The organism is Acinetobacter sp. YH12105, assembly GCF_013419095.1.
Taxonomy (GTDB): Bacteria; Pseudomonadota; Gammaproteobacteria; order Pseudomonadales; family Moraxellaceae; genus Acinetobacter; species Acinetobacter pseudolwoffii.
Genome location: NZ_VPAU01000001.1, coordinates 57,131 through 114,801, shown reverse-complemented (window position 1 = coordinate 114,801; position 57,671 = coordinate 57,131). Strand labels below are relative to the sequence as shown.

Genomic DNA, 57,671 nt, shown 5'->3' with positions numbered 1-57,671 from the left:
GTTCCGTAACAGCCAGCTTTCTCCAGCAGTGCAGGAACTGGCACAGTATGGTGTCATGAGCGGACAGATTAATGGCCAATCCGTTTTTCATATCCCTGAGCAATACCAGCAACTTTTGACACAACTGCAACATACTCTGGAAGCTGCTTTACAACAGCAGTGGCCGCAAACTCATTTCCAGGTGAAATTTGAAAGTGTGGACCAGCTAACACCCTATACCATGCAGCATCAGCGGAAGGCTCGTGCCTTTAAACGCGCTGAAGAGCTGTTACAGGCTGAACCTGCGGTACGTGACCTGTTGCAGCAGTTCGATGGTGAATTGCAAAATATTCAGCTGAAATAGACTGGATTTTAAGGCACAACAAATCGAGATAAGGCATCCCGCATTTCGGCTGAAATCGGGGTGCTTTTTCGTGTCTCACGATCGACAAATACATGAACAAAATTACCCTGAGCTGCAGCTGTATCCGAATTGCGTTTAAAAATGGCCAGATCGTAGCTCAGTGATGAATTTCCCATGCTTTCAATGGCCACGCCCACTTCAATAATTTCCGGATAAGACAGTTCCTGATTAAACTGGCAGTTGGAGCTGACCACCAGCCCAATCATCGGAGAGTATTTCGGATCAAAGGCCGCTTCCTGAATCAGCAGGGCATTGGCTGCGGTGTCAAAATAACTGTAATAAGTCACATTGTTGACGTGGCCATACAGGTCATTGTCTGCCCAGCGGGTCTGAATGGGCAAGAAAAAGGCATAGTGTTCGCGTTGTTTGATCGTGGCTTTCATCAGGATTCGCTCTCAGCTAGACAAGGCTTAGTGTGGAAATAGATTTAGGCATAAATCGCCTGGTAAATCTGGTAAGCGTCATCCAACTTGAGTTCGCGTGGATTGTTCTGCAACAGCCGGCTTTGTTGCATGGCATCTTCTGCCATAACCATCAACATCTGTTCTGGTACATTTAACTGCTTTAATTTTAAGGTTAAGCCGCTCTGTATCAGATGATTATTAAAATGATCAATAAACAGATCGGTCAGTCCATCATGACAACCTTTACTGTGGGGATCTAACCAGGTCATCAATTCGGCATAGAGCTGTTTGGCTACAGGTGCATTAAATTTTAAGACTTCGGTCAGCACCAAAGCATTGCTATGTCCATGCGACAGATGAAAATGCCCACCGAGTGGATAAGCCAGCGCATGCACGGCGGCAACCGGTGCGTTGGCAAAGGCTTGTCCGGCCAGCATGGAACCGACCAGCATATTTTGACGGGCATCTAGATCATGACCATCTTGCAGAACACGTTGCAAATTGGCATTCAATAATCTTAAAGCCTGTTTGGCCAGCATATCCGAATAAGGATTTTTCTTGTGTTTTGAGGTATAGGCTTCAATGGCATGTACCATGGCATCGATTCCGGTGGCAGCGGTAATCTGTGCCGGCAAATTCCGAGTGAAAGTCGCATCCAGAATAGCAATATCGGCATAGAGAATAGGCGCGACAATGCCGCTTTTGGTGGTTTCACCTGTAGTAACAATCGAAATTGGTGTGACTTCGGAGCCCGTTCCGGCTGTGGTGGGAACCAGAATTAGAGCTAAACGTGGCCCGGTGGCATTATCGACGCCATACAGATCGGAAAGCGTCTGATGCTGCTCAGGATGCGCCAAAATCGCAATCAGCTTGGCCACATCCATCGAGCTGCCACCACCAAAGCCTAGCACCACATCAATCTTTTCCTGCTTTGCAAAAGCTGCTGCTTCAAGCACTACGTTATCGGGCGGGTCAGCCTGAACATCTGAGTAAATCACATAATCCAGACCGGCAGATTCAATAATATCCAGAATCGGCAGATGTAATTGCTGCTTCAGCATACCCGGGTCAGTCACCAGTAGAAGACGTTGATAACGGCCATTTTTTAGAATTTTAAATAATTCCTGAATCGTGCCTAGTCCGGCAATGATATTGGGGACGGTTTGAAACTGAAAACGATTCATGGCGATATCCTTGATTTTTTTATTGCAAATACGAGATTATTCTATGGTTGTGAGATAGGAATCAGTATATAAATAACTTAACATAAGAATCCTTAAAATAAAGTAGCTCTGAGGTTGTTTATGTCATCCAGAACGCCATACAAGGTGTTATGTGTTTGTTTGGGAAATATTTGCCGCTCTCCCACGGCAGAGGTGGTACTCAGACATTATTGTGATGAACAGCAACTGAATATTGTGGTCGATTCTGCTGGAACCAGTAATTATCATCCGGGCAAGGCCCCAGACCTGCGTAGCCAGCAGCATGCACTGAAACGTGGCTATGATCTGTCAACGCTTCGCGCACGTCAGCTGACCACGCATGATTTTATTGATTATGATCTGATTCTGGCAATGGATCTGGAAAACCTATCTAATATCCAGAATATACAGCGTCTGGCCGAAACTGAGTTCGGTCATTTACGTGCACGCGTTGCATTGATGAGTGAGCATGATCAGGATTATCCACAACAGGCCTTGCCCGATCCTTATTATGGCGAAGCGGATGGTTTTGAACGGGTGCTCGATCAGTGTGAGTCCAGCAGTCAGGCATGGGTTGAAATTTTCAAACAGAATGTACACAAGGTTTAAGCAATGCAGATTCAAACTCAGGTTCAACTTAAACCCTTTAATACCCTAAATTTAGAAGCCATTGCTTCACACTATGCCCATATTCAATCGACCGATGATCTGCTGGCGGCTCTGGATTTTGCTGAACAGCAACAGTTAAATGTGCTGATTCTGTCAGGTGGCAGCAATATGTTGTTGCCTGAACAGATTCACGCACTGGTTTTGCATATCGATATTCAGGGCATTGAGATGCTGGATGGCGATGATCAGTCGCAACGTTTACGCGTGGGCGGCGGGCAGGGCTGGCATGACTTCGTGCTCTGGACTACAGCACAAGGTCTGTATGGTTTACAAAATCTGGCCCTGATTCCTGGGCGTGTTGGTGCATCGCCGGTACAGAATATTGGCGCCTATGGCGTCGAAGTTGGCGAGTTTATCGATTCGGTTGCAGTCTATGATCGTCAGCTCAAACAGTTTGGCTCGATTAGCGCAGCAGATTGCCAGTTTGCCTATCGACATAGTATTTTTAAAGATGAGCCAAACCGTTATGTGATTACCCATGTGACTTTTAAATTACTGAAACAGCCAGATTTGAAACTGAATTACGGTGACTTAAAGACAGCCGTCGGTGATACGCTTACAGCAGAAAACCTGCAACAGCAAGTGATTCAGATCCGTCAAAGCAAATTACCTGATCCGCAAGAATTTCCCAATGTGGGGAGTTTTTTTAAAAATCCGCTGGTAGATCAGCCGGTCTTTGACCAGATTGCGGCATCTTTCCCGAATTTACCCCATTACCAGCAAGCCAATACTCAAGTTAAACTGGCGGCAGGCTGGCTGATTGATCAGGCTGGCTGGAAGGGCAAACAGTTGGGGTCTGTCGGCATGTTTCATAAACAGGCGCTGGTCTTGGTGAATTATGGTCAGGCCTCTCTTACCGATGTGCGTAAAACTTATCGTGCAGTACAGCAGTCGGTCTGGGAAAAATTCAAGCTGCTGCTGGAACCAGAACCTGTATTGTTTGACCAAAATGGATTGATCCGTTCTCATCAGGATGAAAAATGATATGAATAAAACCCATTGGATGGTACGTTTGCTACAAGTGGTCACTGGACTGTTTGTACTATTCGGCTGTCTACTGGTGTTGGTTTATACCCCTTTTTACTCGCAAATGATCGTCAAGGGCTTAAACCAGTTTGTATCTTTAGAACTTAATGAAGTAGCAGCGCAAAGCCAGAAAATGGCAGCATTGAGCGAGCATGAAAATCTGGAACCTGGCTCCGATTTATGGATTGCCCGTCAGGCATATTTAAAGGTCATGGAAAAGGATATCCAACAAAACAATTCTGCCAACCTGATTCTGATTCAGGCACGTTATAAAGCGCTGCAACAGGTCATTGAAGAACATCAGCGTGAGCAGCAAAGTCAAAAGGCAGAGCAAAGTCCGCCTGCTCAAGTTCCATTATTATATTCACAAGTACCGACAGAGCCGGTTGATCCGACTGCAAATGTTCGGAAGTTGCTGGACTGGGACAGCAATGAAAACAAAGAACGTATTGAACAATATATTGAGTTCCTGAGTACGCATCCTATAGAACAAGAAGAGGCCAGCTCGGTACAAGAAACCGCTGAAGAGGAAATTCAGCAGGACCTGGCTTTACTACAAGATCAGCAACAAGTGAAACCGGCGAATAGCTCCCAGCCTTATGCCATTGTGGTGTTGGGTGGCGGTTTAACGCTAGATGAAAAGGGTGAAGAGATTGTGGTCAATCACTATACGCGTTTACGTCTGGAAACCACGCTGGCGGTAGAAAAACATTATCAGTTACCGATTGTGCTGAGTGGTGTAGAAGCGCCGTATATGCAGCGCTGGTTGAAAAACCACGATGTTGATGCCAAATTGCTGGAAGATCGCAGCATGAATACCTGTGAAAATACCCGTTTCAGTTCATTATTATTACAAAAGAAAGGTGGAGCACCGACTGTGATTCTGATTACGGATCGTTATCATATGCCACGGACCCGCCGTTTATTTGCTTTAAATGGCATACAAACCATTCCGGTAGAGGCACCGATGCCGAAGCCTTTGACACGATGGCGTCCAAGTGCGCAAAATTATGATCATAGTCGTCGTGCCAATTATGAAATGTTGGCGACCATGCGCGATATGTGGTTTGGATCTAGTGACTGTCGGGAGGTGCCATAATGTCTGATATCCCATTTTTAAATCCCACGATCCTGAAGCAACTTGATTTACCCATCCCAAGCCGGGATATAACGCCACAACTCTTGCCGCCGTTAAACCTGAATCGTAGTGATGAGCCGCCAATTGATCTGCAATCCTATCGCAAGCTGTATGGCTTTGATTTATTGGACTGCAAACACTGGCAAGGCTATGTACAGATGCCATTGTTTAAATTGCATGTACAGGTATTTGAGCCAAACCTGGAAAATACCCGCTTTGACAAGATTCAGGGCACTGCTTTCTTGCTGCATGGTTATCTGGAACATAGCGGGATTTATCAGCCGATTGTCAAAGAGCTGCTGGAGCAAGGTTTTAGTGTGCTGACCTATGATCTGCCCGGACATGGTCTGAGTGATGGTTCACCTGCCAGCATTCAGAATTTTGATCATTATCAGCAGGTTTTGCATGCCGTACATCGCTATGTACAACATGCCGCGCAATTGCCCAAACCTTGGGTCGGCATTGGACAGAGTACCGGTGGTGCAATCTGGATGCATCACTTACTCGAATTTGCACAGCGCCGCGAAAATCCTTTTGTAGAACGGGTTTTGCTGTTATCGCCGCTGATTCGTCCTGCGAAAACAGCCTGGTGGCATAACTCGGTCGGGCTGGGCATTATTAGCCGGATCAAGCGTGAAGTTCCCCGGCATTTCAGACGCAATAACCATAATCCGGAGTTTCTGCGTTTTATCCGGCTTAAAGATCCGTTACAGCCGCGGATGATGGGTATGGACTGGATTCTGGCGATGTCGCGCTGGATGCTGGAAATGGAAGCGCGTCCGGCCTGTCGTATTCCGGTCTGGCTGGCACAGGGTGCACAGGATCAGACCGTAGACTGGCGCTATAATATCGAATTTATCCGACGTAAATTCCGTCTCCAGACCTTACTGATGCTGGAAGAAGGTTCGCATCAACTGATCAATGAACGCGCGGATATTCGTGCTGCATTGACCGGCTTGATTCCTGCCTTTCTACATGCACAGGGCAGTAAAACCTATTATTGATCTACAATTCAATGTGAAAAAAGGCGTTTGATTAAACGCCTTTTCTAATTTAACTGTATTGAGTTAAAATTTATCCAGTTTAGCCAGGTTCCACATCCGGAAGTAGAAGTTCTCCTCATCCTTATTTTCACAGGATAATAATTCTCCCTCTTTCAACCAAAAATGAATCTGCGCAAAGTTCTTTATTTCGTGATTATTCACACGTTGTGCCAAGTGATGTGCCTTAATCGCCGAAGGGTGTTTCAGGCCTGCAGAAGCAATCAGTTCAGACAAGGCGTGTAAGGTGTTTTTATGATAATGAAATACGCGCTCTGCTTTGGTGGGCACATGTAAGGCCTTTTGACGATCTTTATCCTGTGTGGTGACACCGACAGGACACTGGTTGGTATGACAGCTTTGAGCCTGAATACAGCCGACGGCAAACATAAAACCACGTGCCGAATTCACCCAATCTGCCCCAATCGCGAGCGTGCTGGCAATATCAAATGCACTAATAATTTTACCACTTGCACCAATTTTGATTTTATCTCTTAAACCTGCACCAACAAGGGTATTATGCACAAATAGTAAACCTTCTCTTAGGGGTGCACCGACAAAGTCGATTAACTCAATGGGTGCAGCGCCCGTTCCACCTTCAGAGCCATCGACGACGATGAAATCGGGATAAATCTGGGTGTGCAGCATGGCTTTGACCATACTCATAAACTGCCAGGGCTGCCCCAGACATAGCTTGAATCCGACCGGTTTTCCGTTGGAAAGTTCACGTAATCGTTGGATGAAATTCATCATTTCAATCGGGGTGCTAAAGGCGGGATGACTAGAGGGTGATACGCAATCATGTTCACGGCTGATGCCCCGGATTTGGGCAATTTCTTCCGAGATCTTGCTTTTAGGTAAAATACCGCCATGTCCGGGTTTAGCCCCTTGTGATAACTTGATTTCAATCATTTTTACTTGCGGTAATTTGGCTTGTGCCGCAAAGCGTTCCGGATCAAACTGTCCATCTAAGGTACGGCAGCCAAAATAACCACTGCCAATTTCCCAGACCAGATCGCCCCCATATTCAAGATGATAGGGGCTGATACTGCCTTCACCGGTATCATGGAAAAAATCACCTTTTTGAGCGCCGAGATTCAGCGCACGGATTGCATTGGCACTCATACTGCCAAAGCTCATGGCTGAAATATTTAAAATGGAAGCAGAGAAGGGCTGTGTACATTGCTCATTGCCGATCAGGATACGGAACGTTTGTGGATCGGCCACCTTACATGGCGTCAAAGAGTGACTGACAAATCTATAATTGTCCTCATAGACATTGAGAATTGAACCGAAAGGTTTATCTGAATTTTCATTTTTCGCCCGCTGGTACACCAGACTACGTTGCATACGGGAGAAGGGCAGTGCATCGCGGTCGGCTTCAATAAAATATTGACGAATCTCCGGACGAAATTCTTCGAAGATAAAGCGGAAATGTCCCATGATGGGGTAGTTTTTCAGAATAGAATGCTTGTTTTGCAGTACATCATACAAACCCAACAGGCTCAGGAGAATACTCAGAATCCACAGGGTATTCACCAAAGTTTGCGGCATAAAATAATAGATATAACGCGGCGAATAACCGATATGGAATGTGGTAAAAATCACTGCAATCAGAATGCAGGCAAACCAGACTGAATGGCGGGAAAAGAAAGTATTGAGCAGCTTGTGACGTACTAATTGAGCAGGGTTAGCCATTGTAAAATTAAGTCCCTATTTCTACTTCTATAGGGCTTTATGATGTGCAGAGCCAGGTATCTTATGCAAGCATAGAATTGTTATTCAATTTTATAAACTTGCCAAAAATCATACCCAGACAGGCAATCAGTCAGTAGCAATTGCAGATAAATTTTGCGGAAAAATTCCTATAGAAAAAATATGCAAAGCACATATATTCTATTTATTTCACAGGCAGAGTGAATGCTTTTATAGTCGATTTATCACCCATACAGGAGTTATAAACCATGACAAAAAAATCCATTCGCTTTAATAATGCCGAACTGGCTTGCTCATGTCTCAGTTCTGTTTAAATATTGAGGTTTCATCCAATCTGCATTTCGGGGTATTAGAGAAAAGCAGGTTGGTACAGCGGTAGACCACCAGAACAATCATAAAAATACAAGCATAATTCTCCAATCCCCAATCTGGGGATTTTTTTATTCTGGAATTATTAAAGCTGAATGAAATCCATTTGGTTAAGGGTTTTCCTCATCCATCTGGCTAACTGCATTGGACACCATACTGGGTTCAATATGTTTAATCTTTTTACCAAAGCTGCGCAGCCACCACACCAGTTGTGAAGTAAAAGGAACCGTTGCACTAATCAGCGACATACCATTGTCCAGTTTTTCAATCTTCTGATCTTTACTGAGCTGACTTTCCTCAAAATAATGTGCATCCGATTCCGACATGCTCAGTTTTAGCATGACATTTTCAGTAGGGTGATTGAAATCCACCCGGAAGCCCAATGCACCAGAATCGATATAGTCATCAATATCAAAATTCACCGGATGCAGGGCACGTGAATTGAGAACTACTGCCGATTTAAAACGGTGCAGGGCAAAGGTCTGAATATCAGATTTGTCATGACGGGTACAGACCAGATAAATGATGGAGCCTTTTTGCACCAAAGCCAGTGGATTGAGGATATAAGTCTTTTCTTCGCTGTTGTGACCGCGGCCCTGATAGACACATTCCAGCTGTTTGTCCTGCAACAAGCCTTCATATACCGCCTGCTGTGCAGTCTTATCCACGAAAGGTGGAATGAGCGGTTGGGTGGCTGGCACAATCCGTACCCGATTAATCCATTGGCGGACATTGTTTTGCGAGGACAGACTGCGGCGTGCCAGATCAAACCAGGGATTCATTTCTTCGATCAGGCTCGGTGGCAGCAAATGTTTTAAATGTTCTTCGACCATCATAAAGGTGACCGCCTGTGAGCTGGTCATATGCGGCAAGCTTTGCAGCGGTGCATCTGAGCGCCAACGCCAGCCTTGTGGTGTGGTCTTGCTGCTTTCGATTGGAAAGCGCTGCGCAATCTGGTTCAGGTCACGCTGAATGGTACGCAGGCTGATATCAATTCCTTCGCGATTCAAGATTTCCTGTAATTCACGTGTTCCCATCCATTTGCCGGTAGAAAGACGCGACAAGATTTGCCATTGGCGATACAGGCTATTCGAGGTTTCTTTTTCTTGTGCTGACATAATTTATTTTGCTGGCGATAAAGAGGATGGGATTTAGGCTTAGACTAACACAATAAAAAAACTCTCATTTTTTCGCAAGTCTTTCTGCGCAACAATTGTCCTACAAACTAAAAACAACTTGGTAAGAAATGGCATTGAGTTCAGGGCGCATTTATTAGATTAATGGTAGTCGCAATATAGGTTCAATGGCATGGATATTGCTTTGATTTAATTATAATAGATGATAAGACGAGGTTTGTATGCTTAAAGGAAATCGGGATACAAATGTAATTGAAAAAATTGATAATTTTAGTTCCCAAAATCTTGGGAAAAATTTTATAGAGGCTAAAACAGCAACGGTATCGACTACAGCAAATCCACAACTTTTATTTCAACAGTTGTCTTCAAAATTCTTTAATGAAATGCAGGATGAGCAAGTCATGTCCAGTCAGGCAAGTCAAAGACTGGAAGAATGGTTATCCCAACACACGCTGGATGAATTGAATGCTCTGAATCAGGTGGCAAAAGAACATTTTTTACATCATGGCATTAGCTTTACGGTTTACGAAGATAAAGAGGGGGTAGAGCGAAGCATTCCTTTCGATATCATTCCACGAGTGATTGACCGCAAACAGTGGAATATGGTGGCTCTGGGGTCGGCACAACGCGTGCGCGCACTGAATCTGTTTTTACATGACATTTATCATCAACAGGATATTTTAAAAGCCAATATCATTCCTGAACTCCAGATTTTGACGCATGAGGCTTATCAGCCGCATATGTATCAACATAGCCTGAAAGGCAGGATTTATAGCCAGATTAGTGGCATTGATGTAATACGTGATTCCAAGGGCGAATTTTATGTCTTGGAGGACAATCTTAGAACGCCATCGGGTGTCTCTTATATGCTGGAATGCCGTAAGATTAGCCAAAAGCTGATGCCGAAAATATTTGAACAGTCCAAGATTGCTGGAATTGAGCAATACCCGCAGCTTTTAAAAGAAATCCTGATCGAAAATGCCCATGTCGACAAACCCTTTGTCGTAGTGCTGACGCCAGGGCGTTTTAATAGTGCTTACTATGAGCACGCCTTTCTCGCAAGAGAAATGAATGTACCGTTGGTAACATCACGTGATCTTTTTGTTGATGACTCGAAGGTTTATGTAAAAACTATACGTGGTCGCCAAAGAGTCGATGTTATTTATAGACGGGTCGATGATGCTTATCTCGATCCATTATGCTTTAAACCGGAGAGTACCCTGGGTGTACCTGGCTTAATGTCAGCTTATTTACAAAATAATGTCCTGATTGCCAACGCACCGGGTACAGGTGTCGCAGATGACAAATCGATTTATCCATATGTCGATAAAATGATTCATTTTTATTTGGGTGAACAGCCAATACTAAAAAATATTCCGACGTATCAATGTCGTAATCAGCAAGATTTAAGCTATGTGTTGGCCCATCTGGACCAGCTGGTGGTAAAAGAAGCTCAGGGTTCGGGTGGTTATGGCATGCTGGTTGGGCCACAGGCTTCGAAACAGCAAATTGAATTTTTCAGGGAGAAAATTTTAGCTGCGCCGCATTTGTATATTGCGCAGCCAACTTTGGACTTATCGGTTAGTCCGACTTTGACCAATTTTGGTATTGCTGAACGTCATATTGACTTGCGCCCATTTGTCTTAAGCTCGCCTTACCGTACTGAAATTGTGCAGGGTGGCTTGACACGTGTAGCGATGCAGCCCGGTTCACTGGTGGTGAATTCATCACAGGGTGGCGGTATTAAAGATACCTGGGTAGTCGACAATTTACATTCATAATATTCCAAAGAAGGAAAATGTCATGGTTTTGCTGAATAGCAATGCACAACATATTTTTTGGTTAGGGCGTTATTTATCTCGCACTCATTTTTTATGTGCGCGCTTTCCATTTTTAGAAGACGAAGCAGCTGTGGCCTATGCCCATGCTTTTTGTTTACCCGCTTTTGATGCCAGTTCCTTAAATGAATTGGTACTAGATTCAACTCAGACCGCATCTTTTAGCCAGCAGTTTAAAGTGGCTAAAGATAATATTCAGGAACTACGCGGAGTATTGTCTGCATCAGGCTATGCAGAACTAATGAAACTGATCAAAACTGCAGACAAAAATGCTGGTTATATTTGTGAAGTGGTGACTGAATGTGAAGATATTCTGGAAGCTGAATCCGCCGATATTTTTCTGTTCTTTAGCCTGGGACAATGTGTCGAACAGCTCGATCATCAGTTACGACTCGGTGAAGAAACCAGTACGACACTGTGCAAGATCGATGATGTAGTCAGAATTCTAGTGGAAATGGGCTGGGGTGACCTGGAGCAATACTGGGAACAGTTGCGTACAGAACCGAACCGGATTCAGTTCTATCAGTTTAGCGACCATATCCATCAACTGTTTGAGGCAGATGTATGAAATTGATGGTGAATCACCAAACGCATTATATGTATACAGCTGAGGTGAGGAACAGTATTCAGTACATCAAAATGATGCCTTCGAGCAATGCGCATCAACGGGTGCATTCCTGGGATATTAGTGTACCGGGGAATAAAGAAATCCGAAAAGATGCCTTTCATAATCTGTGGATGACCTGTAACCAGCGTGAACCTTATTATTCCTTAACGATCATGGCGCAAGGGATTGTCGAGCTGAATCCCGCGCATCAGACTGGACTGAATGATTCAATCAATCCCAATATTTTTTTACAGCCAACCGAATCAACGCAATGTAATGCAGCAATGAAAGATTTTGCACAAGCTCATGTCCCTGCATTAAGCCGTCAACGTCTGATTGAACTGGCACAGGCCTTGCTGGAACATGTCCCTTATATTTCCAATAGCACCTCAGTGCAAGGCTCTGCCATAGATGCCTTTGAAGCACGTCAGGGGGTCTGTCAGGATCATAGTCATATTTTCATTGCCATGTGTAAATATCTGGGCTTAGCTGCCCGTTATGTTTCTGGCTATTTATATGCACAAAATGCTTCACATCTGGCCAGTCATGCCTGGGCAGAGGTGTTTGTAGAGCAGACATGGTATTGTTTTGATGTGAGTAATCTGCTGTTTAGTCCAAGCTCGCATATTTATGTGGCCATTGGGCGGGATTATTGGGATGTAGCACCGGTACGCGGTGTGAGGGAGAAGGGCGGAGTGGAATCCATGCATTCCATTGTTCAGGTACTAGGATGTTAATAAGGACAAAAGAATGACGTATTGTTGTGCGCTACGTTTAGAGCAAGGTATGCTTTTTATTAGTGATACACGGACCAATGCCGGAGTAGATCATATTTCTGTCTTTCGCAAACTGTATACCTTTGGTATTCCTGGGGAGCGTATGATCGTCATACAGGCCTCCGGAAATCTGGCCACAACACAAGCCGTAATTGGGCGTATCAAAAATCAGCTGGAGTTGAAGCAGGAACCCAATATACTCAGTCTGCATACCATGTTTGATGTGGCTGAACTGATCGGGAGCACGCTTAAGAGAGTCATCGCCAATGTCACCAGCGACATTTTGGAACAGAGTAATTATTATTGTAATTTACTGGTGGGTGGTCAGCTCAAAGATCAAGAAATGCAGCTCTATCATGTGTATCCGCAAGGAAATTTTATCTGTGCCACGCGGGATACGCCGTATTTCCAGATTGGCGAGAGTAAATATGGCAAGCCGATCCTGGATCGCGCCTTGACTTATGATATGCCGCTGGATGAAGCTCTGCGTTGTTCGCTCATTTCATTTGCATCGACCTTACGTTCCAATGTATCGGTCGGTATGCCACTCGATGTGCTGGTGTATAAAAAAGACAGTTTAATGATGCCGAGGGGTAAACGTATTGCCGAAGATGATGAATATTTCACGTCGATCAGCCGGCAATGGTCAGACACCTTGAAAAAAGGACTGGCAGCGCTACCTGTTCCATCGAATGAATATTTTCTGTAAAAGGTATTCTGGTTCAGTTTTTTCGCGTACAGTATGAACTTCTGTGCACCAGCATAATAAAAATAGATAAGTTAGCGCATGTACCAATTTTGTTACGCCAGTAAAAGTACGTCTTCTAAAGTTGATTTGCTTGAAGATCTGACCAATATCCTGAAAGAAGCACGTGATTTTAATCATCGCTATCAAGTCACAGGAGTGCTGTATTTTGCCGATGGTTATTTTTTTCAATGTCTGGAAGGTGAGTGTTTAACCTTAAAAAGTCTGCTGCTCGAGAGACTCAATAAAGATCCTCGCCATCATGATATTAAATTGTTTGAGACCAAGGAAATCGAATATCCGAGTTTCCCCGACTGGTCGATGAAGTATATTTCTAAACGCAGTCAAATCCAGCAATTCTGTCAGGACATGGGATTTAATGACTTTAATCCTTTTGCCTTTCAGCAACATCATGTCGATGCTTTATTAGAGAAATTGAGTTTAGAGCAGGCTGAAGAACAAAAATCAGCTTAAATAAAAAGCCCAACTTCTGTTGGACTTTTTTGGCTCTGAGGATCAACTCAAATAACTTTACGTAGCGGACGATGACTGAGTCTGCATAACAGTTCATAACCAATGGTGCCATTGGCTTCAGCAACATCATCGACCAAACGGGTATTCCCCCAAAGTTCGACTTGAGTACCAGGTTTTACCTGCATAGCAGTTACATCAATCGCGATCATATCCATTGCTACACGACCAATGACACGCGTTTGCTGGCCATTAATCGCCACATAGTTCTGTTTCGGGAAAGCACGAGGGTAGCCATCACCATAGCCAATTGAAACAATCGCAAGTGTCATGTCTTGCTCAGCTGTAAATGTTGAACCATAACCGACATGCTCACCTGCCTTGATATGGTTAAGTGCAATCACTTCGGCAGTAAAGGTCATGACTGGTTTTAAATCCAGATCATGCACATCACGATCTGCAAATGGAGTCGCGCCATAAAGCATGATCCCGGGACGGACAAAATCAAAATGCAATTCTGGATATTTATAAATGGCTGCTGAATTACAGCATGAACCCATCAATGGTGCACAGTCATTTTTAATTTCTAAGAATTGACGGATTTGTTCATCATTCAGCGGGTGATCAGCATCGGCATTGGCAAAATGCATCGCCAAAACACAAGTAAAACCTTCAGCTTTGAGTTGATTGATAACGTCTTTAATTACATCAATTTTAAAGCCAAGACGGTTCATCCCGCTATTCAGCTTGACCCAGACTTTCAGGTCTTTGGCGATATAAGCATCTTTATGTGCCAAGAGCCAATCGACCTGTGCCTGCTGATGCACAATCACTTCAATATTCTGATCAATCACGATTGGCATTTCGTCTGCAACAAAAACACCTTCGATGAGCGTGATCGGCTGTTGATAACCCAATTCACGAATTTCCAGGGCTTCTTGTAAGCATGCGACACCAAAAGCATCGCTTGCACTTAAGGCTGCTAGGCAGTCTTTAACTCCATGTCCGTAAGCATTGGCTTTGACCATACTGACGATTTTAGCGGTTGGGGCAAGTTGTTTGACACGGTTTAAATTATATTGCAGTGCTGCACTGTCAATATAAACTGTAGCTTGGCGCACCCTAAATTACTCCTGGAGGGACGATGGAAATCTGATGATTGAGCTTGTTTACTCTTCATCATCATACTGAGCATAAAACTCAGGTGAGAGATTACTAAAACGGGTATATTGACCTTCGAAAGCCAGACGTACCGTACCAATCGGGCCGTTACGCTGCTTACCAATAATAATTTCAGCAGTGCCGGCTTCCTTTGATTCCTTGTTATAAACCTCGTCGCGGTAAATGAACATGATCAAATCGGCATCCTGCTCGATTGCACCGGATTCACGTAAATCGGACATCACCGGGCGTTTATTGGGGCGGTTTTCCAGGGCGCGGTTTAACTGGGAAAGTGCAATCACAGGGCACTGCATTTCTTTGGCTAAGGCTTTTAAACTTCGTGAAATTTCCGAGATCTCGCCGACACGGTTGTCGCCCATACCGGGTACTTTCATCAACTGAAGATAATCGACCATGATACAGCCGAGTTTGCCACCATGCATTTTGGCAATACGACGGGCACGGGAACGTAATTCAGTTGGTGGCAGGGCAGAGGAATCATCGATATACAGGTTTTTTTCCTGTAAATGCACAATGGTACTGGTCACTTTTGACCACTCATCGCTGTCCATTTTGCCTGAACGCAAATGCCCCTGATGCACACGGCCAAATGACGAAATCAAACGCATGGCAATCGAATCCGCTGGCATCTCCATCGAATAGACCAGCGCCGGCAGGTTGTTATTAAATAAAACGCTTTCGACCAGGTTCATGGCAAAGGTGGTTTTACCCATGGACGGACGCGCCGCGACAATAATCAGGTCGCCGGATTGCATGCCTGAGGTTTTATTATCCAGTTCCACAAAGCCTGTGGTTAAACCGGTAATGCTACCTTCCATTTGTGATAATTCATTCAATTTATCAAAAACATCGGCAACGACAGAGTTAATCGGTTTAGGCCCTTGCGCCTTGGCATTATTATTATGCTGTTCTGCAATCGAGAAAATATTGGTTTCAGCCAAGTCCAGAATTTCACTGACGGTACGGCCTTTGGTGTCATAGGCATTTTGTAAAATTTCAGAGCTGACTTTAATCATGCTGCGCAGGGTCGAGAATTCTTTAATTTTGCCTGCATAGGTTTCCAGATTGTAGAAACTCGATGGCGAGTCTGCCATGAGCTGCATCAGATATTCTTCACCACCAATGGCATCCAGCAAGTTCTGCTTGATCAGCCAGTCATGCACCAGTACCGCATCATAAGGTGAGTTTTCTTTAGAGAGCTGATCAATGGCGCGGAAAATATATTTATGTCGGGTCGCATAAAAATCATTTTCAGTCAGCACATCACCGACCTGTTCAAAAGATTCGGCAACGGTCATTAATGCAGCAAGTACGGCTTGTTCAATCGCTAAATTGTGCGGTGGAGTACGAAATTCCTTGAGATTGCTGTTCTCAGTACTGATTTCGATATTAGCGCTGGTCGGCTTTTTGCTGGCATTCGCCTGTGACATATAAATCCCTGATTTTAAATACAATGGTTAAACATTATCGGAGATGAATAGCTTTTATTCACTACGACATGAAATCATACGCGTTCTGAAATCAAATGCGAAGGGTAAATTTTCATTTGTATGGGTAATAAAATAATTTTTAAGCAGGAGATACCTGTCATTTTTTTATAGATAAAAAAAGAGCATGCTTTCGCATGCTCTTTTTGAGGCGAGAAATTACTCAGCTACGATAGTAACCAGAACTTCTGCAGTAACATCATGGTGCAATTGGATTGCGATGTTAAATTCGCCAGTGTGACGAAGTGCGCCATTTGGAAGACGTACTTCTGCACGGTCTACTTCTAGACCAGCATTTGTCAACGCGTCAGCGATGTCACGAGTACCGATAGAACCGAATAGTTTACCTTCGTCACCAGCTTTCGCAGTGATTACGATATTTACTTCGTTCAATTGGTCAGCACGTGCTTGAGCAGCAGCTAAAACATCAGCTTCAGCTTTCTCAAGTTCAGCACGACGAGCTTCAAAAGCAGCAGTGTTTGATTCTGTTGCAGCAACTGCCATACCTTGTGGGATAAGGAAGTTACGGCCATAACCAGCTTTAACTGATACTTTATCGCCTAGTTTACCTAGGTTTTTAATGCGTTGTAATAAGATAATATCCACAGCTCAACCTCACTTATGATTGTCAGTGTAAGGGATCAAAGACAAGAAGCGAGCTTGTTTAATAGCTAGCGCCAATTGACGTTGGTAACGAGCTTTAGTACCTGTAATACGGCTAGGAACAATCTTGCCATTTTCAGTGATGTACTGTTTTAAAGTGTCGATATCTTTGTAGTCGATGTACGTAACGTTCTCAGCTGTAAAGCGGCAGAACTTGCGACGACGGTAAAAACGTGCCATGTTATGTTCTCCTTAAGCTTCAGCAGAGTCTTGAGCGTGTTGTGCTTCTTCACGTTGAGCTTTACGCGCACGTTTTTCTTCAGCACTTTTCGCCAATAGTGACTCTTCAGTGATTGCGTTTTCACGACGGATGATAAGGCTACGAATGATTGCATCGTTATAACGGAACAATTCTTCAAGCTCATCAAGAGTAGTCTGACCACACTCAACATTCATAAGAATGTAGTGAGCTTTGTGGATCTTGTTGATTGGGTAAGCCAATTGACGACGGCCCCAGTCTTCAAGACGGTGGATTTGACCTTCAGCTTCTTTGATGTGAGTTAGGTAGCGTTCTACCATACCAACGACTTGATCGCTTTGATCAGGGTGTACTAAAAGTACGATTTCGTAATGACGCATTGTCAGCTCCTTACGGTTTGGACAGCCCCAATTTAAGTAAATTGAAGCAAGGAGTCACAACCAAGGTTGTGTCGCAGTGTTTGCGAAGGGTGAATTGTAGAGATTTTCGAGGATAATTTCAACCAGATAAGCCATTTTTGTGAAATTATATCTATTGCCAGATTCTCTTATCAAAAAATCGTTATATTTTTAATCAGGCTTAAACTGCTTAAATTTATTAAATATACTGTTGATCATATCAACCGACTCTTTCTAGGCAGGAATTGGCCTAAACCTATGAATGTGACTCTAAAACAAAAATGAGTGAATTTCACAGAAGATAAGAAAGGAGGGGACGAGCGCTTAAAGCTGAAATTTTGATTCTGCAAACAGATGCTCGGAGTGGGGGGATAAAATCAAAATAAAAAAAGATAGAGGCGAACTCTCTATCTTTTTAAAAAAACACTATCTGTGTAGATGGCGCAGTTGAAGTAAAGCTAAATACAATACTGATCACGGTAATCAGGATGACAGAGAACAGAAAATATTTCTTTGCCCAAAGCTGATCATTTTCAGCTTTAAATCCAATGACACCGATATACAACCAGTAAATGCACAATAGATTTAAAATGACTGCATACAACCAATTGGCATAGCCATATACAAATAATGCATTCATGGTCAGGGTGAATAACACCACATACAAAAGTGATTCGATCTTGGTACGATGAATCGAGCGCGCCACAGGCAAAATGGGAATGCCTGCATTTTTGTAATCATCAAAGCGGTAAACCGCAATTGCCCATGAGTGAGGCATTTGCCACAACGCATAACCTAAAAAGATCAGTAATGCACCCAGGTCAAATTGATTGGCCACAGCGGTATAGCCAATGACAGGCGGAGCTGCACCAGAAATACTGCCGACTACAGTTTGATGAATTGTGGTTCGTTTTGTCCATAGGCTGTAGAAACCAACATATACAACAAAACCAATCACCGCGAAAAGAAAAGCGTACGCATTTACCCAGAACCATAAAATGCTAAAACCAATGAGGCCTAAGACCAGAGCAAAAGCCAGGGCAACAGGTTCAGAGATGGTTTTGATGACCAGAGCACGATTTTGTGTGCGCTGCATTTTTTGGTCGATGTCCTGGTCAATCACGTTGTTGACCACACATCCTGATGCTACGACAAGCGTAGTACCGAGAAGGGTAATAAGCAGGATAAGGAAATCTACAGAACCTTGAGTGGCTACGAAGTAGCCACCCAAAGTGGTAACAAAGTTACCGAAGAGAATTCCTGGCTTAGTCAGGAATAAATACTTTTTCAACATGACGACCAGTTTAGATCATCATGTTGTAGTGTAGGTAATTCATGATCCATACAGAACCTACTAAAAGAATAGCGATGGTTAAGATGGTATACACGAACGCAATCACGTTCCAGCGTTGCTCTGAAGAAGAGTTCATATGCAGGAAGTAAATTAACTGCACAAGAATCTGAGCAACCGCAGTAATCGCAATTACTGCAATCAAGATACCGCGTTCAAAACCGCCTGCCATCACCATACCGAATGGAATTACGGTAAGGATGACAGAAAGTACGAAGCCAATTGTATATTGCTTAACGTTACCGTGTGATGCACCAGCTGAGTTGTGATCGTGACTCATTACAGAACTCCCATCAAGTAAACTACGCTGAATACACAGATCCAAACGATGTCAAGGAAGTGCCAGAACAAGCTTAGGCAAGCTAGACGACGCGTGTTTGCAAGAGTCAAACCATATTTCTTGATTTGAACCATTAACACGATCATCCAGACCAGACCAGAAGTTACGTGAATACCGTGCGTACCTACCAAGGTAAAGAACGCAGATAAGAACGCACTTGTGCTTGGACCGTGACCCGCATGAACTAAGTGATTGAACTCATATAGTTCCATGCCGATGAAGATAGCACCGAATACCCAAGTAATCGCTAACCAAGTCAGTACTTTTGCAACGTCTTTTTTGTATGCAGCAAGAACTGCAAAACCAAAGGTTACAGAAGAGATCAAGAGAGCGAAGGTTTCAGTCAGAACGAAACCTAAAGAGTCGCCAAACAGGTCTCTCGCACTTGGAGTACCCACAGGAATGTGGCTACTTAAAACAGCGAACGCAATGAAGAGTGTACCGAACAGGACAAGGTCACTCATCAAGTAAGTCCAGAAACCAAAGACGGTGATGTCAGTATCATCGTGATGATGCTCATCGTGTCCGTGGTTATCGTGATGAAGTACTTCAGCCATTGTCTTAGTCCTTCTTCAAGTGTTTTTCAAGAATCGCATAGCGTTCGTTTTCAATACGCTCAACTTCAGCAGCAGGAACATAGTAATCCACTTTCTTGGTGAAAGAAGACACGATGAAGCTAATGATAGAAGCAATGAACGTAACAACTACTAACCACCAGATGTGCCAGATTAAACCGAAGCCCATTACAGTGATGAACATCGCGATAACGAAACCAGCAGCACGATTCGTTGGCATATGGATATCTTCATACTTCGTTGGTTTTGCATATGCAACACCATTTTCTTTCTCAACCCAGAAAGTATCAATACCATTGATCTTTGGAAGATGAGCAAAGTTATAGAACGGAGCAGGAGAAGATGTCGACCATTCAAGCGTACGGCCATCCCATGGGTCGCCAGTCAAATCTAGACGTTGGTCACGTTGTAAGAAACCAACCACGATTTGCATAACGAAACATACGATACCAAGTGCAACAAGAACTGAACCGAACATCGCGATATTTACATATGGGTCCCAATCTGGGTTGTCAAATGTATTCAGACGACGAGTCATACCCATGAAACCAAGGATATAAAGTGGCATGAATGCAAAGTAGAAACCGAAGAACCAGAACCAGAATGCTGCTTTACCCCAAGTTTCATTCAGTCTCCAACCGAACATTTTCGGCCAGTAGAAGATGATACCTGCGAACATCGCAAATACTACACCACCAATAATTACGTTATGGAAGTGAGCGATCAGGAATAAAGAGTTGTGTACCAGGAAGTCCGCTGGTGGAACCGCCATCAATACACCTGTTAAACCACCGATACCGAAAGTCACAAGGAAGCCAAGTGTCCACAGCATTGGGGTTGTGTAAACAATGCGACCCTTGTACATGGTGAATAACCAAGAGAAGATTTTCACACCAGTAGGAATCGCAATAATCATGGTCATGATACCGAAGAACGCGTTAACGTTGGCACCTGCACCCATGGTAAAGAAGTGGTGAACCCATACAACGAATGACAATACTGTGATTGCTACTGTTGCATACACCATTGATTTGTAACCGAACAATGCTTTGCGTGAGTAAGTCGCAACAACTTCTGAGTAAATACCAAAGGCTGGTAATACCAAGATATACACTTCTGGGTGACCCCAAGTCCAAATCAGGTTTACATACAACATTGGGCTACCACCCAGGTCATTTGTAAAGAAGTGGAAATCGAAGTAACGGTCAAGCGTTAGCATTGCAATTGTTGCAGTCAACACCGGGAAAGCCGCAATAATCAATACTGCTGTACATAAAGATGTCCAGGTAAAGATTGGCATTTCCATGAGTTTCATGCCAGGCGCACGCATTTTGATGATGGTAACAAAGAAGTTAACACCCGTTAATAGCGTACCTAGACCTGAAATTTGCAGTGCCCAGATGTAGTAGTCCATACCTACGCCTGGAGAATATTCGATACCTGACAGTGGAGGGTATGCCATCCAGCCTGTTGCAGCGAATTCACCTAACGCAAGTGAAACCATCATCAGACCCGCAGCGCCGGCAAATAACCAGAAGCTGAGTGAGTTCAATAATGGGAATGCAACGTCACGTGCACCGATTTGAAGCGGCACAGAGATGTTCATTAAACCAACTACAAGACCCATTGCCACGAAGAAGATCATGATCACGCCATGCGCGGTAAAGATCTGGTCGTAATGCTCAGGGTGTAAATAACCTTCGCCGCCACCTTTTGCAAGGAACTGCTGAAGACGCATCATGATCGCATCGGCGAAACCACGCACCAGCATGATCACAGATACGAAGATATACATGATACCAATTTTTTTATGGTCTACAGATGTGAACCATTCGTTCCACAAGTAGCCCCATTTTTTGAAGTAGGTAATACCAGCAACAACTGCGATAGCACCCAAGATCATCATTGCAACAGTTGCCAATACGATTGGATCGTAAGGAATTGCATCTGGACCTAACTTACCTAAGAAGCTCATGTCTTATTCTCCTTGAGAAGCAGTCGCATGTTCACCTGCTACATGAGCTTCAGAAGCAGATGCTTCCTGAGCAACAGCATCAGTCGCTGCAGCTTCTACAGGAGCTGTATGATCAGCACCGTGGTAGTTACTCATATAGTTGTGAATCACAGATTCAAACAAACCAGACTCGACAGAAGAATAATAAGTCACAGGATGTGGCTGAGTCTTATATGGGCCTTCTGCTTGTGCAGTTTCAGCAAGTCGTTTCTCTAAATCTGTTCTTGCATTACGAACCATTGCATCAATTTGTTTTTGTGAACGGTTGCCGTCACGTAAGGTCGCAAATTCAGCTTGGTCTAAAACAGTTTTTTGAACTGCAACAGGATTTACTGAAGTACCATTACCTGATTGAACTGCAGCAACCCATTCAGCGAATTGAGCATCAGTCACAGAATGTGCACGGAAGCGCATTTGTGAGAAGCCATAGCCTGAATAGTTTGAAGAGAAACCACGATAACCTTCAGCTGGACTCGTTTCATCAGCTAAGAAGTTAAGGTGAGTTTGCATGCCTGCCATTGCATAAATCTGACCACTTAACGCCGGGATGAAGAAAGAGTTCATCGTGAAGTTAGACGTGATACGAAGGCTTACCGGAGTTTTCTCTGGGAAACGCAATTCGTTAATTGTTGCAATGTTTTGCTCAGGATAGATGAAGATCCATTTAAATTGTTCAGCAATAACTTGAACAGTTAATGGTGCTTTATCTGCTTCAATTGGACGGTATGGGTCATACTTGTGGGAACCCCACCAAGTTAACCAAGCTAAAATACCAATAATAATGACAGGAATACCCCATACCACAATTTCAATCGCAGTAGAGTGTGTCCATGTAGGTTTATAGTCTGCGTCTTTATTCGATGCACGATATTTCCAACCGAACCATAATGCCATGATGATTGATGGAATAACCACCAACAGCATTAAGTAAATCGCAGTCATCATCAGGTTACTTTGACCTGCTGCAACTGGACCTTTAGAGTTCAGAAGTACCATATCACCACCACACCCGGTCAAGAGTGCAGTCATCGCAGATAAAGACAATACAGCTAAAATCGTTTGTCTCATTTTACAACCTCGGTGAAGAGTCCCATTCCCTAATTTAATATGGGATAGCGATTAAAGTGCACATGACGAAAAAGGCTGATTTTTACAAAACATCCTATTAATCATAATACACCGCTACGTTGTAGGGCATTATGCCTGAGATTGACGAACTAAGCTATATCTAAAGCCGCTTTAAATGCCTGTAATAAAAACCGATTTTGTTGCTCGGGATTTAGGAATATTTATAGGAATTTTATTTCAATTTCAAAGTTATGTAAGAAAGAATGGGATGAATATCATCCCATTTTAAGTGATTCAAAATTATTGTTTTACCACTTGAGTTTTTGCCAGTTTATCGTGCAGGGTCTGACGTTTTTTACCCAATCCGAAGGCCCAGTCAATCATTAAACTCAAGGGCATGAAGATGATATTCAGAAATATAAAGAATACGCTACGAATGGTGAAGGCACGTAATAAGCTAACTTTCTCACCAGATTCAGCATCTACAATTTTGATTTTCGTCATTTTTTTGCCAATACTTTGCCCAGATTTGGCAATAAGGTAGGCTTGAATCACCAGCATGATCAGTAAATAGACCGCAGTTGCAATCCAGGCTTGTTGAGAAAACATCTCAAACATCTGGGTTTGCAGTTGCTGCGCCATGGTAGGATCAGCATCACTGTTGAGTATCACATTCATGAACTCTTGGTTCAATTCTGCAAAGCGGACTTCCTGTTCAGGGGTGAAGAATCCAGTCAGAATAAAAGTCGCTGGTAACCAGAGTAACACGTCTACAATTTTGGCCAGAATACGGCTGGGAATACTGGCAAGTGTATTTTTTTGCGTAGTTGCTTGGGTGCGTGGTTGCGTACCAGACACTGTTATAGGCGGGTTGTTCTGGAAAGGCGTGTCAGGTGTTGCGGTTGGTGCGACATAACCCTCAGGTTGATATACCGATTTTCCCTGGGTAAGCTCACCTAAAGCTTTCCACTCTGCCATGCCTTGATGCCATGCCAAATCAGTTAGCATGACTTGCTGATTGGCAAGCATTTGATTTAATTGCTCGAGCGTATATGGACCAGCTTGTTGATTGTTTCGTGCCAAGTAAATCTGCATATAGACTGAATCTCAATATATAAATTTGAACTGATAATAGGTTGAATTAAGATTGTATTGAATTCTATTTTGAAAACAAACACCATCTTATCGTTAAGATTATAGATAAATTGAGTATTTTCAATCCTATTTATGAAGAAAATGCTTCAAATCAAAAACAGTGTAACAAGGATCGGGTGGTTTGAGTGCATCATTCAACATATCCGATTCGCTTTAATTATTGCCCTTTAAAAATGATTTTACTGTTGGCATTTGTTTGTCATTACAATTTGAATGTGGAGAAACAAAATACAAAAACTTATATTTTTAAAACTTTCAGAAGAGCGTTTTGAAATATAAAAGAATATTCATCCCATAAAAAAAAGACCCTGCGAAAGGGTCTTTTTTTATTTAAAATCTATTATGCAGTTGCCACTTTTTCTTTAGCCAGGAAGAACCAGGTATCCAGGACTGAATCCGGGTTTAAAGATACAGACTCAATGCCTTGTTCCATGAGCCATTTCGCAAGATCAGGATGGTCTGAAGGACCTTGACCACAAATACCCACGTATTTGCCTGCACGGTGACATGCCTGGATTGCAAGAGCAAGAAGCGCTTTTACAGCAGGGTCACGTTCGTCGAACAAGTGCGATACGATACCAGAGTCACGGTCTAGACCAAGCGTTAGCTGGGTCAGGTCGTTTGAACCGATAGAGAAACCATCGAAGTGTTCAAGGAATTGATCGGCCAACAATGCGTTGGTTGGTAATTCACACATCATGATCACTTTAAGACCATTTTCACCACGTTTAAGACCGTTCAATTCCAATAACTCGATCACACGTTTTGCTTCAGCCACAGTACGCACAAATGGAATCATGATCTGTACATTGGTTAAGCCCATTTCATCACGAACTTTTTTCAATGCACGGCATTCAAGCTCGAAGCAGTCACGGAAGTTGTCAGACACGTAGCGGCTTGCACCACGGAAGCCCAGCATCGGGTTCTCTTCTTCTGGCTCGTACAACTTACCGCCGATCAAGTTTGCGTATTCATTTGACTTAAAGTCAGACATACGCACGATCACTGGTTTATCTGCAAATGCAGCAGCAAGAGTAGAGATACCTTCAACCAGTTTTTCTACATAGAACTCGATTGGAGAAGCATAACCAGCAGTACGCGCCATCACAGCAGCACGTGTTTCACGTGGCAAGCTGTCAATATTCAACAATGCTTTAGGATGCACACCGATCATACGGTTGATGATGAATTCTAAACGTGCAAGACCAATCCCTTCGTTTGGAATTTGCGCGAAGTCGAATGCACGATCCGGGTTACCGACGTTCATCATGACTTTGAACGGAAGAGCAGGCATTGATTCGATCGAGTTGGTTTGGATTTCGAAATCCAGCGCACCTTCATAGATGAAGCCCGTATCACCTTCAGCGCAAGACACAGTCACTTCCTGACCGTCAACCAGTACTTCAGTGGCATTACCACAGCCTACAATCGCAGGAACACCAAGTTCACGTGCAATGATTGCAGCATGACAGGTACGACCACCACGGTTGGTAATAATCGCAGCAGCACGTTTCATCACTGGTTCCCAATCCGGGTCAGTCATGTCAGATACCAGCACGTCACCGTCTTGTACTTTGTCCATTTCTTTGATTGAAGTCACGATACGGACTTTACCAGAACCGATACGTTGACCGATTGAGCGACCTTCACAGATCACAGTACCACGTTGTTTGAGCAAATAGCGCTCCATGGTGCCGACATTTTCACGGCTTTTTACTGTTTCAGGGCGTGCCTGAACGATGTAGATTTTTCCATCATCGCCATCTTTTGCCCACTCGATGTCCATTGGAGAACCGTAGTGGTTTTCAATGATCAGCGCTTGTTTGGCAAGTTCTTGGAGTTCTTGGTCGTTTAGAGCGAACTGTTGACGCTCAGCTTTTTCTACATCTACGACAACCACTGATTTACCTGCAGAAGCTTCTTCACCATAAATCATCTTCTGGTGTTTAGAACCCAAGTTGCGGCGTAAAATCGCGTGTCGGCCTGCATTTAACAGCGGTTTAGAAATATAGAATTCGTCAGGGTTGACTGCACCTTGAACGACCATTTCACCCAAACCATAAGACGCGGTAATAAACACTGCATCACGGAAGCCTGATTCAGTGTCCAGGGTAAACATCACACCTGCAGCACCCGTTTCAGAGCGAACCATACGTTGGATCCCTGCTGAAAGGGCAACCACGTCATGCGCGAAGTTTTGATGGACACGATAAGAAATTGCGCGGTCATTATATAAAGATGCAAAAACTTCTTTGATCGCGATAAGCACGTTATCAATACCGCGAATATTCAAGAAAGTTTCTTGCTGTCCAGCAAAAGAAGCATCTGGTAAATCTTCTGCTGTCGCTGATGAACGAACGGCAACCGCGATATCAGGGTTGCCGTTAGAAAGTTCTGCAAATGCTGTACGAACTTCTTGTTCTAATTCAGAGGTAAGTGGAGTATCCACAATCCATTGGCGGATTTTTGCACCGGTTTCAGCAAGAGCATTCACATCATCCACATTTAGTGCTGCAAGCTCTGCATTAATTTTAGCGTTTAGGCCACTTTGCTCGAGAAATTCACGATATGCTTCAGCTGTAGTTGCAAAGCCACCTGGCACCGATACACCAGCATTGGATAAGTGGCTGATCATTTCGCCCAAGGATGAGTTTTTCCCACCCACGAGTTCAACGTCGTGCTTCCCTAATTTTTCCAGACCAATTACGCGCGCTTCCAAAGTTGTTACTCCACTTTTGCAGTATTAATCACTATCTTGGCATGAGAGTATAGCAAATCATCTAGGTTTTTGATTTTACTAAGCGACAGTCATGTAAGATCGGTTTACTATAAAGATTATATAGCACTAAGACAAATGGTGGAGGAGAATTTTAATGTCAGAAGGTAAACAAATTCAGCGTAGTGTTTTCTTTATCTCGGATGGCACGGCAATTACCGCTGAAACGCTTGGACACTCACTATTAGCGCAGTTTCCAAATGTAAAGTTTGACATTCATATTATCCCTTATATTAGCTCTGAAGAAGCCGCAACCAGTGTGGTTGCAGAGATCAATGCGCGTGCTCTGCAAGACGGTGAAAAACCACTGGTTTTTGATACTTTAGTCGACCCTTATGTGCGGGAGATTATTAATACCGCAAATGCCGTAAATCTTGATGTATTTGAAGGACTTATCAGTAAGTTGTCGGATGAGTTGCAGGTGTTGCCTACAACTTTAGTCGGTCAAACCCATGCGGTGACTGATACTGCCTCCTATAAAGCCCGTATCGATGCGGTACATTTTGCCTTGGACAATGATGATGGCGCGCGTACGCGTCATTATGATAAAGCCGATCTGATTCTGATTGGGGTGTCGCGTTCGGGTAAAACACCTACCTCTATTTATTTGTCTTTGCAATTTGGTATTCGGGTGGCCAACTATCCACTAACAGAAGAAGATCTGGACGATAATCGCTTGCCAGCGGTACTGCGTCCGCATAAAAACAAGCTGTTTGGTCTGATGATTGATGCAGACCGTCTCGTCGCGATTCGCACTGAACGTAAGGCCAATAGTCGTTATGCCAGCTTTAGCCAGTGCCAGATGGAGCTGCGTGCCATTGAAGGAATCTACATTTCGGAAGGAATCAAGTACCTGAATGTCTCTGAAATGTCGATTGAAGAAATCTCGACACGTGTCTTGCAAATGACGGGTTTAAAACGTCGAATTGGCTAAAAAGCCAAACAGAGCCAAACTTTGATTTGGCTCTGTTTTATAGCTAAAAAATACCAATAAGTGCTTATTTATAGAAATAATATATGATTTTTATAAATTTAAAAAATATCAAGTATCATAATTAAAAATACAAAAGAGCGTTATTTAATCAATTTGTTGAATAAGTACACTATTAATCCTGGGTGTAGAGTTCTAGATTTCATCAATTTTTCATGTTGAGTTGCCAACGTAGCTTATTCTTCTGCTAAATAAGTATGAATAATAATATCGACCTGATGCTGATCTCCATTGATACAGCAAATACTGTTTTCAGTAATTTTTAGGATTGGCCAGGTAATCAGCTGACAATTTTCCCGCTGTAGCGCGGCATAATAATGATCTGACTTGAGATAGGTGTTAGGAGGAGATGCAAGATTTGGCATTAACTGGCGTCTTAGCCACAGGTTTTGTACCTGATTTTCCAGAAATCTGAGGGAAAGCAGACTCTTAATCCGGTTGTTAAATAGACGACGATTTTTACCAATTAAAGGATGATTAATAATGCGTTGCAGAATGCGGTCTGAACCTGGCAGCACAAAAGCAGGATTAATCTGAAAAACTTTCACCGAACCGGCATGTTGACTAATTTTATCCAGCTGGGTAACGGTAAACTGGTCTGTACCAATAATTGCAATATCTTTGTTTGAATAATCCAGTTTCATAAGCTCGGAAGAAGCGATATTTATTCCGGTAAACAGCTGGAAATGTTCGGGATGATTTTCAAAAATGCCAGCGTGTAGATCTTGCTTGGTGGCCATTAGACTTCCTTGAATTTATTTAATAATTGATTTTCTTTGTCTTAGATATAAACAAAAACCAGAAGCAGGGTAAAGGAGAAAATTTAACTTAGACAGTCATCTATTTGACAGAAATACAGCGGCTTATTTTTTTCTAAGTCAGGAGATATAAATATGATTAAAAAGCGGTGGTGTTAAGTAAGAGAGAAGAATGAATAGAAAAAGTTTGGATGACGGTGTTGAACAGATTGTTGCTATTTTATTTGAAAGTTATACAACATCTACCCATTGCTGAGAATAGGTAGATGTCGCTTTCATTTATTGCCCGTTTTTAAGCTGCATCAACAGCTCAAAGTTATGCAGACGCTTGTCAGTGTCATAGATGTCACAAGTGAAGATAAACTCATCGACATCATATCTGGCCAAAAGCGATTCCAGCCCAGCTTTCACAGTTTCTTTGGAGCCGACCTGTGCCATGGCAAAGAAATTATCAACCGACATTTTCTCGGCAGGTGACCATAGACCGTCCATTGAATCTATCGGCGCTTTCAGTTTTAAGGTCTGACCACGAATCAATGACAAAACCCGCTGATAGGCACTGGTCGCGAGGTATTCTGCTTCTTCATCGCTATCTGCCACACAGGTTGGGACACCCATTGAGACATAAGGACGTTCCAGATATTCGGAAGGCTCAAAGTTTTCACGATACAGCTGAATCGCCTGACCGAGCATACGCGGGGCAAAATGTGAAGCAAAAGAATAAGGCAGGCCCAGTTTTGCTGCAAGTTGTGCACTGAACAGACTCGATCCGAGTAGCCAGACCGGAACATGCGTGCTTTGACCGGGAGTCGCAACAATACGCTGATTTGGCTCTGGATCTTTAAAATATTGCAAAATTTCCAGAATATCTTGCGGGAACTGATCTTCAGTTTCCTGACGGCCACGGCGCAGGGCACGCATGGTCATCTGGTCAGTTCCAGGAGCACGGCCCAGACCGAGTTCAACACGATCTGGATATAAGGTCGCTAAAGTTCCGAATTGCTCAGCCACCACCAGCGGCGCATGATTCGGGAGCATAATCCCGCCTGAGCCTAAGGTTAAGCTTTTGGTGTTCGCCAGTAAATAGCCTAAAAGAACGGCTGTGGCTGAACTGGCAATGCCATCCATATTGTGATGTTCTGCCAGCCACATTCGGCTATAACCCAGTTGTTCTGCTGCCTGGGCAAGCTCCAGCGCGTGGTTCAGCGCGAATTGAATAGTCTTATCGTCACGAACAGGAACCAGTTCGAGGATAGAGAACCGGGTATCGTTAAGTGTACGCATCGTATTACTCTTAAATAGACATGACTAAAAGCATACGACTTTGCATTGTATTTGTATATCGAAAAAAATCGATATAAGTGTAAACGAAAATAACAGGCAAAAAAATAAGCATCCGAAGATGCTTATTTAAGAAGGGAAGCTTAGAGAGTGCAGCCTTAACGACGACGGTTGTTGTAACGATAGTCATTCGTGCGGTAGTTTTTTGAACTGTAGCGACGGTCATAGCGGTCATCATAACGGCGATCCTCACTGACTTTTTTACCCAGTGCCGAACCACCCGCAGAACCTAGTGCTGCACCGATATAACCGCCATTGGTACCCGCCATGTTTCGGCCGACTGCATAACCCGCACCACCACCGAGGGCACCACCGATAATCGCACCATTACGGTCACGTTTGTTTGCCGCAACAGCTGCACCAGCACCACCACCAATCGCAGAACCGATGGTTGCACCGGTTGTACCACCCATTTTATTACCCACGGCTGCACCAACCACACCACCAAGTGCTGAAGCTAAAGCTGTATTGGTGGTATTACCGGCATTGGCTGCTGTCATACCCATGGCTGAGGTTGCTACAACAGCGATCATTAGAGATTTATAGTTCATGAGTACACCTTTTCGTATATCTAGCTGTATTTGTTGATAAGATCAATTTAATCTAGCAAGCGTCAAACAGCATGAAGGCCGTGTTGACGAATTGTGATTTTTATCTCCTTAATTTATTCATGATTTTGAGTGAATAATTTTATGTATTACATGAATTTGACTGTGTTTGAAAAGCATAAAAAAAGCACCCGAAGGTGCTCTTAATGACGAATGTCTGAGGTCTAACGCATTGATCAGTTATAACGGTAATGACGTTTTTTCTTGTAGTGGCGTGATTTGGCTTTTTCTGCAGTTTTGTCTTTGGAAATCTTGTTGCCTAATGCAGCACCACCGGCAGCACCCAGGGCTGAACCGATATAACCGCCATTGCTGCCGCCCATGTTTTTACCTACGGTATAACCTGCACCGCCACCCAAAGCACCACCGATTGCAGATTCAGTACGGTTCTTTTTGCTACTTGCCACTGCTGCGCCGCCTGCACCACCTAAGGCTGCGCCAAGTGTAGCGCCAGTATTGCCGCCCATGTTTTTACCTAGGGCTGTACCTGCAACACTACCTAAGGCACTTGCTGCTGCAACACGTGCTGTACTGTCTGCATGTGCATTTACCGCCATCATTGAACCAGCAGCTAAAACTGTACTCATTAAAAGTGCGTTGAGTTTCATGTCATCACTCCGTGTCCATTAACAGGACTGTATTTATTTCGATGTGGAAAATGTAACAAATCATGCCCAGAATAATATGAAGATGTTTCTCCATAATTCACTGCTTTATTTGATGAATTGTAAAATCTGCAAGAAATAAGCATAAGATCGATTATAAAAAAGGCAATTCCACTATTTTTAATCTTATTTGTTAACAAATGCTGCCGAGAGAGAATGATAGCGGCGTGGACTTACTCAATAATGATGTTCATTAGAAGCCAGAATCGTTAAACTAGGCGCAATTTTTTGATTTCGCTGTGCTAAATCGGTTTTTAGTTGCAGCCTATGTTTTGAGATTTTTTAAAAAATGAAAGAATCGTTACGTTTACGATTAGACCAACTCTCTGACCGCCACGAAGAGCTGACAGCATTATTGGCTGATATAGAAGTAATTTCAGACAATAAACGTTTTCGTCAGCTGTCGCGTGAGCATAATGACCTGACAGAAATCACCAGCGTTTGGAGCAAGTACAGACAGGCTGAAGAAGATATTGAAACAGCTCAGGCCATGTTGTCGGACCCGGACTTTAAGGAAATGGCACAAGAGGAAATCAAAGAAAATAAAGCTTTGATTGAAGCGCTTGAATCAGACCTGAATATTCTGATGATTCCAAAAGATCCAAATGATGCCAACTCTGCTTATCTGGAAATTCGTGCCGGAACCGGCGGCGATGAAGCAGCGATTTTCTCGGGTGATCTGTATCGCATGTATAGTAAATACGCAGAAAATCAAGGCTGGCGTATTGAAATCCTGTCAGAAAATGAAGGTGAACACGGCGGTTATAAAGAAGTGATTTGCCTGATCAATGGTGACGGTGTATATGGTCGCTTGAAGTTTGAGAGTGGTGCGCATCGTGTACAACGTGTGCCAGCAACCGAATCGCAAGGTCGTGTACATACGTCTGCTTGTACCGTTGCGATCTTACCGGAAGTTGATGTCGATACTTCGGTAGAAATCAATTCCTCGGATCTGCGTATTGATACTTATCGTGCCTCAGGTGCCGGCGGTCAGCACATTAACAAAACTGACTCTGCGGTACGTATTACCCATATTCCGACAGGCACAGTGGTTGAGTGTCAGGATGAGCGTTCGCAGCATAAAAACAAAGCCAAAGCGATGGCTTTGCTAGTTTCACGTCTGGAAAATGCCAAACGGGCGGCGGTAGATGCGGCAACTTCTGAAATGCGCCGTGATCTGGTCGGGTCGGGTGATCGTTCAGAACGTATCCGTACCTATAACTATCCGCAAGGCCGTATGACCGATCACCGCATTAACCTGACCTTATATAAGCTGGATGCAGTGATGGAAGGTGATCTGACCGAATTGCTGGACAGCTTGCATCGCGAATATCAGGCCGATCAGCTGGCCATGCTTGCACAGCAGAATGGTGGATAATGAATATTTTACAAGCACTGGCTTTGCGCGGCGAAGCCGAGAGTTACGAACGTCAGGAAAATGCCTGGTTGCTGGAACACATCACCAAGATTGATTCATTTGATCTGCTGATGAAAAAAGACCAGGAATTAAGCCCGGAGCAGGAACAGGCTTATAAGGATGGTCTGGCGCGGATTGCTGCCGGTGAGCCTTTGGCTTATGTCACTGGTTCACAGCCATTCTGGACTTTGGACCTGAAAGTCACCAAAGATACTTTGGTGCCACGTCCGGATACTGAAGTGCTGGTTGAAACCGTATTAAAGTTGGATCTGCCTGAAGATGCCCGTGTGGCAGACTTGGGTACAGGTACAGGCGCAATTGCCTTATCGCTTGCATCGGAACGTCCTGACTGGAAAGTGGTTGCCTCGGATATTTATGCGCCTACGCTGGAAGTGGCGAAATACAATGCAGAACAGCATGACATTGAAAATGTTGAGTTCTTGCTGGGTTCCTGGTTAAAGCCATTTGGCCGTCAGTTTTTTGATGTGATTGCTTCAAATCCGCCGTATATCGATGCGAACGATGCGCATATGCAGCATCTGGCAACCGAGCCGGAACGTGCCTTGGTTGCACAGAAAAAGGGTCTGGCTGATTTGGAAGATATTATTATTCAGGCCAAAAAGCACTTAACCGTCAAGGGTTGGGTGGTGCTTGAACATGGCTATGATCAGGCCGATGCCGTACAGCATTTGTTCAGACAGGCAGGCTATAAGCAGGTTCGTACTGTCAAAGATTATGGCGGTAATGATCGGGTGACTTTGGGCCAGTGGCCGCATTAATTTTCAGCATAAAATCTGTATATTAAAAAAGCGGCCTTGATGGCCGCTTTTTAGTTGTCTTTCACTTTATCTGCTTTTAACCACATCACGCCAACGTAGTAATCGGGTTTCCAGTATCTTCATGAGCTTATCGCTAACTTTCCCTAAAATGGCCAATAAGATAATCGCAATGATCACGATATCGGGTCTGGATGTCTCCCGGCCATCACTGAGTAAATAGCCGATACCTTGGGTTGCGGCAATCAGTTCTGCAGCAATCATAAACATCCATGACAGGCTTAAGCTATTCCTTAAACCGGTCAATATGCCAGGGGATGCAGCCGGCAAGACAATTTGCTGAATCTGCTGCCAGTATTTCAAACGATACACTTGTGCTACTTCAATCAGTTTACGATCCACGCCCTGTATGGCCGCTACGGTATTGGTATAGGTCGGAAAGAAAGCACCAATTGCGATCAAGGTGATTTTTGAGGCTTCATCAATCCCCAGCCAAAGCAGTAAAAGAGGAATCCAGGCCAAACTTGGAATCGATTTAATTGCAGAAAATGAGGGTTCCAGAAATTCTTCTGCCTGCTTATTCAGACCCACAAAAATGGCAAAGACTAATCCCAGACCACTCCCGATCGCAAAGCCCAATACTACCCGCCAGCTACTTAGCCCGATATGTTGCCATAAATCGCCTTCTGCCAGTTCAGCCAAAGACTGAAGCAGACTACTCGGTGCAGGCAACAGATACGGTTCAATCACACCGCTACGCACCAGTACTTCACATAGAATGATTAAAATGACAGGAAGGGTCAGACCTTTCAGGATCGAAAGACAGCGTGACAAAAAAACCGACCTGGGTGATTGATTCTGCACGAGTTGTTCCGGGATGCTTTTAGCTAGAGCCATTATTTGCTCACAACCTTTTGTGCATATTTGGCATCAAGCAGCTGAGACACCACTTGATTGACATTGGTGCCTTTACGTACCAGATTTTCTTCGGTCAGAATCGTGCCGGCTTTTTGTAAGGCCTTAATATGTTTGGCTGTAGGAATATTCTGATCCAGATTGGTACGGCTGAGCTGAAGTTTGGCAACGTTTAATGGCAGTTTTGTTTCACGTGCCAAAAGTTCAGCCAGTTTGTCCGGATTGGCTTTGGCCCATTGGCGTGCCTGTTCATAGGCTTTAAGCACGGCTTCAATTGCTTCCGGGCTTTGTTTGGCAAAGTTTTCCTTTACACTTAAAACGCTATAAGAATTAAAGCCCACATTGCGATATAGCAGTTTGGCACCTGACTGTACTTGTGCAGAGGCCATTAGTGGATCTAAGCCAGCCCAGGCATCGATCTGTTTACGTTCTAGTGCGGTTTTACCATCCGGATGCTGTAAATGTACCAGTTGAACATCACCTTTACTGAGGCCGACAGTATCCAGAGCTTGCAAAGTGAACAGGAATGGATCGGTACCTTTGGTTGCTGCAATTTTTTTACCTTTTAGGTCTTTCAGGGATTTTATCGGCGAGTCTTTTGCAACGACCAGTGCAGTCCACTCTGGTTGGCTTTGTACATATACAGTTTTAATCGGGCTGCCATTGGCACGACTGAGGACGGCAGCCAAACCTGCAGTCGAAGCAAAATCGACACTGCCACTGTTTAAATACTCTAGAGAACGATTACTGCCTTGGCTAAATACCCATTTGATTTGTGTTTTCGGAAGTGCTTTTTCTAAAAGTTTTTGCTCTTTTAGCACCAGACTGGTCGGAGCATAATAAGCATAATCCAGTTTTAGCTCTGCCGGAATGGCTGCGAACGTTATACCACTGATCAGGGAAGAAGAAACTGTCAGTACCACCAATCTTGTGGAGATCAATATTTTTTTCATGCTTATCTCAAAGTCATCATAATGAATTTTTCGACATAAATAGCGGGTGTTGAGTGAAGATGCAAAAGAGAAAAACAGATAAGAAAATCAAAAAATAAAATATTTAAAAAATCTTATTTAAGTGTTTGAAATTATAAAAAATTAGTAGGGTTACTAACTAAGGAAAACTTATATGAAATTCTTTAAAATCTAGCATCAAACCGAATAAGCTGAATTTTATGTAAAACAAGGCAATAAATATAGAAAATAAATTGCATCAAGATAAACGCCACTCTCAACTTTTAATTAAGTTTTCCAACTGTAAAGGAGGACTACCTAATTGAGAATTTAAAACGACTGAAATTGTATGTGAAAGAATTTTTCGAGTGATACGATGAGATAAATGCCATAGATCTCTAGCCCTGACTTTTTGTATATTAAACTGCGCTGTTAGTTGTCCTATAACTGTTTCAATTTTCCTTCGGGCATTCATTAGTATTCTCATAGCTTCTTTCGGTCGATGATCAACCATATTTTTTCTAAATGGTGTTTGTAAGTCAACAGACTGTAAATCATAATATTTTTTTAGTTCAGGTCTTAAATACCCTTTATCAGCACCAAGCAAACCATGAATATTCTGTGTAATTTCAGGTGCAACATCTCGTTCATCGCAGTTTGCTGGAGCAAAAGTATAATCTGTAATCATTCCTGGGAAATTAATCACAATATGTCCTTTAAAACCATAATATTTTTCTTGTTTAGCTGCACAATAACTGAAGCCAGCATCGGTTTTAAAATTTCTATGTTTTTTTGCTCGAGCATAGCGACAAACAGGAATAGGAAAACCATCAATAAAATGAATATTATCGTGCATAAAGGTTTTTCTAATCTTGGTCATAATTTGCTGATTGACTTGCCATAAATTTGCATAGTGTTTACAGAAATTAGGATAAGAACCTAATTTTGGAAACCAGTCTAAGTAATTGTGTTTAAAATATTTCCAGATATTTTTATCAGAATCCAATCCTAAAAATTCACCTACAATTTGTATAGTCATTATTTCAATATCGGTTAAAGCTGGAGGAAATCCTCTCGTTCTTAATGGCTTTGTGACGATAAGTGAATAGCAAGAATCTATGAATAAATACACAGAAATGATAAATTCGTAAATGGACATAACACGAGGTAGTTTTCTTGGTCGAAATCTAAATTGTGTTATGTCCTTTTTATTTCAATAGTTTAGAAAGTTGAGATTCGCGTAAGATAAATGAATAAGTATAAAAAAAGCGATACATCTGCATCGCTTTTTTGGGGTTGGTTCAATTTAGACCGGATAGTCTTGCAGGCAGTCATAGACTTCGACTTGATCTAAGCCACCGGTTTCCATTGCCAGACAAAGCGCTACAACTTTCACGGTATCTGCCAAGTATTGTTCATCTTTGAGCGCAATACCTTGTTGCAGGGCGACAATGCGATCTGCCGGAATTTCTAAGGCTGCGGCAGTTTCAGTTGCATCAACACGGTTAAAGAACTGAACCACAACATCTTTAAGCGCTGAGTCAGAGGCACTTAAAATAGCTTGATTAAGCTGTTCAGAGATTTGATCAGCTGAATGAACTAAAGCATTGGCGAAGTTTTGAACAAGATTCTGTTCAAGAACATCAGTCATCTTTAACATGAAAATACCTTCAACTTAGGAGAAAATTTGGGAGTACAGCCAATAGCAAAGTGCTATAAATTGAGTGAAAAATAATCTATTCTCAGTCGAATTGCAAAGCTTTCTGGATGACTGTGTAGTCCTGCTAATATATGCTGCAGGGCTTGAAATTTATAATCACAGTAAAAATATGAACTTAAGTTTCAATAAAATTTTATTAATATTTTTTAAGTATTAATTTATATAAATTATCTAATATTATTTTGACGATAAGCTCCCGGACTGACTCCAGTCCATTTCTTAAAGGCACGATGAAAGGCGCTGGATTCCTGGAAGTTGAGCTGGTCACTGATGTCTTGCAAGCTTTGCTCAGTACGCGTCAATAATTCGATTGCGGTATCCCGGCGTATTTCATTTTTTAATTGCTGGTAGCTGACCCCTTCGCTTTTTAAACGCCGTTGCATGGTCGCCTCGGACATATTCATTTTTGAGGCAAGATCATTCAGTTCTAGCCATTCTGACGGTGAAACTTGCAGAAGCTGTCTGCGAATCTGGGTGCTGAGTGCATAAGGATTTTTAAAACGCACCAATAAATTGTGAGGCGTTTGTTGAATAAACTGATACCAGGATTGAGCATCCTGCTTAATCGGCAGTTGCAGATAGCTTGCATCAAACTGCACATAGTTTTCATTGGCCTGATATTCAATCTGTTCACAAAAACGGACTTTATAATCAAAATCATCGAGTGGTGCAGGACATTTTAATTGAATCTGATTCAGCAAAATCCGTTGTCCACTTAACCAGCAGATCAAGGTATGAATCAGCATCAGATAGGTCGCATAACTAAACATGCGTTTTGTAGATTTTAAATCATAAATCACGATATAGGCATAGTGTTCCTCAACGAGAAGCGTGCTTTGCAGATCGTCCAGAATCAAGTTGAGAAATTGCAAAATGTGTTGTAGCGCCTTTTCCAGTGTATCTGCCTGCATAAGCATTTTTGAAAGCAATTTAAAGCTGCCACGGCGCATGGCATGACTGTCCATGCCAAAAAATTCGTCATTCATGCTGTCTGCAAGCACTGTCCATAATTGGGCAAACTGGCTTACCGACACGCGCGCTTGAGGTGCATTGAGTACTTCGGCTGGAATATTGGCTTTTTTCAGAATAGTAGAGATATCAAATTCTAATCGTTTGGCATCGAGCAAGGCTTCCTTGACCAAGTCGATCGAAATAGTCCCTTTGCTATATTCCAGTGCAGGCTTATGCATGTTCAGTGTGACATCCTCATTTTTATTGTCCAAATACCTCAGGCAAGATGCAATATTTGGAAATTGTACAGAATAAAAACTCTGTTTACTCTGCATATTAAGTCGTATCTCAAATAGAAAATTATCAGGGAAGAAATATGAAAATTCAGGGAAAAGTCGTTGTGATTACCGGGGGAGCATCGGGTTTGGGTGCAGCGACAGCCACGCATCTGGTTGCACACGGTGCCAAAGTGATTCTGGTCGATATGAATCAAGAGCAGGGTGAGGCATTACAGCAACAACTGGGTGAGCAGGCTGAATTTGTACAGCTAGATGTCACCGATGAGCAGGCCGTAGAAACGTTCTTTGCACATGTCGAAAATGCGTATGCTCAACTGAATGGTTTGATCAACTGCGCAGGTATTGCACCTTCTGCCAAAGTGCTGGGGCGTAACGGTATTCATGAATTGGCGATGTTCCAAAAAGTGCTGAATATTAACGTGAATGGCACATTTAATATGCTACGTCATGCAGCGGCGTTAATTGCAAAATATGAACTGCAATCTGGTGAAGAAGAGCGTGGCGTGATTGTAAATACCGCTTCGGTCGCCGCTTATGATGGTCAAATTGGCCAGACCGCTTATGCTGCTTCCAAAGGTGCAGTGGTGGCGATGACTTTACCTTTGGCTCGTGAACTGGCACGTGAAGCCATTCGAGTGATGACCATCGCCCCGGGCATTATGGAAACCCCGATGCTAAAAGGTATGCCGCAAAATGTTCAGGATGCTTTGGGACAAATGGTGCCATTCCCATCACGTTTGGCTAAACCTCAGGAATTTGCCCAGCTGGTGGGGCATATTTTTGAAAATAGCTATTTAAATGGTGAAGTGATTCGTCTGGATGGCGCGATTCGCATGCAGCCTAAATAAGTCTTCGATTTATATAGGACATGATGATTTGCACAGCTGCCAGTTTCTCATTGAATTTAAATGACTTTGTTTAAGCATGCATTTTCTTTTGAAGGATCAAAAGAAACAAAAATCCTTTGCGAAACTGAAGATACATCCCTGTATCTCAGTTTCGCAGGCGACATCCATGCCGCCTTAACTGACGTTCCAACGATCTCAATAGTAAAAAGCTTGAAGTAAATAAAATAGATATAGAAAGGGAAGTTCAATGATTTTAAATGATGAACAAAAAATGATTCAGGACATGATGCGCAATTATTCGCAGCAGAAACTGAAACCAACAGCGGCCTTACGCGATAAAACAGCACAATTTCCTGCACAAGAACTCAAAGAACTGGGTGAGCTTGGCGCACTGGGTATGACCGTTGCTGAAGAATGGGGCGGTGCAGGTCTGGATTATGTTTCTCTGGTTTTGGCACTTGAGGAAATTGCCGCAGGAGATGGGGCAATTTCGACTATTATTAGTGTGCAGAATTCTTTGCCTTGTGGGATTACCCAGCGTTATGGCACCGAAGCACAGAAACAGCAGTATTTAACTAAACTGGCCACCGGTGAATGGCTGGGTTGTTTCTGCTTGACAGAACCTCAGGCCGGTTCAGATGCCAGTTCTTTAGAATGTAGGGCCGAACGTGATGGCGATGAATGGGTACTTAATGGCACCAAGCAGTTTATTACCACGGGCAAACATGCACAGATCGCATTAGTCTTTGCTGTGACAGATAAATTGGCAGGGAAAAAAGGCATTTCATGTTTTCTGGTACCGACCGATGCACCGGGTTATATCGTGTCACGCCTAGAGGAGAAAATGGGTCAGCATTGTTCCGATACCGCGACGATTGTTCTGGATAACTGCCGGATTCCGGTGGAAAACCTGCTGGGTCAGGAAGGTGAAGGCTACAAAATTGCCTTGTCCAATCTTGAATCTGGTCGTATTGGTATTGCAGCACAATCAGTCGGGATGGCTCGGGCTGCGCTGGATGCAGCGGTGGAATATGCCAATGAACGTAAAGCCTTTGGTGTAGAAATTGTGCAGCATCAGGCAGTGGCTTTCAGGCTGGCAGATATGGCGACACAAATTGAAGCGGCACGTCAGCTGACCTTGCATGCGGCAACTTTAAAAGATGCTGGTTTAGCCTGCTTAAAAGAAGCCTCAATGGCAAAACTGTTTGCATCAACCATTGCAGAACGGGTCTGTTCCGATGCGATTCAGATTCATGGTGGCTACGGTTATGTCTCTGATTTTCCAGTAGAGCGTATTTACCGTGATGTGCGCGTGAGCCAAATTTATGAAGGTGCATCGGATATTCAACGTTTGGTGATTGCGCGTGAAGTCTGTCAACGTTGATTTTGATTAAAAAATAGATTTTGGTCGATATTCAAATCTGGCATTTCGGTTGATGGATATGGAAATTGCCAGGATCAAGCAACCCTGATTAGCTAAAGACAGACAGTACGCAGAAGATAAATAAAGCAGCATGATTCATGTCTTAGTCATCAGGCATGAATTAGATGTGAAGAAACTATGCTGATGGAATCAGCAGGAACAACAACGATAAGTGGACACACTCAGGCAAGGTCGCCTGAAAAATACAACAGGATAGAGGTTGTCGTCATGAAGACACTAGAACAAGCATATGTTGATTTCAATTTTGAAAATATGGTTCAGGAACATCTGGCTGGAAATGCAGAGTCCATCAATGCCTATACTGAATGTTGTGGACGTTACCTTGGCCAAAACCGAACCGCGCTGATCTGGGAAGGCAAAAATGGTCAAACAGAGCAGTGGACATTTGAACAATTGGCAACTGCTTCAGGACAGCTGGCCAATTATATGCATTCTCTGGGTTTAAAAGCAGGAGATTGTATAGCTGGACTACTGCCAAGAACACCTGCACTCTTAATTACTATTTTGGCCACCTGGCGGATCGGTGCTATCTATCAGCCTTTGTTCACTGCCTTTGAAAGTAAAGCAATTGAGCATCGTATGAGTACAGCCGCTACTCAACTGATTGTCACCGATCAAGAGCAGCGCTTGAAACTGCATGATCTGAATATTCCAAATATTCTGACCGTACATCAGGCAGTGGCAGATCATTATCCGGATGCTGACTTTTGGACCGAGTTAAAGCAGCAGTCAGAAGAGTTTGAGCCAGTGAGTGGCCAATTTAATGATATTTTTCTGATGATGTTTACTTCAGGCACCACAGGCTTGGCAAAATCGGTTCCTGTACCTTTAAAAGCGTTGTTGGCCTTTAAAGGCTATATGCTGCACGCCGTAGATCTGCGAGAAGAAGATTCCTTCTGGAATCTGGCCGACCCAGGTTGGGCCTATGGACTATATTATGGCATTGCGGGCCCGCTCAGTTTAGGTCATAGCATCATTATGGATGAACGTGGATTTAGCGTCGATAATGCTGTACATATCATTGAGAAATATAAAGTCAGTAACCTGACTGGCTCGCCAACTGCATTCCGGATGTTCTTTGGCTTTAAAGAAAAATTTGATGCAGGCATCAGTTCGCATTTGCGTGTGGTCAGTAGTGCAGGTGAACCGCTTACGCCTGAAGTGATCCAGTGGTTCAATCATGATTTAAATGTGAATATTTATGATCAATATGGACAGACTGAACTCGGTATGGTGATCGCCAATCATCATGGCTTGGAGCATCATAAAAAAGTGGGTTCAGCTGGATTTGCGATTCCGGGGCATCGCTTTGCGGTATTGAACGCAGAACATCAGGAAGTCGAAAAAGGCGGGATTGGAATCTTGGCAATTGACTGTTCGGCTTCACCCTTGATGTGGTTTAAAGGCTATGCCGGTCATAATCGAAAGTCTTTTGTCGGGCAGTATTATTTAACCGGTGACACTGTAAAACTGAATGAATATGGCGGTATTGATTTTATTGGGCGTGCGGACGATGTCATTACAACTTCGGGCTATCGTGTAGGGCCTTTTGATGTGGAAAGTACCTTGCTGGAATGTGAAGAAGTGCTTGAATCTGCAGTCGTCGGTAAACCAGATCCAGAACGGACAGAAATTGTGAAAGCCTTTGTGGTGCTTAAACCAGCCTATCCAGCCACTGAAGAACTCATGCTGAAGCTGCAAAGCTATGTGCGTTCACGCCTATCCAAGCATGCCTACCCAAAAGAGATTGAATTTGTCGAGTGTTTACCTAAAACATCGAGTGGAAAAATTCAGCGAAATTTACTCAAACAGCAGGAAATTGCCAAACTTCAAGAAATGAAGCGAGTCAGTTAGTTTTTTTGATTGAGTGCTAAAAGGCTGCCATGGCAGCCTGTGGTTTTTTGACAAAATACAGCATTTTCTAGTTAAATTTTAAATTAGAGATAGGACTGATTTTTACAAGATTTTATTTTCAAAAGTACGAATTAAATTAAGCGAAATACATTGTTGATGTAATTACATTGAAATTACGACAAGGTTTAAGATTAAATATATCAAAAATTTAGCCTCTTAGTCCTAAGAGGCTAAATGTATCCATTACCAAATATTGGTTTGTAAATTTACTTTTTGGTGTTCCGCATGTGGCTCACCCGCTTCACCGGTAACGCCACCTTTTAAAGCTTTAAAGAGCTGGGTGACTTTATTGTCGGTCACATTCCAGTATTCAGCGCTGACCGCTTCAGCAATCAGTACCCGTACAGTCGGATCATCCTTGCCATCAAACCAGTTTTCTGCCCATGGATTCCACAACTGTTCAATCAGAATACGATCGGTACTAATCTGGGCATGGGCACTGATTGACACATAAATACCATCTGATGGTTTTGCAAAAGACAATCCAATTTGACCACGGCCTGTTTCTGCTGCTTTGACCAGATCATTGGTATTACGCAGGATGAAATATAAATTTTGACGTTCATTCATCTGTTCGGAGTTCAGCATGGTCATTGGCTGGGAATGGATTTCATGGGTGTCAGTTAAATGGCTGATCATGGTGTAACGGACATCCTTGATCAATTCCCATAATTTTTCACGATTATCATGTTGAGTATTGTTATGCTCGGTCATGTATGTTCTCCATACGATTTTATGAAAACTTGAAAAGATTGCTTGGTATTTTCAGATTAATCATATTTAGAGACAGATGCCTGAGGTCTCACTGAACTCATACATTTTTATACGCAAATGCAGGCAGAGACTACAGAATCGCTAAACAAGACAACTTAATGTACAGGGTAATTTAATAGCAAAGATTTTAATAACAGCAGGTCTGACGCCTTTTATAAACTGGAGAGCCATTTGCCGGAACTGTTTAATTGAGGTGATTCAAAAAAATCATGCCAAGCCCTAGTGGCTGCAGCTTGATACCGAGCGTTTAGCTGATATGCTATTTGGCTCAGCGATGGCCAAACCATTTATTGATGTGCTGTGAATTGACTGTGAAATTGATCTTCCAAAGATTTTTAGCCTTTAGAAACATCAGTAAAGCCAATTTTGCGATCATTGTTAAAAATTTTCGAAACAAGGAAAGACGTTGTCTACATTTAATATGGATGCCATATCCCCAGAATTCGAACTCACCGATGCTGAATTACATTTGTATAGCCGTCAGATTCTCTTAGATGACTGGGATATTGACGCTCAAGAACGGTTAAAATTTTCTAATGTCTGCATTGTTGGTTGTGGTGGAATTGGCTGTGCACTGGCAGAACTTTTGGCACGTGCCGGTGTAGGAAAAATTACCCTAATCGATCCAGATACGATCGAGATGAGCAATTTACAGCGACAACTTGCATTTACACCGCAGGATCTTGGACTTTACAAAGCAGAAATTCTGGCGAAACGACTGGGCCAAATTAATCCAAACGTACAGGTTGAATATATTAATCAGGCCTTAACGGCTGAAAATGCAGTCAGTGTGATTTGGCATCAGGACTTGGTGCTGGATGGTTGCGACCAGTTTGCGACACGTTATCTGGTTAATCAGCGCTGTGTAGAACTGAATGTACCTTTGTTGAGTGCCTCGGCGATTGGCCTGCAAGGGCAACTTTTTATGCTCGAAGGGGATTCGGCCTGCTATGCCTGCCTGTTCCCACCCGAGAATCAGGCCGATGAAAGTCTGCGCTGTGCAGATTCCGGAGTACTGGCGACCACGCCTAACGTGATGGCCAGCTTGCAAGCCCATCATACCTTGTTATATCTGGGTTTGGGATTGATGCCACTCAGACAAAAACTGCTGTTATGGGATGGATTGAGTTTTAAACAACGGATTCTCGCTTTCGAAAAAGATACAGATTGCCCGATCTGTCAGGCAAGATAAGCCTGCAAATTTATTTTTTTTTGCTACACTGCATGTAATTAATTTTTCCTAAGACATTATGAAAAACAATATCTGGTTAGATGGAATACGTTCAGTTGCCCGCATGGGAGAAACAGCGGTCGTTGCGGCAAAGGCGGGCTTTAAATATGCTACTGAAAAGCCAAGCAATGCCAAACTCATGCGGGAGACTTTTGAATCTCTGGGTTCAACTTATATCAAGCTGGGGCAGTTTATTGCCAGTACGCCGTCTCTATTTCCGCGTGAATATGTAGAAGAATTTCAGGGCTGTCTGGATCAGACTCCACGCTTGCCGTTCAGTTATATCCAGCAAGTGTTGGCCTCTGAATTTGAAGGGCGTAATCTGGATGAGATCTTTGCCTCGATTGATGAAACGCCATTGGCCTCTGCGTCTATTGCACAGGTGCATGCGGCCAAGCTGGTGTCTGGCGAAGATGTCGTGATTAAGGTACAAAAACCGGGTGTGGAAACCATTTTATACACCGATTTAAATGTACTGCACTGGGCGACCAAAGTGCTGGAAAAAGCCGTGCCCAAAGTCAAATTCGCTTCGCTGGCCGATATTGTTGATGAAATCAAAACCCGGATGGTACGTGAAGTTGATTTTATCGAAGAAGCACAGAATCTGGATGATTTTGTCAATTATCTGAATATCACCAATAATAAGGCAGCGACTGCACCTAAGGTTTATCATCAGTATTCGACCCGTCGTGTGCTGACCATGCAACGCTTGTATGGTGTGCCATTGACCGATTTTGAAGTGGTCAAAAAAGTATCCAAAGATCCATCTCAAGTACTCATTACCGCAATGAACACCTGGTTTGGCAGCCTGATGATGTGTAACAGTTTCCATGCCGATCTGCATGCAGGCAACCTGATGCTGCTCGAAGATGGCCGTGTCGGTTTTATCGATTTTGGCATTGTTGGCCAGCTCAAACCTGAGGTATGGACGGCATGTATGGCATTTATGGATTCATTGCAACATACCAATTATGAGTTGATGGCACAGAACATGCTGAAAATGGGTATGACTGCTGTGCAGATTGATACCAAAGTTCTGGCAGCGGATCTTGAGCGTTTATTCAGTGGCGTATTGATGGCAGACCCTCAGGAGCTGTTAACATCAAATCCGGCTGATCTGAACGATATCATGATGGATATGGTGGCTGTGGGTGAACGTCACGGCATCCGCTTCCCGCGCGACTTTGCTTTGCTGTTTAAGCAAATGCTGTATTTCGACCGTTTTATGCGAATTTTGGCACCATATACCGATATCTATGCCGATCAGCGTTTGCAAATGATTCAGGACATTGATCCGAATTTACTGTTAAAGCATTAATTTAATCCCTCCCGACCTCCCTTCCTTGCGCAAATTTTAAAGCAGCGCTTTAAAATCGCTCAGGGAGGAGTGTTTCACTGCTTGATAAAGTATAAGCGATAAAAGTTCCTCTTTATAAAAGAGGGATTTAGGGAGATTAGTTGTAAATATCATATTCTCGAGCAATCCAATGGACGCCATTATTATTGAAGGTTTAAAGGTTGAAACAGTCGTGGGCTGCTTTAACTGGGAGCGTCAAATTATTCAGCCTTTAATGCTGGATTTGACCATTCAAACCGATTTAGAACAGGCATCAAATTCAGATGCTCTTGCAGATACGCTGAATTATGCAGAAATTTGTGAGATTTCAGCCAAGGTCATTCAAGAAGCTCAGCCTGAATTGATTGAACATGCAGCAAAGTTAGTGCTGAATGCACTTTTTACTACCTTTACAGCAATTGAATCGATTAATATTACGATCCGTAAGCCTGCCATTATCGCGCAAGCCAATTCTGTAGGGATACGTCTTGAACGCCACCGAAACGATTTTCGCTCTAGCATTAGCGAGTAATTGTCATCCTCAACAACATTTTCAAGCTGCACAGCAAGGTATTTCTGAATGGGGAGAAGTCCAGTTCTCTCCCATTTATAGGATTCCTTGCCGGGATGGCATTGGAGCTGACTACTGGAATGCGGCATGTCTATTAAAAAGTTCGGTGTCGAGTGCAGAAATTATTGAGCTGCTCAAACAGCTGGAACAGGCATCAGGGCGGACACGTCCATCGCATCAAATTACCCTGGATGTAGATCTGATTGCCTGGGGATCAGATCTTCGACATATGCAGTTTAATGAAAAAAAATTGCCCCTGGCTTTGGATGTAAAAGTTCCCATGTTTGATATCTGGCAAGACCCTGTATTCGAGCATGAGTTACATTGTTTCCCAAGAGTTGAACAGCTGATTTAAATCAAATCACCTAATTTTTTGCTGATGTAATTTATGCAATACGAATGTTTAAAAGCCTGATCAAGCAAGATCAGGCTTTTTTATGATGCAGTTTTTTGTTTTTATATGAAAAGAAAAATTCAGATAAGATAGCTCAGGCAGAGTTTAGGAATCATTTAAAAATGAAAATATTGGAAATTGTGGTTTCGGTGATTTTAATCCTTGGGATCCTTTATGTGATCCAATGGGGATTTCATGGTTTTCCGACAGGGAATTAATATTTGATTGATTTAAAGCTCTGGAATTTATTTTAAGCTCGATAAAAAACCTCAAAGTAGCAAGAAATGAATCATCGCTATTTCACTTTTTCTTGTTATAAAAAATGATCAGCAATACGATAATGATCGCCAAGATGGCAAGAATGATCGTAGTTTCCATAACAATACCTCTCAGGCATAGATCTTAGGTTTTAAGCATCTAAATTAAGACCGAACATATATTAATTAAACTCAAGTTTTGTTAGAGCCGTTAGTTTTTCGAAAAAACATTTTTCAGTGATGTTAATAGAAGAACCGCTCAATCCTATTCTGTATTTAACTAAAAAATAAACCCATATTTAGGCAACAGACACATTAAATAATGATCCGATCCACGCACTGAATAACATGGCGATAATTCCCCAGAGCATCACCCGGACTGCACCTCTCCAGACACTTACTCCACCGGCATAGCTCGCCAGTGCACCCATCATCCCCAAACTTAAAACGCCAATCAGCATGACGCCTTTATCCAGATAGTGTTCCGGTAGAATCATGATTGAAATTAAAGGAAATAATGAACCTACCGTAAATGCCATAGCCGAAGAAAATGCAGCGAGAAAGGGCTGAGCCGAGGTATGTGCTGAAATACCAATTTCATCCCGGGCATGGGCATCCAAGGCATTATGGTCGGTCAGCTGTTCAGCGACCTGTTGTGCCAAAGCGGGTTCCAGACCTCGTTGTATATAAATCGTTTTGAGTTCATTTAATTCATGGGTGGGATGGCGTTGCAGTTCGCGCTCTTCCATGAGTAGATCATTGGTTTCAATATCTTGCTGGGATTTAACCGAAATATATTCACCGGCCGCCATCGAGGCAGCGCCAGAGATTAAGCCGGCAACACAGGTCACCAATAAAATTTCTGTGGATGCTCCACTGGCTGCAATACCCACCACCAGACTGGTGACCGAAATAATTCCGTCATTTGCCCCCAGTACAGCTGCACGAAGCCAACCCGCGCGTTCGATATAATGTTTTTCAAGATGGTATGAATGGCGCACAATGAAGCCCCTTTTTTATTATCATCATGATTATAGTAAATTTAAGTCATGTATAGATAGTAGGATTGAATCGATCTGAAAATTATCTTGAATGATCTGATCATCGTGCGCTTGGCTTAGCCTTTTATCAATCCAAGATAAAATCGAAGTGAGATTCATAAGTTCAAGAAATCAGACGCACTTGATACATAATTGATTTACAAATGGTAAAAATGATTAAAGCAAATCAAATATATCGAACAAAATAATAGCTGAGTGAGTTGGTTTAAAAAGAGAATTATCATGAAAGAAAAACATGAAAGCCATAAATGCTTGGTATGCGGCAAGCACTTTCTTCTGAAAAATCTCACCCCGATGGGAACAGTCAGAAAAGTCATTACCGAAGAGATTGCCAGGGATATTCCAGGCTGGACACCGCAAGATTATATTTGCCAGGCAGATTTAACCCGGTACCGCATACAGTATGTACATTCATTATTAAGTTCGGAAAAGGGTGAAGTGACTGATCTTGAGTTTGAAGTGATTCATAGCATGCATCAGCATGAACTGATTACTAAAAATGTGGAAACAGCATTAGAGCAAAAGTGGACTCTGGGCGAAAAGCTCGCCGATAAAATTGCAACTTTTGGCGGAAGCTGGACATTCTTAATTTGCTTTGCAATTTTTCTGGGTCTGTGGATTACGATTAATACGGTTGTTTTGGTAACTCAGCCTGCCGATCCTTATCCCTTTATCCTGTTAAATTTAATTCTGTCCTGTCTCGCGGCAATTCAGGCACCGGTCATTATGATGAGTCAGAATAGACAAGAGGCAAAAGACCGTCTACGTTCTCAAAATGATTATCAGATCAATTTAAAAGCCGAACTGGAAATCCAGCATTTACATGAAAAACTCGATCATCTATTAATGCATCAATGGGAAAGGCTGGCGCAAATACAGGAAATCCAGCTGGATTTACTCTCGGAAATGAGCAAGAAATATTGAAATGAAAAGCTGTGGTATTTCTCATATTTTATATGGATTGCAAATAAAGGATGATAGCATATCTTTAGCGAATAAATTTAGATCAAAATTTGAGACACATTAAAAAGCCCACAATGCGTGGGCTGAGATCGGATCGATCTTTTTAAATAAAATAACTGGTCTTGGTCATGAGTTTGGAAATAGCTGTCATGGTGATTTTGACCGGAGCAGGCAGATCTACACCGCCTGCCTTCAACGCTGTATCCCGATGATGCAGCTCATCTTCATTCATCTGTTCCAGAATGCGCCGAGAACGCTCATCTTGCGGCGGCAACTGACTGATATGATGCTGCAAATGCATGCTCACCTGACGTTCAGTTTCTGCGACAAAACCCAGACTGTATTTATCACCGGCAATTCCGGCCAGCGCGCCCATACCAAAGGACAGGCCGTACCAGACCGGATTGAGCAGACTGGTATGGCTATCCAGTTCTTTCAAGCGGTCTTCACACCAGGCCAGATGATCCTGTTCTTCAACTGCCGCCTGTTCCATCTCACGACGCACATTCGGAAGTTTCGCCGTCATGGCCTGACCATGATAGAGCGCCTGTGCACACACTTCACCACTATGATTGACCCGCATCAAACCTGCCACATGACGGGCATCACTCACCGTCAATTGTGTTTCTACCGGTTGGGCTGGATTTTCACGTTGTGCCGATGTCGTGCCCGGGACGAGACTGCGTAATGCCTGATCAAAAGAATGAATCAGCTTGTCGACACCTGTATATTGACGCATGAATTAATCCTCCAAGGGTGTTTTCGCGGTTTTGATCATGGGTTTGAGTCGGAAAAGCAGCCATAGGGTAAACAGGCCGCTCAACACTGCGGTAATACAAAAAAGTATTTTAAGATCAAGCTCTAAAATACTTAAAATAATAATCGAAAATATAGCAGAAGATACCATGAAAACGGCATTCAGAATGTTATTTGCTGCAACCACACGCGCACGATGTGAGCGGGGAGAATGCGCCTGCATCATGGCATAAAGCGGTACGATATAAAAACCGCCACTAATCCCGAGTAAGGTCACTGCCAGCATCACATGGTAATAACTCCAGCCTTGCTGAAACACATCAGCCAGACCGATTAATTCACCGGTACGTGCTGGAACAAAGGCCAGACTCGCGGCCAGATATAGGGCAAAGATCACCAGACCGATTGCGCCAAATGGCACCATCTTGATATTGACCTGGCTGCCACCGATTTTGCGGCATAAATATGAACCTAGCCCGATTCCGACAGAAAAGAAAGTTAAGAGCAGGCTGGCAACATTTTCAGAGGCATGCAGATTTTGCAAGGTCAGTTGAGGGATTTGAGTCAGATAGGTTGCGCCGTAAAACCAGTACCATGAGTTACCCAATAAAATGGTAAAGACTAATGGCAAACCCTGAGCATATTTTAATGTTTGCAAGCTAGTACGGAAAAAATTCCAGTCAATTTGCAGTTCTGGTGCAGGGATATTTTGTTTGAGAATATAACGACTCGATCCATAACCAATCAGGGCGATCACAACGACTGTTAAACTGATCCAGATCAGATTACCAGAAGATGCAGCAATCACCGCACCACCCAGAATCATACCGAATAAAATTGCCAGCGATGTTCCGGACTGAAACAGGGCATTGCCAGACATCAGCTCATTGGGTTTTAGCACTTCCGGTAAAATGGCATATTTGATTGGGCCAAAGAAGGTGGACTGGGTTCCCATCAGGAACAAGGCAAATAACAGAATCCAGAGATTGCCAAGCAGGAAACCCACCGTTCCCAACAACATAATCACAATTTCCAGAATCTTTAAATAGCGAATCAGCTGTGAACGTTCGTATTTATCGGCAATTTGTCCGGCGGTGGCTGAAAAAATAAAATAAGGCAGGATAAACAGCAAAGCAGCCAGATTATTCAAGGTGCTGATGCTGGCCGATTGTTGCTGAATCCAGCCGTAGGTGATGACCAGGAGTAACGCTTGTTTAAATACATTATCGTTTAATGCACCAAAAAACTGCGTCAGAAACATCGGTAAAAAGCGCCGAGAAGCTAACAAATGTTCATTTTTGTTCATATAGAGCGTGCTACATTAAGTTTTATTAAGAAATGTCAGTTATGCGTAAACATTGAGAAAAATCATGTAAGATACTTTCAGCCATGTAAAGGTAAAAACCAATCAATTAAGCTCTTTAGCTTATATTTTTCGGTCAAATAATCAATTAAAGAATGTATTCGTTTCGAGTTTGCCATGCCTGCAAAGAAAAAATTTAAAAAAACGATGCTTCATCGCAGTATGGGGTCGCTTATACCACTTCAGAGTGGGGCACAGCTGTGTATGAGCATTTTTTTTATGATGTTATCCCATCAGAGCATGGCACAAACCGAACAGCCTGAAACACCTGTGGCCATTTCTCAGGTAGAAATGGTAGATGAACTGTCCAAAGAAGCGATGCGACAGGGACTGGTCACATCTGAAAATGAAGCCACCGAAAAAATTGAAGAAGCGATACAGCCGGAAGCATCTGTCGACAGCATGTTGATGCTGGAGCAACAGCAAAATGCAGGCTCCGGTCTGGACGTATTTACACCGATCCAGTTCGATGATCTGGAAGAGCTGCCGATCCAGTCCATTGACCAGAACATGGCGAATGAAATTTATCGTGAGGCCGAGCAAGCCAAGCAGGAAGCACAAAATTATCGCAATACCCAGACCGCTGAAACAGTCGTAGCAGATATCAGTCAGCAAGAGTTACTTGAAATCAATCAGGCACCTGTAAATGTCGACCAGTTGATGCAATCGATTCAGGCAGACAGCCAGATTATTGTACAAAATAATGAAGCCGGCATGACTTTGCCAGAAGTAACGGGGCCACTTGTTGCTGAAGATGAGAAACGTCCCAATATTTTTAAACGACTATTTTATAAAATCCGTCCGCCACGTCAGATCATGACCGCGAGAGTTCCGCGAATTAGTGCGGATGTGGTGATTATGAACGGCGAAGGTATTGCGCAAAGCAATGGTATGCTGAATCGTAGAGCTGAGCCTGAAGGCTATCTGAATTTAAGAAATAATGTCAAAGCCAAACTGTCCAGTTTTACCCAGGAGTCTTTTGGCGACTTTAATTCCGCTTTGCCACAACTGCGAACCTTGTCCCGACAGGCGGCACAGGCAGTCGGTTATTACAATGCCCAGTTCAGGTTTGAAAAAATCTCTGATAGTCGCGTTCGGGTTTTTGTCACCCCGAATGAACCTGTGCTGATCACTACACAAAATCTGGAATTTAGCGGAGCGGGTGCGGAACAGCCGCAATTCCAGGTCATCAGTCTTTTGCCTGAGCAGGAAGAGGGCGATATTTTCAATCACGGTAATTATGAACAGACCAAACAACGGATTAATACTGCCGCCAATAACAACGGTTATTTTGATTCATACTGGCGCTTGCATGATGTCAAGATTGCACAGCCACAAAATACGGCCGATGTAAATCTACGTTTCGAGACAGGCGAGCGTTACAAGCTGGGCAATGTCGAGTTTAGAATGAGTGATCCTGAAAAGGAATTTCCGCTGGATCGTGATGTACTCGAAAGTCTGGTCACCTGGAAAGATGGTGCAGACTATACCTTCTGGCGAGTGAATAGCCTGGCCAATAACCTGACCAACTCGCGCTATTTTAACTATACCCTGGTGGACGCAATTCGCCCTGATCCGGTTGACAGGGAGCTGGAGCTGGCACCGGATATTCAAAGCCTGATAGAAGAACAGAAACTTTCTGAAGATCAGGCGACTGCGACACAGCCTGATCGCTCAGTGGCATCTGCTAAAGAAGTCACTCAAAATGTCGTCGATGAAGACCAGTTTGCCGGTAGCCGCGATCAGGAAAATCCAAATTTAAGAAGCTTGCGGGTCGAGCAGCAGACCAAAGAAAATGAGCAGGAGCGTTTAAAGGCACAAGCGCGGGAAGAGAAGAAAGTTCCAGTGATTGTGACTTTAAATGCAGACCGTTTAAACAGTGCTGAACTGGGTCTGGGTTATGGAACAGATACCAATATCCGTCTACGTGGTCAGTACCGCCGCGCCATTGTAAATAAGCGCGGACATTCTTTTGATGCCAACCTCGAGTTGTCCGGTATCCGGCAGTCCATCGATGGTCGTTATAACATTCCTTATCACCATCCGCTGAATGATTATGTCAGTATTGTCGGTGGTTATGAGCGCGAAGAACGTGATGGCGTGGCTCAAGGTGAAGGTCTGCAAATTGAATCGGCAGTGCTGGGTGTAGACCGGATTATTAAAAACCCGCTGGGTAACTGGCAGCGTACTTTTGGAGCGCGTTACCGTCTGGATCGCTTGAAGCAGAATGGTTCTGTTGATTTTAACCAGATTCCGGAAGCGTTTCGCTTTAATACCGAAGATGAACAGCAGTCGTTACTGGTCGGTTATGAAGTTTCACGTACCGATACCGATCGTCGGGTCAATCCGACCAAGGGTTTCAAGCAGACCTACAAAGTCGAGCTGGGTAGTGAGGCGTTATTGTCTGATGCAGATATGGCGATTGTAAATGCAGGCTGGCGTTTTATCTATTCATTGGGTGAAAATGCAGATCATCAGTTTGTTGGACGTGCCGATGCCGGTTATATCTTCACTGAAGATTTTGCCAAAGTGCCGTATAACCTGAGATATTTCACCGGTGGTGACCAGAGCATTCGTGGTTTTGATTACAAGAGTCTTTCTCCGGAAATTGAAGGCTTTAAAGTCGGTGGTCAGGCCTTAGGGGTTGCTTCCTTAGAGTATAATTATCAGTTTAAGGAAGGCTGGCGTGCTGCGGTCTTTGCAGATGCCGGAAATGCCTATAATAAAGAATTCAGTAATCCGACCGAATATGGCGCGGGTGTGGGTGTGCGTTGGGCTTCACCGATTGGGCCAATACGTATAGATGTTGCGACTGGACTGTCTGATGACAATTATCCGATTCGTTTACATTTCTTTATTGGATCGCAGTTATAAAACATCATTTTAAAAAATAGTTATTTGGGTAGATCATGGTCGAGAACCAACCACAGCCAGAACAAGAACCACAAGATAGCGTTGTGCCGAAAAAGCGCCGTATATTCAGAAGCATCCTATTGTCGGTGCTTTTTTCGCTGATTTTTCTGCTGTCTGTGCTGGCTTTACTATTTTCGACCAATCAGGGCAGTAAATTCCTGCTGGATCAGGTGCTGGAACGCCAGCAAATTATTCAATATGAATATGAAGGCGGCAACTTATGGCGCGGGATTATTCTTAAAAATGTACTGGTCAGCCTGAAACCGGTCGATGTCAAAATTGATCGTGCTGATGTAAAACTGGGCTGGCGGGCGATCATCAAAAAAGAAATTCATCTGAATGAAGCAGATGTCCGTAACCTGCAAATTATTAATAAAACTCCGTCTAGCAGCGAACCTTTCAAGTTCAATGCCATCCGTTTGCCTTTTGTGCTGCGCGTCGATCATCTGCTGCTTGATCATCTGGTGATTAAAACCCAAACCACGGCAGTTGATTTTTATAATATCGAATTAAATGATGCGCTCTGGTCTGGTACCGAATTAAACTTTGAAGATTCCCGCATGGATATGGGTTATCTCTCGGTGCGTGAAGCGACGGGTAAAATGCAGTTTGAAGGCAAATATCCACTGGATGCCCGCGCAATCGTCAATCTGCCTTCTTTAAGAGACAGCTTGAATATTCATGATATTCAGGTTCGGGCGCGTGGCACGCTGGATACGATTCAGGCAGGCGTAGCGACCAATACACCTGATTTATTAACCGGTTGGGCCATCGTACATCCAATGCGGCCCCAGGTACCGATGCGTGGCGAGTTAAAATTTAAAGATTATAACTGGCCGATTCTGACTGAGCAGAAACTGTTTACGAAAGACGGGATTGCCGAGTTCAATGGAGATATCGATCGTCTGGACTTGAACGTCCGTACCGACCTGAGCGGTGAAAATATTCCACAAGGCCAGTATAACGCGGTGATGTATACCGATCTGGTCAATCAGCTCAACATTACCGATCTGAATGGCCAGCTGATGAAAGGTGCGGTTAGCCTTGCCGGGACAGTGGGCTGGAACGAACAGGTAAGCTGGGATCTGAACGGACGATTAAACGGAATTGATCCTAAGCATGAACGTATCCCGCAAGTCGTACAAGACTTTTTACCACCAAGCCTGGATGGCAATATTGCCTCAAAAGGCAATCTGGAAAATGGCCTGCATCTGACGGCGCTGGTAGATTTTGACCGTTATGAAACTTGGAATATCAAGCTGGATCAGAATCCGGTTAAAGACAATAAAGCACAACCGATGCTTCTGGATGTTGCCTGGCAAAATATCGACCGCGCCGTACCCTATGTCGGCTGGCTCAGCAGTCAGTCTGGCGATGTGAAACTGGCACTGGTCGAAGGCCAGCAGAATATTCATGTGGCAACCAAAGTCGAACAGCACGAACAAGGTCTTCTGCCAGCAGGCATGTATCAGGCCAAACTGGATCTGAAAAATAATATTCTAAATGTGCCGAGCTTCAATTATAGCGCCAATGCACAGGCAGGTAGCTTAAGCGGTCATGCGCGAATTGAACTGCCACAAGAAAAACGCCAGTTGAAATGGACTGCATTATTAAACGCCAAGGACTTAAATACCCGAAGTCTGGCTGCGGCTTCACCGATAGACCGTTTAAATGGCCAGATCAAGGCCAATGGCTATGCACAACCCAATCAGCAGATTATTAAACTGTCTAATGTAGACCTGACTGGGCGCCTGGCAGAACAGAACGAAACAGTACGTCTGACCGGTAACAGTACCATTGCTTTATTATTCCATAATGAAAAAGCCGGCGGTGGTTTTAGAGGCTATGCAGTCAATTATGATGGGGCTTTAAATGCCAGTCAGTTGCAAGCCAGTCAGGGAATCCTGAAACTGCGTGTTTCAGGTACACCAGAAGTATTGAGAGTCAATGAATTGCGTCATGATGGTATCGCTGGCAAGATTAATGCCAATGGTCTGGTGAATCTGGCAAATGGTATTGGCTGGGATATTAACGCTTCATTAATCCGCTTTAAGCCGCAATATTTTAATGCCAACCTGAAAGGCGAGTTGTCGGGCAATGTAAAAACCCAAGGGGTTTGGTCAGATGCCTTAAAACGCATTCAGATCCAGCGTTTGAATCTGGCCGGTATGTTAAATAACAAGCCGGTACGAGGCACAGGTAATTTATCAGTCATTATTAATTCAAATCAGCGTGGTTTTGTCCCAGAGCAGTTTGAAGCCAATAACCTGTTCCTGTCTTATGCCAGCAACCAGATTCAGGCCACTGGCAATGCGCAGAATCTGCAACTCAAAGTCAACGCACCAGCATTGTATGAGTTATATCCGGGCTTAAGAGGTCGTGCACAGGGCTATATCAATATGCAGGCGCAGCCACGTTTGCAGGCTTCGGCAAATCTTTCGATTGATAATTTTGCCTTTAAAAACCTGATGAGTGTGCAAAAAATTCGTGTCCGCGGACAGTTGCCGACCTCGCAGACCACAGCAACCTTATTAACTGCCACAATGGATCGCTTGCGTAGCGGTTCACGGGAAATTGTACGCGGGGAAATATCACTTGCCGGTACTCGTGCGGCGCATATCCTTAAAGTTCAGGCAGAAAATAAACTGTCAAAATTCTTTGTGCAGCTGGCCGGTGGCTTTAATGCACAAAATAACTGGCTGGGTCAGATTCAAAAAGGTGATTTTGACTCTTTGCGTGCTCATTTGGTACAGCGTCAAAATGCGGCAGTGATTTATAATGCGGCCCAGTCTGATCTGTTTGTCGGTGCACATTGCTGGATGAGTCAGCAAAGCCAGTTGTGTTTTGATCAACCGATTCGGGTCAATAAAACCCGTGGCAGCGTATCCTTTGTGACCCAAAACCTGGATCTGGATGATTTCAGTGCATTCCTGCCTGAAGGACTGGCATTGACCGGTAAAGTGAATGGTTATGCCAAGGCAGCCTGGGCGCAAGGTGCTAAACCAAAAATTGATGCGCGTTTGGTCACCCGAAGTGGTGTGGTCGGCTTATCTTCGGAAGACCCGGATTATTTAGGTTCTACCCTAAAATATGATGAAGTGGGTCTGGTGGCAAAAAGTGTCGCAGAAGGCTTGCAAGTTCGACTGGATGTAAAAACTCCGGATATCGGGACAGGGTATGCCAATGTCATTATTGATCCATATCGGGACAGTAAACCGATGCGTGGCGAAATTGCCTTTAATCAGGTGCAGCTTAAAGTCTTTAAACCCTTTATTCAGGACATCCGTAATCTGGATGGCACCTTGTCCTATGCCGGAAAAGTGAGTGGAACCTTAACTGATCCTTTGCTGGAAGGTGAGGTTCGAGTCAAAGATGCTTCGATCAGCATGATCTCCTTGCCGGTGAATCTGACCAATGTGCAGTTGTATTCATCGATACGTCAGAATTCTGCCAGTATTAATGGTGCATTTAACAGTGGTCGTGGCGTGGGTAAATTGACCGGTTCAGTCGACTGGAAAGGTGATCCGCGAGTGCAGTTAAAACTGCAAGGTGAAAATCTGCTGATTCGTCAGGCACCTTTAATTACTGCCGTGGTTACGCCCGATTTAACTTTGGACATGTATCCATTCAATAAAAAGCTGAGTCTAAGTGGTACGGTTGATGTGCCACGTGCACTAATTTCTATGCCTGAAGCCTCAGAACCTGTG

The 57,671-nt window shown here is 43.5% G+C and carries 52 protein-coding genes (2 of these 52 running past the window's edge); 23 read left to right on the top strand and 29 right to left on the bottom strand.

What is annotated here, in order from left to right; translation table 11 throughout:
* Positions 1-343 carry the final stretch of a DNA polymerase III subunit gamma/tau gene (gene dnaX, locus FTU44_RS00570; RefSeq protein WP_100355356.1) on the top strand. The gene continues 1,775 nt to the left of window position 1, outside the view, so the window shows 343 of its 2,118 coding nt (coding positions 1,776-2,118); the start codon falls outside the window, past its left edge; the stop codon is at positions 341-343.
* An 8-nt stretch (positions 344-351) separates the two neighbouring features.
* Here the strand turns inward: dnaX and FTU44_RS00565 are convergent, their stop codons facing one another.
* Positions 352-786: a thioesterase family protein gene (locus FTU44_RS00565; protein WP_005170474.1), complete on the bottom strand. Its 435-nt coding sequence runs from the start codon at positions 784-786 to the stop codon at positions 352-354.
* 44 nt (positions 787-830) lie between these two features.
* Positions 831-1,991 (bottom strand): iron-containing alcohol dehydrogenase, encoded by a 1,161-nt coding sequence (locus FTU44_RS00560; protein WP_005170476.1) that lies wholly within the window; start codon positions 1,989-1,991, stop codon positions 831-833.
* A 120-nt stretch (positions 1,992-2,111) separates the two neighbouring features.
* On the opposite strand from FTU44_RS00560, the gene FTU44_RS00555 reads away from it, so the two are divergent.
* From FTU44_RS00555 to FTU44_RS00540, 4 genes are read left to right on the top strand one after another with little or no spacing between them, the layout of a single operon-like run.
* A complete protein-coding gene (locus FTU44_RS00555; RefSeq protein WP_005170478.1) occupies positions 2,112-2,618 on the top strand; it encodes a low molecular weight protein-tyrosine-phosphatase in 507 nt (168 codons plus the stop codon).
* 3 nt (positions 2,619-2,621) lie between these two features.
* Positions 2,622-3,662: a UDP-N-acetylmuramate dehydrogenase gene (gene murB / locus FTU44_RS00550; protein ID WP_005170480.1), complete on the top strand. Its 1,041-nt coding sequence runs from the start codon at positions 2,622-2,624 to the stop codon at positions 3,660-3,662.
* A 1-nt stretch (position 3,663) separates the two neighbouring features.
* Entirely contained in the window at positions 3,664-4,803 is a 1,140-nt protein-coding gene (locus FTU44_RS00545; RefSeq protein WP_100535329.1) for a YdcF family protein, read from the top strand.
* On the top strand, positions 4,803-5,846 hold the full coding sequence (locus FTU44_RS00540) for an alpha/beta hydrolase (RefSeq protein ID WP_005097254.1): 1,044 nt from the start codon (positions 4,803-4,805) through the stop codon (positions 5,844-5,846). Before FTU44_RS00545 ends, FTU44_RS00540 begins: the two co-directional genes overlap by 1 nt.
* Before the next feature lie 63 nt (positions 5,847-5,909).
* Here FTU44_RS00540 and FTU44_RS00535 read toward each other — a convergent pair whose 3' ends face one another.
* The gene (locus FTU44_RS00535; protein ID WP_005097253.1) at positions 5,910-7,580 is read right to left on the bottom strand and encodes an FMN-binding glutamate synthase family protein; all 1,671 of its coding nucleotides are present in this window, start codon (positions 7,578-7,580) and stop codon (positions 5,910-5,912) included.
* Positions 7,581-8,077: 497 nt separating this feature from the next.
* Positions 8,078-9,085 (bottom strand): YafY family protein, encoded by a 1,008-nt coding sequence (locus tag FTU44_RS00530; RefSeq protein ID WP_005097252.1) that lies wholly within the window; start codon positions 9,083-9,085, stop codon positions 8,078-8,080.
* A gap of 239 nt (positions 9,086-9,324) precedes the next feature.
* On the opposite strand from FTU44_RS00530, the gene FTU44_RS00525 reads away from it, so the two are divergent.
* The 5 genes from FTU44_RS00525 (at position 9,325) to FTU44_RS00505 (ending at position 13,543) form a co-directional block, all read left to right on the top strand.
* On the top strand, positions 9,325-10,884 hold the full coding sequence (locus tag FTU44_RS00525) for a circularly permuted type 2 ATP-grasp protein (protein WP_180049075.1): 1,560 nt from the start codon (positions 9,325-9,327) through the stop codon (positions 10,882-10,884).
* 22 nt (positions 10,885-10,906) lie between these two features.
* The gene (locus FTU44_RS00520; protein WP_005097250.1) at positions 10,907-11,509 is read left to right on the top strand and encodes an alpha-E domain-containing protein; all 603 of its coding nucleotides are present in this window, start codon (positions 10,907-10,909) and stop codon (positions 11,507-11,509) included.
* Entirely contained in the window at positions 11,506-12,285 is a 780-nt protein-coding gene (locus FTU44_RS00515; RefSeq protein WP_074383227.1) for a transglutaminase family protein, read from the top strand. Before FTU44_RS00520 ends, FTU44_RS00515 begins: the two co-directional genes overlap by 4 nt.
* Before the next feature lie 13 nt (positions 12,286-12,298).
* A complete protein-coding gene (locus tag FTU44_RS00510) occupies positions 12,299-13,033 on the top strand; it encodes a proteasome-type protease (RefSeq protein WP_005097248.1) in 735 nt (244 codons plus the stop codon).
* A 78-nt stretch (positions 13,034-13,111) separates the two neighbouring features.
* Positions 13,112-13,543 carry a BLUF domain-containing protein gene (locus tag FTU44_RS00505; RefSeq protein WP_005097246.1) on the top strand — a complete coding sequence of 144 codons (432 nt, stop codon included), beginning with the start codon at positions 13,112-13,114 and terminating at the stop codon, positions 13,541-13,543.
* A 47-nt stretch (positions 13,544-13,590) separates the two neighbouring features.
* Here the strand turns inward: FTU44_RS00505 and alr are convergent, their stop codons facing one another.
* The 12 genes from alr to ppsA all read right to left on the bottom strand — a co-directional run bounded on the left by alr (position 13,591) and on the right by ppsA (position 26,691).
* On the bottom strand, positions 13,591-14,661 hold the full coding sequence (alr, locus tag FTU44_RS00500) for an alanine racemase (protein ID WP_100355351.1): 1,071 nt from the start codon (positions 14,659-14,661) through the stop codon (positions 13,591-13,593).
* A gap of 48 nt (positions 14,662-14,709) precedes the next feature.
* Positions 14,710-16,152: a replicative DNA helicase gene (gene dnaB / locus FTU44_RS00495; protein ID WP_005097243.1), complete on the bottom strand. Its 1,443-nt coding sequence runs from the start codon at positions 16,150-16,152 to the stop codon at positions 14,710-14,712.
* A gap of 216 nt (positions 16,153-16,368) precedes the next feature.
* Entirely contained in the window at positions 16,369-16,815 is a 447-nt protein-coding gene (gene rplI, locus FTU44_RS00490) for a 50S ribosomal protein L9 (RefSeq protein WP_004645413.1), read from the bottom strand.
* Between the two features lie 9 nt (positions 16,816-16,824).
* Positions 16,825-17,052: a 30S ribosomal protein S18 gene (rpsR, locus tag FTU44_RS00485; RefSeq protein WP_005097242.1), complete on the bottom strand. Its 228-nt coding sequence runs from the start codon at positions 17,050-17,052 to the stop codon at positions 16,825-16,827.
* Positions 17,053-17,064: 12 nt separating this feature from the next.
* Positions 17,065-17,451: a 30S ribosomal protein S6 gene (gene rpsF / locus FTU44_RS00480; RefSeq protein WP_004278789.1), complete on the bottom strand. Its 387-nt coding sequence runs from the start codon at positions 17,449-17,451 to the stop codon at positions 17,065-17,067.
* A gap of 433 nt (positions 17,452-17,884) precedes the next feature.
* Complete coding sequence (gene cyoE, locus FTU44_RS00475) at positions 17,885-18,763, bottom strand: heme o synthase (RefSeq protein ID WP_180049073.1); 879 nt, start codon at positions 18,761-18,763, stop codon at positions 17,885-17,887.
* Positions 18,764-18,773: 10 nt separating this feature from the next.
* Complete coding sequence (locus FTU44_RS00470) at positions 18,774-19,100, bottom strand: cytochrome o ubiquinol oxidase subunit IV (RefSeq protein WP_005097239.1); 327 nt, start codon at positions 19,098-19,100, stop codon at positions 18,774-18,776.
* Positions 19,100-19,717 (bottom strand): cytochrome o ubiquinol oxidase subunit III, encoded by a 618-nt coding sequence (gene cyoC / locus FTU44_RS00465; protein ID WP_005097238.1) that lies wholly within the window; start codon positions 19,715-19,717, stop codon positions 19,100-19,102. The genes FTU44_RS00470 and cyoC overlap by 1 nt, the downstream gene beginning before the upstream one ends.
* 4 nt (positions 19,718-19,721) lie before the next feature.
* The gene (gene cyoB, locus FTU44_RS00460) at positions 19,722-21,710 is read right to left on the bottom strand and encodes a cytochrome o ubiquinol oxidase subunit I (protein ID WP_074383225.1); all 1,989 of its coding nucleotides are present in this window, start codon (positions 21,708-21,710) and stop codon (positions 19,722-19,724) included.
* A 3-nt stretch (positions 21,711-21,713) separates the two neighbouring features.
* The gene (gene cyoA, locus FTU44_RS00455) at positions 21,714-22,817 is read right to left on the bottom strand and encodes a ubiquinol oxidase subunit II (protein ID WP_005097235.1); all 1,104 of its coding nucleotides are present in this window, start codon (positions 22,815-22,817) and stop codon (positions 21,714-21,716) included.
* 300 nt (positions 22,818-23,117) lie between these two features.
* A complete protein-coding gene (locus FTU44_RS00450; RefSeq protein ID WP_005170506.1) occupies positions 23,118-23,912 on the bottom strand; it encodes an RDD family protein in 795 nt (264 codons plus the stop codon).
* 400 nt (positions 23,913-24,312) lie between these two features.
* Positions 24,313-26,691 carry a phosphoenolpyruvate synthase gene (ppsA, locus tag FTU44_RS00445; protein ID WP_005097232.1) on the bottom strand — a complete coding sequence of 793 codons (2,379 nt, stop codon included), beginning with the start codon at positions 26,689-26,691 and terminating at the stop codon, positions 24,313-24,315.
* A 154-nt stretch (positions 26,692-26,845) separates the two neighbouring features.
* On the opposite strand from ppsA, the gene FTU44_RS00440 reads away from it, so the two are divergent.
* Positions 26,846-27,682 (top strand): pyruvate, water dikinase regulatory protein, encoded by an 837-nt coding sequence (locus FTU44_RS00440; protein ID WP_005097231.1) that lies wholly within the window; start codon positions 26,846-26,848, stop codon positions 27,680-27,682.
* A 233-nt stretch (positions 27,683-27,915) separates the two neighbouring features.
* Here the strand turns inward: FTU44_RS00440 and FTU44_RS00435 are convergent, their stop codons facing one another.
* From FTU44_RS00435 to FTU44_RS00420, 4 genes are all read right to left on the bottom strand, one after another.
* Positions 27,916-28,479, bottom strand: coding sequence for a flavoprotein (locus tag FTU44_RS00435; RefSeq protein WP_180049071.1), 564 nt, complete (start codon positions 28,477-28,479; stop codon positions 27,916-27,918).
* A 297-nt stretch (positions 28,480-28,776) separates the two neighbouring features.
* Complete coding sequence (locus tag FTU44_RS00430) at positions 28,777-29,781, bottom strand: LLM class flavin-dependent oxidoreductase (protein ID WP_100355348.1); 1,005 nt, start codon at positions 29,779-29,781, stop codon at positions 28,777-28,779.
* Positions 29,782-29,936: 155 nt separating this feature from the next.
* On the bottom strand, positions 29,937-30,389 hold the full coding sequence (locus FTU44_RS00425) for a hypothetical protein (protein WP_005097226.1): 453 nt from the start codon (positions 30,387-30,389) through the stop codon (positions 29,937-29,939).
* 233 nt (positions 30,390-30,622) lie between these two features.
* On the bottom strand, positions 30,623-31,054 hold the full coding sequence (locus tag FTU44_RS00420) for a glycine zipper 2TM domain-containing protein (RefSeq protein WP_005097225.1): 432 nt from the start codon (positions 31,052-31,054) through the stop codon (positions 30,623-30,625).
* 346 nt (positions 31,055-31,400) lie between these two features.
* Between FTU44_RS00420 and prfA the strand changes: the two genes are divergently transcribed.
* Together prfA and prmC are read left to right on the top strand one after the other, a co-directional pair.
* Positions 31,401-32,489 carry a peptide chain release factor 1 gene (gene prfA, locus FTU44_RS00415; RefSeq protein WP_180049069.1) on the top strand — a complete coding sequence of 363 codons (1,089 nt, stop codon included), beginning with the start codon at positions 31,401-31,403 and terminating at the stop codon, positions 32,487-32,489.
* Positions 32,489-33,307, top strand: coding sequence for a peptide chain release factor N(5)-glutamine methyltransferase (gene prmC, locus FTU44_RS00410; RefSeq protein ID WP_180049067.1), 819 nt, complete (start codon positions 32,489-32,491; stop codon positions 33,305-33,307). Before prfA ends, prmC begins: the two co-directional genes overlap by 1 nt.
* A gap of 66 nt (positions 33,308-33,373) precedes the next feature.
* Here the strand turns inward: prmC and FTU44_RS00405 are convergent, their stop codons facing one another.
* The 5 genes from FTU44_RS00405 to FTU44_RS00385 form a co-directional block, all read right to left on the bottom strand.
* Entirely contained in the window at positions 33,374-34,201 is an 828-nt protein-coding gene (locus tag FTU44_RS00405; protein ID WP_180049065.1) for an ABC transporter permease, read from the bottom strand.
* Positions 34,201-35,172 (bottom strand): aliphatic sulfonate ABC transporter substrate-binding protein, encoded by a 972-nt coding sequence (locus tag FTU44_RS00400; RefSeq protein ID WP_180049063.1) that lies wholly within the window; start codon positions 35,170-35,172, stop codon positions 34,201-34,203. Before FTU44_RS00400 ends, FTU44_RS00405 begins: the two co-directional genes overlap by 1 nt.
* 274 nt (positions 35,173-35,446) lie before the next feature.
* On the bottom strand, positions 35,447-36,328 hold the full coding sequence (locus FTU44_RS00395; RefSeq protein ID WP_180049061.1) for an IS982 family transposase: 882 nt from the start codon (positions 36,326-36,328) through the stop codon (positions 35,447-35,449).
* Positions 36,329-36,475: 147 nt separating this feature from the next.
* Positions 36,476-36,829, bottom strand: a complete 354-nt coding sequence (locus FTU44_RS00390) for a hypothetical protein (RefSeq protein WP_100355344.1) — start codon at positions 36,827-36,829, stop codon at positions 36,476-36,478.
* 227 nt (positions 36,830-37,056) lie between these two features.
* The gene (locus FTU44_RS00385; protein ID WP_180001141.1) at positions 37,057-38,079 is read right to left on the bottom strand and encodes an AraC family transcriptional regulator; all 1,023 of its coding nucleotides are present in this window, start codon (positions 38,077-38,079) and stop codon (positions 37,057-37,059) included.
* A gap of 137 nt (positions 38,080-38,216) precedes the next feature.
* Between FTU44_RS00385 and FTU44_RS00380 the strand changes: the two genes are divergently transcribed.
* From FTU44_RS00380 to FTU44_RS00370, 3 genes are all read left to right on the top strand, one after another.
* The gene (locus FTU44_RS00380; RefSeq protein ID WP_005097220.1) at positions 38,217-38,987 is read left to right on the top strand and encodes a 3-hydroxyacyl-CoA dehydrogenase; all 771 of its coding nucleotides are present in this window, start codon (positions 38,217-38,219) and stop codon (positions 38,985-38,987) included.
* 247 nt (positions 38,988-39,234) lie between these two features.
* A complete protein-coding gene (locus tag FTU44_RS00375) occupies positions 39,235-40,371 on the top strand; it encodes an acyl-CoA dehydrogenase family protein (protein ID WP_100355343.1) in 1,137 nt (378 codons plus the stop codon).
* 267 nt (positions 40,372-40,638) lie between these two features.
* On the top strand, positions 40,639-42,285 hold the full coding sequence (locus FTU44_RS00370) for an AMP-binding protein (RefSeq protein WP_180049059.1): 1,647 nt from the start codon (positions 40,639-40,641) through the stop codon (positions 42,283-42,285).
* Between the two features lie 243 nt (positions 42,286-42,528).
* Here FTU44_RS00370 and FTU44_RS00365 read toward each other — a convergent pair whose 3' ends face one another.
* Entirely contained in the window at positions 42,529-43,059 is a 531-nt protein-coding gene (locus tag FTU44_RS00365) for a pyridoxamine 5'-phosphate oxidase family protein (protein ID WP_005097216.1), read from the bottom strand.
* Positions 43,060-43,540: 481 nt separating this feature from the next.
* On the opposite strand from FTU44_RS00365, the gene FTU44_RS00360 reads away from it, so the two are divergent.
* The 4 genes from FTU44_RS00360 (at position 43,541) to FTU44_RS00345 (ending at position 46,612) form a co-directional block, all read left to right on the top strand.
* Positions 43,541-44,311, top strand: a complete 771-nt coding sequence (locus FTU44_RS00360; protein ID WP_180049294.1) for a HesA/MoeB/ThiF family protein — start codon at positions 43,541-43,543, stop codon at positions 44,309-44,311.
* 58 nt (positions 44,312-44,369) lie between these two features.
* Complete coding sequence (locus FTU44_RS00355) at positions 44,370-45,668, top strand: AarF/ABC1/UbiB kinase family protein (RefSeq protein WP_005097212.1); 1,299 nt, start codon at positions 44,370-44,372, stop codon at positions 45,666-45,668.
* A 169-nt stretch (positions 45,669-45,837) separates the two neighbouring features.
* On the top strand, positions 45,838-46,218 hold the full coding sequence (folB, locus tag FTU44_RS00350) for a dihydroneopterin aldolase (protein ID WP_074383219.1): 381 nt from the start codon (positions 45,838-45,840) through the stop codon (positions 46,216-46,218).
* Positions 46,175-46,612, top strand: a complete 438-nt coding sequence (locus tag FTU44_RS00345) for a 2-amino-4-hydroxy-6-hydroxymethyldihydropteridine diphosphokinase (RefSeq protein WP_100355339.1) — start codon at positions 46,175-46,177, stop codon at positions 46,610-46,612. Before folB ends, FTU44_RS00345 begins: the two co-directional genes overlap by 44 nt.
* A gap of 595 nt (positions 46,613-47,207) precedes the next feature.
* On the opposite strand, the gene FTU44_RS00340 is transcribed toward FTU44_RS00345, so the two are convergent.
* Positions 47,208-47,909 carry a VIT family protein gene (locus FTU44_RS00340; protein WP_005097209.1) on the bottom strand — a complete coding sequence of 234 codons (702 nt, stop codon included), beginning with the start codon at positions 47,907-47,909 and terminating at the stop codon, positions 47,208-47,210.
* A 282-nt stretch (positions 47,910-48,191) separates the two neighbouring features.
* On the opposite strand from FTU44_RS00340, the gene FTU44_RS00335 reads away from it, so the two are divergent.
* Positions 48,192-48,893, top strand: coding sequence for a DUF1003 domain-containing protein (locus tag FTU44_RS00335; RefSeq protein ID WP_180049057.1), 702 nt, complete (start codon positions 48,192-48,194; stop codon positions 48,891-48,893).
* 142 nt (positions 48,894-49,035) lie between these two features.
* Here FTU44_RS00335 and coq7 read toward each other — a convergent pair whose 3' ends face one another.
* Positions 49,036-49,671, bottom strand: coding sequence for a 2-polyprenyl-3-methyl-6-methoxy-1,4-benzoquinone monooxygenase (gene coq7 / locus FTU44_RS00330; protein ID WP_100355338.1), 636 nt, complete (start codon positions 49,669-49,671; stop codon positions 49,036-49,038).
* A 3-nt stretch (positions 49,672-49,674) separates the two neighbouring features.
* A complete protein-coding gene (locus tag FTU44_RS00325) occupies positions 49,675-50,994 on the bottom strand; it encodes an MFS transporter (protein ID WP_180049056.1) in 1,320 nt (439 codons plus the stop codon).
* 174 nt (positions 50,995-51,168) lie between these two features.
* Here FTU44_RS00325 and FTU44_RS00320 point away from each other — a divergent pair, with 174 nt between their 5' ends.
* Together FTU44_RS00320 and FTU44_RS00315 are read left to right on the top strand one after the other, a co-directional pair.
* Positions 51,169-53,925 carry an autotransporter assembly complex family protein gene (locus tag FTU44_RS00320; RefSeq protein WP_180049054.1) on the top strand — a complete coding sequence of 919 codons (2,757 nt, stop codon included), beginning with the start codon at positions 51,169-51,171 and terminating at the stop codon, positions 53,923-53,925.
* Positions 53,926-53,960: 35 nt separating this feature from the next.
* On the top strand, positions 53,961-57,671 hold the 5' portion of the coding sequence (locus tag FTU44_RS00315) for a translocation/assembly module TamB domain-containing protein (protein WP_180049052.1). The gene runs 813 nt beyond the window's last position; only the first 3,711 of its 4,524 coding nucleotides appear in the window; the start codon lies at positions 53,961-53,963; its stop codon lies beyond the right edge, outside the window.

Excerpts from the sequence above, each read along its gene's own strand:
- FTU44_RS00565 (WP_005170474.1), bottom strand. The coding sequence starts at position 786 with ATGAAAGCCACGATCAAACAACGCGAACACTATGCCTTTTTCTTGCCC.
- FTU44_RS00560 (WP_005170476.1), bottom strand. The coding sequence starts at position 1,991 with ATGAATCGTTTTCAGTTTCAAACCGTCCCCAATATCATTGCCGGACTA.
- FTU44_RS00555 (WP_005170478.1), top strand. The coding sequence starts at position 2,112 with ATGTCATCCAGAACGCCATACAAGGTGTTATGTGTTTGTTTGGGAAAT.
- murB (WP_005170480.1), top strand. The coding sequence starts at position 2,622 with ATGCAGATTCAAACTCAGGTTCAACTTAAACCCTTTAATACCCTAAAT.
- FTU44_RS00545 (WP_100535329.1), top strand. The coding sequence starts at position 3,664 with ATGAATAAAACCCATTGGATGGTACGTTTGCTACAAGTGGTCACTGGA.
- FTU44_RS00540 (WP_005097254.1), top strand. The coding sequence starts at position 4,803 with ATGTCTGATATCCCATTTTTAAATCCCACGATCCTGAAGCAACTTGAT.
- FTU44_RS00535 (WP_005097253.1), bottom strand. The coding sequence starts at position 7,580 with ATGGCTAACCCTGCTCAATTAGTACGTCACAAGCTGCTCAATACTTTC.
- FTU44_RS00530 (WP_005097252.1), bottom strand. The coding sequence starts at position 9,085 with ATGTCAGCACAAGAAAAAGAAACCTCGAATAGCCTGTATCGCCAATGG.
- FTU44_RS00525 (WP_180049075.1), top strand. The coding sequence starts at position 9,325 with ATGCTTAAAGGAAATCGGGATACAAATGTAATTGAAAAAATTGATAAT.
- FTU44_RS00520 (WP_005097250.1), top strand. The coding sequence starts at position 10,907 with ATGGTTTTGCTGAATAGCAATGCACAACATATTTTTTGGTTAGGGCGT.
- FTU44_RS00515 (WP_074383227.1), top strand. The coding sequence starts at position 11,506 with ATGAAATTGATGGTGAATCACCAAACGCATTATATGTATACAGCTGAG.
- FTU44_RS00510 (WP_005097248.1), top strand. The coding sequence starts at position 12,299 with ATGACGTATTGTTGTGCGCTACGTTTAGAGCAAGGTATGCTTTTTATT.
- FTU44_RS00505 (WP_005097246.1), top strand. The coding sequence starts at position 13,112 with ATGTACCAATTTTGTTACGCCAGTAAAAGTACGTCTTCTAAAGTTGAT.
- dnaB (WP_005097243.1), bottom strand. The coding sequence starts at position 16,152 with ATGTCACAGGCGAATGCCAGCAAAAAGCCGACCAGCGCTAATATCGAA.
- rpsR (WP_005097242.1), bottom strand. The coding sequence starts at position 17,052 with ATGGCACGTTTTTACCGTCGTCGCAAGTTCTGCCGCTTTACAGCTGAG.
- rpsF (WP_004278789.1), bottom strand. The coding sequence starts at position 17,451 with ATGCGTCATTACGAAATCGTACTTTTAGTACACCCTGATCAAAGCGAT.
- cyoE (WP_180049073.1), bottom strand. The coding sequence starts at position 18,763 with ATGTTGAAAAAGTATTTATTCCTGACTAAGCCAGGAATTCTCTTCGGT.
- FTU44_RS00470 (WP_005097239.1), bottom strand. The coding sequence starts at position 19,100 with ATGAGTCACGATCACAACTCAGCTGGTGCATCACACGGTAACGTTAAG.
- cyoC (WP_005097238.1), bottom strand. The coding sequence starts at position 19,717 with ATGGCTGAAGTACTTCATCACGATAACCACGGACACGATGAGCATCAT.
- cyoB (WP_074383225.1), bottom strand. The coding sequence starts at position 21,710 with ATGAGCTTCTTAGGTAAGTTAGGTCCAGATGCAATTCCTTACGATCCA.
- cyoA (WP_005097235.1), bottom strand. The coding sequence starts at position 22,817 with ATGAGACAAACGATTTTAGCTGTATTGTCTTTATCTGCGATGACTGCA.
- FTU44_RS00450 (WP_005170506.1), bottom strand. The coding sequence starts at position 23,912 with ATGCAGATTTACTTGGCACGAAACAATCAACAAGCTGGTCCATATACG.
- FTU44_RS00440 (WP_005097231.1), top strand. The coding sequence starts at position 26,846 with ATGTCAGAAGGTAAACAAATTCAGCGTAGTGTTTTCTTTATCTCGGAT.
- FTU44_RS00435 (WP_180049071.1), bottom strand. The coding sequence starts at position 28,479 with ATGGCCACCAAGCAAGATCTACACGCTGGCATTTTTGAAAATCATCCC.
- FTU44_RS00430 (WP_100355348.1), bottom strand. The coding sequence starts at position 29,781 with ATGCGTACACTTAACGATACCCGGTTCTCTATCCTCGAACTGGTTCCT.
- FTU44_RS00425 (WP_005097226.1), bottom strand. The coding sequence starts at position 30,389 with ATGAACTATAAATCTCTAATGATCGCTGTTGTAGCAACCTCAGCCATG.
- FTU44_RS00420 (WP_005097225.1), bottom strand. The coding sequence starts at position 31,054 with ATGAAACTCAACGCACTTTTAATGAGTACAGTTTTAGCTGCTGGTTCA.
- prfA (WP_180049069.1), top strand. The coding sequence starts at position 31,401 with ATGAAAGAATCGTTACGTTTACGATTAGACCAACTCTCTGACCGCCAC.
- prmC (WP_180049067.1), top strand. The coding sequence starts at position 32,489 with ATGAATATTTTACAAGCACTGGCTTTGCGCGGCGAAGCCGAGAGTTAC.
- FTU44_RS00405 (WP_180049065.1), bottom strand. The coding sequence starts at position 34,201 with ATGGCTCTAGCTAAAAGCATCCCGGAACAACTCGTGCAGAATCAATCA.
- FTU44_RS00400 (WP_180049063.1), bottom strand. The coding sequence starts at position 35,172 with ATGAAAAAAATATTGATCTCCACAAGATTGGTGGTACTGACAGTTTCT.
- FTU44_RS00395 (WP_180049061.1), bottom strand. The coding sequence starts at position 36,328 with ATGTCCATTTACGAATTTATCATTTCTGTGTATTTATTCATAGATTCT.
- FTU44_RS00390 (WP_100355344.1), bottom strand. The coding sequence starts at position 36,829 with ATGTTAAAGATGACTGATGTTCTTGAACAGAATCTTGTTCAAAACTTC.
- FTU44_RS00385 (WP_180001141.1), bottom strand. The coding sequence starts at position 38,079 with ATGCATAAGCCTGCACTGGAATATAGCAAAGGGACTATTTCGATCGAC.
- FTU44_RS00380 (WP_005097220.1), top strand. The coding sequence starts at position 38,217 with ATGAAAATTCAGGGAAAAGTCGTTGTGATTACCGGGGGAGCATCGGGT.
- FTU44_RS00375 (WP_100355343.1), top strand. The coding sequence starts at position 39,235 with ATGATTTTAAATGATGAACAAAAAATGATTCAGGACATGATGCGCAAT.
- FTU44_RS00370 (WP_180049059.1), top strand. The coding sequence starts at position 40,639 with ATGAAGACACTAGAACAAGCATATGTTGATTTCAATTTTGAAAATATG.
- FTU44_RS00365 (WP_005097216.1), bottom strand. The coding sequence starts at position 43,059 with ATGACCGAGCATAACAATACTCAACATGATAATCGTGAAAAATTATGG.
- FTU44_RS00360 (WP_180049294.1), top strand. The coding sequence starts at position 43,541 with ATGGATGCCATATCCCCAGAATTCGAACTCACCGATGCTGAATTACAT.
- FTU44_RS00355 (WP_005097212.1), top strand. The coding sequence starts at position 44,370 with ATGAAAAACAATATCTGGTTAGATGGAATACGTTCAGTTGCCCGCATG.
- folB (WP_074383219.1), top strand. The coding sequence starts at position 45,838 with ATGGACGCCATTATTATTGAAGGTTTAAAGGTTGAAACAGTCGTGGGC.
- FTU44_RS00335 (WP_180049057.1), top strand. The coding sequence starts at position 48,192 with ATGAAAGAAAAACATGAAAGCCATAAATGCTTGGTATGCGGCAAGCAC.
- coq7 (WP_100355338.1), bottom strand. The coding sequence starts at position 49,671 with ATGCGTCAATATACAGGTGTCGACAAGCTGATTCATTCTTTTGATCAG.
- FTU44_RS00325 (WP_180049056.1), bottom strand. The coding sequence starts at position 50,994 with ATGAACAAAAATGAACATTTGTTAGCTTCTCGGCGCTTTTTACCGATG.
- FTU44_RS00320 (WP_180049054.1), top strand. The coding sequence starts at position 51,169 with ATGCCTGCAAAGAAAAAATTTAAAAAAACGATGCTTCATCGCAGTATG.